General features: G+C 45.6%; 52 protein-coding genes and 1 rRNA gene (1 of these 53 running past the window's edge). 25 read left to right on the top strand and 28 right to left on the bottom strand.

Features of this window, described 5'->3' with window-relative positions:
- The 4 genes in view from thiL to glmS are tightly spaced (at most 26 nt apart) and all read left to right on the top strand, a layout consistent with a single transcriptional unit that may run on beyond the window.
- Positions 1-276 carry the end of a thiamine-phosphate kinase gene (gene thiL, locus JO943_RS06380; protein ID WP_202740322.1) on the top strand. 642 nt of this gene lie to the left of the window's left edge, so the window shows 276 of its 918 coding nt (coding positions 643-918); its start codon lies off the left edge, out of view; it ends in the stop codon at positions 274-276.
- Positions 254-769: a phosphatidylglycerophosphatase A gene (locus JO943_RS06375; protein WP_202740321.1), complete on the top strand. Its 516-nt coding sequence runs from the start codon at positions 254-256 to the stop codon at positions 767-769. The genes thiL and JO943_RS06375 overlap by 23 nt, the downstream gene beginning before the upstream one ends.
- A gap of 26 nt (positions 770-795) precedes the next feature.
- A complete protein-coding gene (gene glmU, locus JO943_RS06370) occupies positions 796-2,160 on the top strand; it encodes a bifunctional UDP-N-acetylglucosamine diphosphorylase/glucosamine-1-phosphate N-acetyltransferase GlmU (RefSeq protein WP_202740320.1) in 1,365 nt (454 codons plus the stop codon).
- Positions 2,161-2,172: 12 nt separating this feature from the next.
- Entirely contained in the window at positions 2,173-4,011 is a 1,839-nt protein-coding gene (gene glmS, locus JO943_RS06365; RefSeq protein ID WP_202740319.1) for a glutamine--fructose-6-phosphate transaminase (isomerizing), read from the top strand.
- Between the two features lie 84 nt (positions 4,012-4,095).
- Here glmS and JO943_RS06360 read toward each other — a convergent pair whose 3' ends face one another.
- The 3 genes from JO943_RS06360 to pncA form a co-directional block, all read right to left on the bottom strand.
- Positions 4,096-4,734 (bottom strand): YitT family protein, encoded by a 639-nt coding sequence (locus JO943_RS06360; protein WP_202740318.1) that lies wholly within the window; start codon positions 4,732-4,734, stop codon positions 4,096-4,098.
- Positions 4,735-4,936: 202 nt separating this feature from the next.
- Positions 4,937-5,401, bottom strand: a complete 465-nt coding sequence (locus JO943_RS06355; RefSeq protein ID WP_005228065.1) for an Lrp/AsnC family transcriptional regulator — start codon at positions 5,399-5,401, stop codon at positions 4,937-4,939.
- An 86-nt stretch (positions 5,402-5,487) separates the two neighbouring features.
- The gene (pncA, locus tag JO943_RS06350; protein WP_202740317.1) at positions 5,488-6,126 is read right to left on the bottom strand and encodes a bifunctional nicotinamidase/pyrazinamidase; all 639 of its coding nucleotides are present in this window, start codon (positions 6,124-6,126) and stop codon (positions 5,488-5,490) included.
- 292 nt (positions 6,127-6,418) lie between these two features.
- Here pncA and dapA point away from each other — a divergent pair, with 292 nt between their 5' ends.
- The 4 genes from dapA (at position 6,419) to JO943_RS06330 (ending at position 11,337) form a co-directional block, all read left to right on the top strand.
- Entirely contained in the window at positions 6,419-7,312 is an 894-nt protein-coding gene (dapA, locus tag JO943_RS06345; RefSeq protein WP_005282259.1) for a 4-hydroxy-tetrahydrodipicolinate synthase, read from the top strand.
- A gap of 15 nt (positions 7,313-7,327) precedes the next feature.
- A complete protein-coding gene (locus JO943_RS06340; RefSeq protein ID WP_202740520.1) occupies positions 7,328-7,933 on the top strand; it encodes a lipoprotein-34 precursor (NlpB) in 606 nt (201 codons plus the stop codon).
- Positions 7,934-7,968: 35 nt separating this feature from the next.
- Entirely contained in the window at positions 7,969-8,688 is a 720-nt protein-coding gene (gene purC, locus JO943_RS06335; protein ID WP_005228073.1) for a phosphoribosylaminoimidazolesuccinocarboxamide synthase, read from the top strand.
- Positions 8,689-8,928: 240 nt separating this feature from the next.
- Entirely contained in the window at positions 8,929-11,337 is a 2,409-nt protein-coding gene (locus JO943_RS06330) for a TonB-dependent receptor plug domain-containing protein (RefSeq protein ID WP_202740316.1), read from the top strand.
- 36 nt (positions 11,338-11,373) lie between these two features.
- On the opposite strand, the gene JO943_RS06325 is transcribed toward JO943_RS06330, so the two are convergent.
- The 7 genes from JO943_RS06325 to JO943_RS06295 all read right to left on the bottom strand — a co-directional run bounded on the left by JO943_RS06325 (position 11,374) and on the right by JO943_RS06295 (position 21,220).
- Positions 11,374-13,113, bottom strand: coding sequence for an amidohydrolase (locus JO943_RS06325; protein ID WP_202740315.1), 1,740 nt, complete (start codon positions 13,111-13,113; stop codon positions 11,374-11,376).
- 141 nt (positions 13,114-13,254) lie between these two features.
- A complete protein-coding gene (locus JO943_RS06320) occupies positions 13,255-14,373 on the bottom strand; it encodes an acyltransferase family protein (protein ID WP_202740314.1) in 1,119 nt (372 codons plus the stop codon).
- Between the two features lie 143 nt (positions 14,374-14,516).
- Positions 14,517-16,775 carry an ATP-binding cassette domain-containing protein gene (locus JO943_RS06315; protein WP_202740313.1) on the bottom strand — a complete coding sequence of 753 codons (2,259 nt, stop codon included), beginning with the start codon at positions 16,773-16,775 and terminating at the stop codon, positions 14,517-14,519.
- A 147-nt stretch (positions 16,776-16,922) separates the two neighbouring features.
- A complete protein-coding gene (locus JO943_RS06310; protein ID WP_126687574.1) occupies positions 16,923-18,197 on the bottom strand; it encodes a replication-associated recombination protein A in 1,275 nt (424 codons plus the stop codon).
- Between the two features lie 83 nt (positions 18,198-18,280).
- A complete protein-coding gene (ampC, locus tag JO943_RS06305; RefSeq protein WP_202740312.1) occupies positions 18,281-19,468 on the bottom strand; it encodes a class C beta-lactamase in 1,188 nt (395 codons plus the stop codon).
- 25 nt (positions 19,469-19,493) lie between these two features.
- Entirely contained in the window at positions 19,494-20,657 is a 1,164-nt protein-coding gene (locus JO943_RS06300; protein WP_202740311.1) for a PQQ-dependent sugar dehydrogenase, read from the bottom strand.
- Between the two features lie 110 nt (positions 20,658-20,767).
- Positions 20,768-21,220, bottom strand: a complete 453-nt coding sequence (locus JO943_RS06295; RefSeq protein WP_202740310.1) for a YcgN family cysteine cluster protein — start codon at positions 21,218-21,220, stop codon at positions 20,768-20,770.
- Between the two features lie 185 nt (positions 21,221-21,405).
- Between JO943_RS06295 and JO943_RS06290 the strand changes: the two genes are divergently transcribed.
- From JO943_RS06290 to ahr, 7 genes are all read left to right on the top strand, one after another.
- Positions 21,406-21,564, top strand: a complete 159-nt coding sequence (locus tag JO943_RS06290) for a DUF1328 domain-containing protein (protein ID WP_004776391.1) — start codon at positions 21,406-21,408, stop codon at positions 21,562-21,564.
- A 161-nt stretch (positions 21,565-21,725) separates the two neighbouring features.
- On the top strand, positions 21,726-22,463 hold the full coding sequence (locus JO943_RS06285) for a dienelactone hydrolase family protein (RefSeq protein ID WP_202740309.1): 738 nt from the start codon (positions 21,726-21,728) through the stop codon (positions 22,461-22,463).
- A gap of 402 nt (positions 22,464-22,865) precedes the next feature.
- Positions 22,866-23,903, top strand: coding sequence for an A/G-specific adenine glycosylase (gene mutY, locus JO943_RS06280; protein WP_202740308.1), 1,038 nt, complete (start codon positions 22,866-22,868; stop codon positions 23,901-23,903).
- 39 nt (positions 23,904-23,942) lie between these two features.
- Positions 23,943-24,479: a M23 family metallopeptidase gene (locus JO943_RS06275; RefSeq protein WP_005228094.1), complete on the top strand. Its 537-nt coding sequence runs from the start codon at positions 23,943-23,945 to the stop codon at positions 24,477-24,479.
- 9 nt (positions 24,480-24,488) lie between these two features.
- Complete coding sequence (locus JO943_RS06270) at positions 24,489-24,734, top strand: hypothetical protein (RefSeq protein ID WP_005228096.1); 246 nt, start codon at positions 24,489-24,491, stop codon at positions 24,732-24,734.
- A 34-nt stretch (positions 24,735-24,768) separates the two neighbouring features.
- A complete protein-coding gene (locus JO943_RS06265; RefSeq protein WP_202740307.1) occupies positions 24,769-25,323 on the top strand; it encodes a DNA-3-methyladenine glycosylase I in 555 nt (184 codons plus the stop codon).
- A 39-nt stretch (positions 25,324-25,362) separates the two neighbouring features.
- Positions 25,363-26,388, top strand: coding sequence for an NADPH-dependent aldehyde reductase Ahr (ahr, locus tag JO943_RS06260; RefSeq protein ID WP_202740306.1), 1,026 nt, complete (start codon positions 25,363-25,365; stop codon positions 26,386-26,388).
- Here the strand turns inward: ahr and JO943_RS06255 are convergent.
- The gene (locus JO943_RS06255) at positions 26,385-27,800 is read right to left on the bottom strand and encodes a PLP-dependent aminotransferase family protein (protein WP_202740305.1); all 1,416 of its coding nucleotides are present in this window, start codon (positions 27,798-27,800) and stop codon (positions 26,385-26,387) included. The genes ahr and JO943_RS06255 overlap by 4 nt on opposite strands.
- 90 nt (positions 27,801-27,890) lie before the next feature.
- Here JO943_RS06255 and JO943_RS06250 point away from each other — a divergent pair, with 90 nt between their 5' ends.
- Entirely contained in the window at positions 27,891-28,301 is a 411-nt protein-coding gene (locus tag JO943_RS06250; protein WP_202740304.1) for a hypothetical protein, read from the top strand.
- Here JO943_RS06250 and JO943_RS06245 read toward each other — a convergent pair.
- Positions 28,249-29,151, bottom strand: a complete 903-nt coding sequence (locus JO943_RS06245) for a LysR family transcriptional regulator (RefSeq protein WP_005282211.1) — start codon at positions 29,149-29,151, stop codon at positions 28,249-28,251. The two genes, JO943_RS06250 and JO943_RS06245, sit on opposite strands and share 53 nt — an antisense overlap.
- Before the next feature lie 135 nt (positions 29,152-29,286).
- On the opposite strand from JO943_RS06245, the gene dkgB reads away from it, so the two are divergent.
- Both dkgB and JO943_RS06235 read left to right on the top strand, forming a co-directional pair.
- Positions 29,287-30,093 carry a 2,5-didehydrogluconate reductase DkgB gene (gene dkgB / locus JO943_RS06240; protein ID WP_005228108.1) on the top strand — a complete coding sequence of 269 codons (807 nt, stop codon included), beginning with the start codon at positions 29,287-29,289 and terminating at the stop codon, positions 30,091-30,093.
- Between the two features lies 1 nt (position 30,094).
- Complete coding sequence (locus JO943_RS06235) at positions 30,095-31,282, top strand: MFS transporter (RefSeq protein WP_202740303.1); 1,188 nt, start codon at positions 30,095-30,097, stop codon at positions 31,280-31,282.
- Between the two features lie 37 nt (positions 31,283-31,319).
- Here JO943_RS06235 and JO943_RS06230 read toward each other — a convergent pair whose 3' ends face one another.
- The 6 genes from JO943_RS06230 to JO943_RS06205 all read right to left on the bottom strand — a co-directional run bounded on the left by JO943_RS06230 (position 31,320) and on the right by JO943_RS06205 (position 39,004).
- Positions 31,320-31,970, bottom strand: coding sequence for an START domain-containing protein (locus JO943_RS06230; RefSeq protein WP_199949189.1), 651 nt, complete (start codon positions 31,968-31,970; stop codon positions 31,320-31,322).
- A gap of 96 nt (positions 31,971-32,066) precedes the next feature.
- Entirely contained in the window at positions 32,067-32,888 is an 822-nt protein-coding gene (dapB, locus tag JO943_RS06225; RefSeq protein WP_202740302.1) for a 4-hydroxy-tetrahydrodipicolinate reductase, read from the bottom strand.
- Between the two features lie 115 nt (positions 32,889-33,003).
- The gene (dnaJ, locus tag JO943_RS06220) at positions 33,004-34,119 is read right to left on the bottom strand and encodes a molecular chaperone DnaJ (RefSeq protein WP_005228114.1); all 1,116 of its coding nucleotides are present in this window, start codon (positions 34,117-34,119) and stop codon (positions 33,004-33,006) included.
- A gap of 143 nt (positions 34,120-34,262) precedes the next feature.
- Positions 34,263-34,640: a hypothetical protein gene (locus tag JO943_RS06215; RefSeq protein ID WP_005282195.1), complete on the bottom strand. Its 378-nt coding sequence runs from the start codon at positions 34,638-34,640 to the stop codon at positions 34,263-34,265.
- Positions 34,641-34,781: 141 nt separating this feature from the next.
- On the bottom strand, positions 34,782-37,901 hold the full coding sequence (locus tag JO943_RS06210) for an efflux RND transporter permease subunit (protein WP_202740301.1): 3,120 nt from the start codon (positions 37,899-37,901) through the stop codon (positions 34,782-34,784).
- A 2-nt stretch (positions 37,902-37,903) separates the two neighbouring features.
- Positions 37,904-39,004, bottom strand: a complete 1,101-nt coding sequence (locus JO943_RS06205; protein WP_202740300.1) for an efflux RND transporter periplasmic adaptor subunit — start codon at positions 39,002-39,004, stop codon at positions 37,904-37,906.
- A gap of 151 nt (positions 39,005-39,155) precedes the next feature.
- Between JO943_RS06205 and JO943_RS06200 the strand changes: the two genes are divergently transcribed.
- The 4 genes from JO943_RS06200 (at position 39,156) to JO943_RS06185 (ending at position 45,157) form a co-directional block, all read left to right on the top strand.
- Entirely contained in the window at positions 39,156-39,779 is a 624-nt protein-coding gene (locus JO943_RS06200) for a TetR/AcrR family transcriptional regulator (protein WP_005228121.1), read from the top strand.
- A gap of 84 nt (positions 39,780-39,863) precedes the next feature.
- Complete coding sequence (ppc, locus tag JO943_RS06195; protein ID WP_202740299.1) at positions 39,864-42,545, top strand: phosphoenolpyruvate carboxylase; 2,682 nt, start codon at positions 39,864-39,866, stop codon at positions 42,543-42,545.
- 309 nt (positions 42,546-42,854) lie between these two features.
- Positions 42,855-44,150 (top strand): solute carrier family 23 protein, encoded by a 1,296-nt coding sequence (locus tag JO943_RS06190; RefSeq protein ID WP_005228124.1) that lies wholly within the window; start codon positions 42,855-42,857, stop codon positions 44,148-44,150.
- Between the two features lie 110 nt (positions 44,151-44,260).
- Positions 44,261-45,157: a LysR family transcriptional regulator gene (locus tag JO943_RS06185; protein WP_199973458.1), complete on the top strand. Its 897-nt coding sequence runs from the start codon at positions 44,261-44,263 to the stop codon at positions 45,155-45,157.
- Between the two features lie 6 nt (positions 45,158-45,163).
- Here the strand turns inward: JO943_RS06185 and JO943_RS06180 are convergent, their stop codons facing one another.
- The 3 genes from JO943_RS06180 to ilvD form a co-directional block, all read right to left on the bottom strand.
- Positions 45,164-45,895 (bottom strand): sulfite exporter TauE/SafE family protein, encoded by a 732-nt coding sequence (locus JO943_RS06180; RefSeq protein ID WP_202740298.1) that lies wholly within the window; start codon positions 45,893-45,895, stop codon positions 45,164-45,166.
- Between the two features lie 79 nt (positions 45,896-45,974).
- Positions 45,975-47,264 (bottom strand): hypothetical protein, encoded by a 1,290-nt coding sequence (locus tag JO943_RS06175; RefSeq protein ID WP_005282175.1) that lies wholly within the window; start codon positions 47,262-47,264, stop codon positions 45,975-45,977.
- 144 nt (positions 47,265-47,408) lie between these two features.
- On the bottom strand, positions 47,409-49,238 hold the full coding sequence (gene ilvD, locus JO943_RS06170; RefSeq protein ID WP_202740297.1) for a dihydroxy-acid dehydratase: 1,830 nt from the start codon (positions 49,236-49,238) through the stop codon (positions 47,409-47,411).
- 211 nt (positions 49,239-49,449) lie between these two features.
- On the opposite strand from ilvD, the gene fmt reads away from it, so the two are divergent.
- Positions 49,450-50,412 (top strand): methionyl-tRNA formyltransferase, encoded by a 963-nt coding sequence (fmt, locus tag JO943_RS06165; RefSeq protein WP_202740296.1) that lies wholly within the window; start codon positions 49,450-49,452, stop codon positions 50,410-50,412.
- Positions 50,409-51,707: a 16S rRNA (cytosine(967)-C(5))-methyltransferase RsmB gene (rsmB, locus tag JO943_RS06160; RefSeq protein WP_202740295.1), complete on the top strand. Its 1,299-nt coding sequence runs from the start codon at positions 50,409-50,411 to the stop codon at positions 51,705-51,707. The genes fmt and rsmB overlap by 4 nt, the downstream gene beginning before the upstream one ends.
- A gap of 47 nt (positions 51,708-51,754) precedes the next feature.
- Here rsmB and JO943_RS06155 read toward each other — a convergent pair whose 3' ends face one another.
- The 3 genes from JO943_RS06155 to JO943_RS06145 form a co-directional block, all read right to left on the bottom strand.
- Positions 51,755-51,898 (bottom strand): methionine/alanine import family NSS transporter small subunit, encoded by a 144-nt coding sequence (locus JO943_RS06155; protein ID WP_005282163.1) that lies wholly within the window; start codon positions 51,896-51,898, stop codon positions 51,755-51,757.
- 11 nt (positions 51,899-51,909) lie between these two features.
- The gene (locus tag JO943_RS06150) at positions 51,910-53,388 is read right to left on the bottom strand and encodes a sodium-dependent transporter (RefSeq protein ID WP_202740294.1); all 1,479 of its coding nucleotides are present in this window, start codon (positions 53,386-53,388) and stop codon (positions 51,910-51,912) included.
- 372 nt (positions 53,389-53,760) lie between these two features.
- Positions 53,761-55,203, bottom strand: a complete 1,443-nt coding sequence (locus JO943_RS06145; RefSeq protein ID WP_202740293.1) for an aldehyde dehydrogenase family protein — start codon at positions 55,201-55,203, stop codon at positions 53,761-53,763.
- A gap of 132 nt (positions 55,204-55,335) precedes the next feature.
- Here JO943_RS06145 and JO943_RS06140 point away from each other — a divergent pair, with 132 nt between their 5' ends.
- Entirely contained in the window at positions 55,336-56,031 is a 696-nt protein-coding gene (locus JO943_RS06140) for a TIGR04219 family outer membrane beta-barrel protein (RefSeq protein WP_202740292.1), read from the top strand.
- Between the two features lie 286 nt (positions 56,032-56,317).
- On the opposite strand, the gene JO943_RS06135 is transcribed toward JO943_RS06140, so the two are convergent.
- From JO943_RS06135 to rrf, 4 genes are all read right to left on the bottom strand, one after another.
- The gene (locus tag JO943_RS06135; protein ID WP_202740291.1) at positions 56,318-56,629 is read right to left on the bottom strand and encodes an ankyrin repeat domain-containing protein; all 312 of its coding nucleotides are present in this window, start codon (positions 56,627-56,629) and stop codon (positions 56,318-56,320) included.
- 3 nt (positions 56,630-56,632) lie between these two features.
- Complete coding sequence (locus JO943_RS06130; RefSeq protein ID WP_202740290.1) at positions 56,633-57,007, bottom strand: hypothetical protein; 375 nt, start codon at positions 57,005-57,007, stop codon at positions 56,633-56,635.
- 66 nt (positions 57,008-57,073) lie between these two features.
- On the bottom strand, positions 57,074-57,415 hold the full coding sequence (locus tag JO943_RS06125; RefSeq protein WP_202740289.1) for a hypothetical protein: 342 nt from the start codon (positions 57,413-57,415) through the stop codon (positions 57,074-57,076).
- A 142-nt stretch (positions 57,416-57,557) separates the two neighbouring features.
- Positions 57,558-57,671: ribosomal RNA gene (gene rrf, locus JO943_RS06120) — 5S ribosomal RNA — on the bottom strand; the annotation flags it as partial.

Below are 57,671 nucleotides of genomic sequence, written 5' to 3'. Positions count from 1 at the left end.
CATGTCGGTGCAAAATTACAGCTCGACCAACTTCCGTTGGATTCATCACTAAAACAACTCGATCTGCAACAGGCTTGGCATTATGCCCTTGCTGGCGGTGATGATTACGAATTATGCTTTACAATATCACCGCAAAACTTTAAAGAACTGTCGCGACAACAATTAGATGTTCCGATTACAATAATCGGCGAAATTACCCAACAAACTGGATTGTTATTTGAGTATCAGGGCGAACCTTGCCCGTTACATGTTCATGGATACCAACACTTTGCATAAACCTCCCATTCACTTTAACCAAATGACTTGGTTTGACCGTTTCATCGTGTTTTGCGGTGTCGGTTTCGGTTCTGGTTTAGCGCCTAAAGCACCCGGGACATTTGGTTCGGCCTTTGCCCTGTTATTTACCCCGCTCTGGGTTTATCTCGGTCTGTCTGCCAGTATTATTGTCGTGATTTTCATGTCCTTGATTGGCATTTACATCTGTGGACATACCGCTAAAGTGATTAACGTTCACGACGATGGACGTATTGTATGGGACGAGTTTGCAGGACAATCCATTACCTTGCTGCCTTTACTTTATTTACAACAAGTAAACTGGGTATGGGTCATTGCCGGTTTCATTCTATTCCGTATATTTGATGTCTGGAAACCTTTCCCGATCAGTTGGGCAGACCAGAAAGTCTCTGGCGGCTTCGGAATCATGCTGGATGACATCATTGCGGGAATTTGGGCAGCACTGTGTATTTTTATTATCCATTTTATATTTTGACTTAAGCCATTGAATTAGAGTTAGTTATGTCAACAACTGTTATTATTCTTGCAGCAGGAAAAGGAACGCGAATGCGTTCACAATTACCAAAAGTATTACAACCACTTGCAGGACGTCCATTGCTTGGGCACGTGATCCAGACCGCAAAAAAGTTACATGCCGATAAGATTATTACGATTTATGGACATGGCGGCGAGCTGGTTCAACAACGCTTTGCAACTGAACAGGTTGAATGGGTTGAGCAAGCAGAACAATTAGGTACCGGCCATGCGGTTCAAATGACCTTACCAGTGCTACCACAAGAGGGTATTTCGCTGATTTTATCCGGTGATGTTCCGTGTATTCATGCCAATACCCTCCAAAAATTATTAGATGCCGCTACACAGACCGGCATTGGCCTGGTAACACTGACCGTAGAAGATGCCACAGGCTATGGCCGTATCGTCCGTCAAGACGGTAAAATCCAGGCCATTGTTGAGCATAAAGATGCCAGCGAGGCACAACGCCAGATTAAAGAATTTAATACCGGTATTTATGCGGTGAGCAACGCAAAACTGCATCAGTGGTTGCCTCAACTTTCCAATGAAAATGCTCAAGGCGAATATTACCTGACCGATATTGTGGCAATGGCCATTGCGGACGGTATGGAAGTTGCCTCTGTTGAACCAGAACTGGCCTTTGAGGTAGATGGTGTCAATAACCGTCTCCAGCTGGCGACGCTAGAACGTCAATTTCAGCAACAGCAAGCTAAAGAGCTGATGGAACAGGGCGTGCATTTGATTGACCCGAATCGTTTTGATTTACGTGGCAACCTCAAGTGCGGTCAGGATGTGCAGATTGATATCAATGTCATTATTGAAGGTGACTGTGAACTGGGTGATAACGTCCAGCTCGGTGCAGGCTGTATCTTAAAAAATACCCGTATCGCTGCCGGAACCAAAGTACAAGCCTACAGTATTTTTGAAAATGCGGTTGTAGGCGAGAATACCCAGATTGGGCCTTTCGCACGCTTACGCCCAGGCGCCAATCTTGCCAATGACGTCCATATCGGTAACTTTGTTGAAGTCAAGAATTCCAATATCGGTCTGGGTTCTAAAGCCAATCATTTCACTTATCTAGGTGATGCTGATATTGGTGCAGGCTGTAATATTGGTGCAGGCACCATTACCTGTAACTATGACGGTGCCAACAAACACCGTACCATTATTGAAGATCATGTCTTTATTGGAACCAATAACTCACTGGTTGCACCGATCAGAATCGGTCAGGGTGCGACTACAGGTGCGGGATCTACCTTAACCCGAGATGTAGCTGAGCGTAGTTTGGCTGTGGAACGATCAAAGCAGTTTGAAAAAGCGGATTATCAACGTCCCCAAAAACTGAAAAAATAAGAGGATAAAATTATGTGTGGTATTGTTGGTGGCGTTGCTGAACGTTGTGTAACCGAGATTCTGATCGAAGGTCTCAAGCGTCTGGAATATCGTGGCTATGACTCTGCAGGTTTAGCCTTATTGAATAAACAGCAAATCTTGCGTGAACGTCGCGTGGGTAAAGTGGCTAATCTGGCTGAAGCTGTAGCAGAACAACATTTAACCGGCAATGTAGGGATTGCACACACCCGTTGGGCAACCCACGGCAAGCCGACTGAAAACAATGCGCATCCGCACGTTTCTGGCAATGTTGCAGTAGTCCATAACGGTATTATCGAAAATTATCAAGAACTTAAAGACGAATTACAAGCTTTGGGTTATGTCTTTACCTCACAAACCGATACCGAAGTTGTGGCACATCTGGTGAATGATGCACTCAAGCAAACCGATAGTCTGCTAGAAGCGGTACAACAGATTACTCCTCGCCTGAAAGGTGCTTATGCACTGGGTATTGTACATACCGCCCACCCAGACGAGTTGATCACCGTACGTGAAGGTTCACCACTGGTGATTGGGGTCGGGATCGGCGAGAACTTTATCAGTTCTGACCAGTTGGCCTTATTACCTGTGACCAATCGCTTCGTTTATTTAGAAGAAGGCGATATTGCACGCTTAACCCGTAACAGTATTGAAGTTTTTGTTAACGGCGAGCCTGTACAACGTCCGGTCAAGGAATTAGATGCGACCGTTAGCAATGCGTCTAAGGGTGAATATAAGCACTTCATGCTCAAAGAAATTTATGAGCAACCTGAAGCGATTCAGCAAACTATTTCTCAGGCATTGAATGGTAATAGCTTACGCGAAGACTTCCTCAATCATGCCGATGCAGATTTCAGTAAAATCCAGCAAATTCAAATTATTGCCTGTGGTACCAGCTACCATGCCGGTATGATTGCCAAATACTGGTTCGAACAATTAATTGGCGTACCGTGCCAGGTTGAAATCGCAAGCGAATTCCGTTATCGCAGCCCTGTGATTGTGGCAAATACCTTGTATATCTGTATTTCTCAATCTGGTGAAACGGCAGATACCTTGGCTGCATTGCGTGAAACCCAAAAACGTGCCAAAGCCAATAACATTGCCATCAGCACCATGACCATCTGTAACGTTGCGACCTCCTCTATGGTCCGTGAAACAGATCATCATTTACTGACACTGGCAGGCCCTGAAATCGGGGTAGCTTCAACCAAAGCCTTTACCACGCAACTTGCAGCATTGATGTTATTGATCCTGAAAATCGGTCAGGTGAAACAACGCCTGTCTGATGAACAGCTCAATGAAATCACCACTGCATTATGGCACTGCCCGAAAGTGATTTTGGATACCTTACAGGGTGATACTGAAATTCTGCGTTTGTCTGCACTGTTCGTTGAAAAAAATCACTGCCTGTTCTTGGGTCGTGGTACGCATTTCCCAATCGCACTTGAAGGCGCATTGAAGCTAAAAGAAATTTCATATATTCATGCTGAAGGCTATGCTGCAGGTGAATTGAAGCATGGTCCACTGGCTTTGGTAGATAATGAAATGCCAGTGGTCATTTTAGCTCCGCAGGATGACATGCTCGACAAACTCAAATCGAACATGGAAGAAGTACAGGCCCGTGGTGGTGAACTGTTTGTTTTCGCAGATGAAAATAGCGGTATCCATGGCAAAGACCGTCAGCATGTTGTGCATGTTCCAACTGTCAATGAATGGTTAGCACCAATCGTTTACAGCGTCCCGGTACAGCTGTTGTCTTACCATGTGGCCGTATTACGTGGAACCGATGTCGATCAACCGCGTAACCTTGCCAAGAGTGTAACAGTAGAATAAAGAGAGAAAGAGAAGAAGGGTTCGCCCTTCTTCTCTGCTTTTACAGTTTATTAATTCATATAAAAACAATAATTTAAAATAATTTTATGCAATATAGCGTGTAGTTTTATGATTCAGCAAAATAATCGAATTAAGAATAACCACGCCCATAATTGAAACCAGAATCAACTTCCAGTCGACGAACAGCAGTGACGTGAGCAAAATTGCCAGATCAATTCCCAACTGTACCTTACCCGCTGGAATATTGAAGCGTTCCTGTAAATATAAAGCCAGTAAATTGATACCGCCTAAACTGGAACGATGTCTAAATAAAATCAGGAAACTCACCCCCATCAAGACATTGGCAAAAATCGCCGCATAAATCGGATGAACATCAGAGAGATGAAAAAATTGCGGAATGAGGGCAGTAAACCCGGCCAATAAGGCAACAGCGATAAAGGTTTTTACCACCAATGCCATCCCCATTTTCTTATAGGCAAAATAATAGAACGGGATATTGATCAAGAAAAATAAAATACCAAATTTGATGTCGGTAATATAATGCAGTAGCAAAGACAGTCCTGCTGTACCACCCGTCATAATGCCGGCTTGCTGTAATAAGGTCATGGCAAAAGAAAGGATAAATGTTCCCGTCAACAGTGCCAACGCATCTTCAATTTTGGAATGTTGGTCAATAATAGGCACGACTGGACTGACCAGAGATACATTTTGCTCGGTATTCATAAAGATACAACTCAATCACGGAACAGCAGAAGGGAGAGACGCCTTTCAAAGAAAGGGCGGCATATTTGATCATTTTTATTATAAATACGCAATTTATTCTTATATTTTTGCCATAAATGCAATTTATATTCAAAATAAGCCATTCGATATAAACAGCCTATTTGCAATCAGTGCTTGTTCCCCGTTCATGGGAAATCCGTTTTTATTTAATCGCGATCCCGTTTTCCTTGAGCTTTTCCAAAACAATCGAAGTATTCAGATTGCTGACACCAAAAGTTTGGGAAGAAAGAATACCGATTAACTTGACCATTTCATCCAGATTTTTCACTGCAACTTTCAGGGCAAAGTCATAACTTCCGGTCAGTTTATGAATGTCTTTCACTGCCGGTTCATTCAGAAGAAATTCCACAAAACGATCGTGGGTCGCATCATGATAATTCTGTAATTTCACTTCAATAATGCCCATGATCGGCGCAGGATCAGCACTCAACGCAATTTGTGCATAATAGCCGGTAATGATTTTTTTCTGTTCCAGCTGCACCCGACGGCGTGAACATTGCGAGGTTGACAAACCTACCAGTTCAGCCAGCTCCTGATTGGCCAAACGTCCATTCATTTGTAAATGATGAATAATTTTCTGATCAAAATCATCGAGTTCGACTGTCATAAAATGCTCAATTCTGCCTTAAGTTATGATTTAGCGGATGCTGATCCATCATTTTCCAGCAGTTTAACGCCTTTCGCTCAGGCAGCTCAAGCTGATGCCAAAATCGCACCCGACTGAATACGCTGTACGCCCTGTGCCAACATACTCTGCCATGCACTCTGCAATGAACCATTCAAATCTATGGCTTTACAGGCATCCTCAATCACATAGGTTGTAAAGCCCATCTGTACGGCATCCAGTGCTGTCCATGCCACACAAAAATCAGTGGCAATTCCCACAATATAGACTGTATCGATTTGGTGTTCTTTTAAATAGCCGTTGAGACCGGTCGGTGTTTTACGATCTGCCTCCATAAAAGCAGAATAACTGTCAATCTCGGGGTGAAAACCTTTACGGATAATCAACTGCGCCGTTGGAATATCCAACGCCGGATGAAATTCGGCATCCGCTGTGCCCTGCACACAATGCTTGGGCCACAATACTTGTGTTCCATAAGGCAATTCAATCGTTTCAAAAGGTGCTTTATTTTCATGATTATCGGCAAAGGAAACATGTTGTTCCGGATGCCAGTCTTGGGTCAGCACCACCATTTCAAACTGTCGCGCCAGCCAGTTAATAAGCGGAATAATCTGGTCGGCATCGGTGACTGCCAAGTTTCCACCCGGGGTAAAACCGTTTTGTACATCCACAACAATGAGTGCGCTGTGTTTCACATGTGTATGCATATTGTGATTCATTCTGGATTGCTGGCTCCTTTCTAACATACGCTGCTCTTTATCGTCTGGCTACTTTCAACTGAACTTTTCTTAACATGAAAATTATTCAGGTAAAAGTTGAATTAAAGTTTTCGGCTGTTTGACTAAAGCATATTGTTCTTATGCCGCTGATCAGTCATAATTTGCATAATTGTCATTCAATCGAATTCATTATTGGACGACGAATCAAAATACTGCAACCATCCACTATTTCGTTTCAACTAATTCAATCTCGGATGGGAAAATAGGATAGTTTTTTAAAATGACTCAGCTAGCACAGAATATTCAAGGCTCAATTGTCGCACTCGTCACCCCTATGTTTGAAGATGGTCGCGTAGATTGGAAGAGCCTGGAGAAGCTCGTTGAGTGGCACATCCAACAAGGTACACATAGTATTGTTGCTGTTGGCACAACGGGCGAAGCCTCAACATTAAGCATGGAAGAACATACACAAGTCATCAAAGAAGTGATCCGTGTAGCCAATAAACGCATCCCGATTATTGCGGGTACCGGTGCAAACTCCACACGCGAAGCGATTGAGCTGACCAAAGCAGCAAAAGAACTCGGTGCAGATGCAGCCTTACTCGTTACGCCATATTATAATAAACCTACCCAAGAAGGCTTATATCAACACTATAAAGCAATTGCTGAAGCAGTTGATATTCCACAAATTCTTTATAATGTTCCAGGTCGTACTGGCGTAGATATGCAAAACGAGACTGTTATTCGTCTTGCTGATATTCAAAACATTGTTGGGATTAAAGATGCAACCGGCGATGTACCCCGCGGTCAAGCCCTCATCGAAGGTTTAAAAGGTAAAATCGCAGTCTACTCAGGTGATGATGAAACGGCCTGGGAACTGATCTTGCGTGGTGCGAAGGGTAATATTTCGGTGACGGCCAATGTCGCACCAAAACAAATGAGCGAAGTTTGTGAAGCTGCATTAGCGGGCGATCAAGCCAAAGCACAAAGTCTGAATCAGCAAATTGCAAATCTACACAATATTTTGTTTTGCGAATCAAACCCAATTCCTGTGAAATGGGCGTTGCATGAGATGGGATATATCAGTACAGGTTTACGCCTGCCATTAACCGCTCTAGCAGAACAATATCGTGAACCTCTCCGCACAGATTTGAAAACTGCGGGAATTATTTAATACGAGCAATTTATGATGCAATTACGTCTTGGTGTTGTCCTAGTCATTTCAGCTTTAAGTTTGGCTGGTTGTGGTCGTTTTGCCCTCAATAATCATTCTTTAGATTATAAAAAAGCGCAAGCGCTTGAACCACTCAAGTTCCCTGAGAATGCAACGGTAAGACCATTTACGCCATTGTATCCGGCACCAACGGTTGACCCGCTTGCGATTGAACATGCGCCGACATTTGAAAACAAGACCGGCAACCGTTATGCACTTCCTCGCCCAGAGTCAGTGCAAACCGCACCTAGCAACACAACTGAAGCGACAGCAACCAGCCTGGGTCGCCCACAACTGGTGATGGACGGAAATAAAAATCCATTGCTGAAAGTGGATGGTCCGACTGCAACGGCTTGGCAATATACCTATGCAACTGTGAGCAGCCTCAACTACAAGGTCATCTCTCAGGCAGATCATGGCTATGAAGCCACCATTCAAGTCGGTGAGCAAAACTATCTACTCAAGCTTACGGCTGTTGGCTCAAGCAATACCATTGCATTGTTCAAACTTGATACAACCTTTGCAGACCCTGCGGTTGCAACGGAAGTATTAGCCCAGATTTACCAAAACTGGCCAGCCTAGTCGTTTACTAGGCATTTTTTTCAAAAGGTTCCCTCATGTTAAAACAAACCTTGCTCTATACTGGTAAAGCTAAATCTGTATATGAAACAGATAACGCTGATCACCTGATTTTAGTCTTCCGTGATGATGCCTCGGCATTCAATGGCGAAAAAATCGAGCAACTCGATCGTAAGGGCAAGGTCAACAACCGTTTTAACGCCTTCATCATGGATAAACTGGCTGAAGCAGGTATTGAAACGCATTTTGAAAAATTGCTTTCTCCAACTGAAGTATTGGTTAAAAAACTTCAGATGATCCCGGTGGAATGCGTTATTCGTAACTATGCTGCTGGTTCACTTTGCCGTCGTTTAGGCGTTGAAGAAGGTAAGGAATTAACACCACCAACATTTGAGTTATTCTTCAAGGATGACGCGCTTGGCGATCCAATGGTGAATGAATCTCAAGCGATTGCTTTAGGTTGGGCGACTGCTGAACAGCTGGAAAAAATGAAAGAACTCACTTACCAGGTCAATGATGTGCTTAAAGCATTATTCGATGCGGGTAATATGATTCTGGTCGATTTCAAACTTGAATTCGGCGTGTTCCACGACCGTATCGTATTGGGTGATGAATTCTCTCCAGACGGTTGCCGTTTATGGGATAAAGATACCAAGAAAAAACTGGATAAAGACCGTTTCCGCCAAGGTTTAGGTGGTGTGGTCGAAGCCTATGAAGAAGTTGCAGCACGTTTAGGCATTAAGCTAGATGATATCTAAGCCTGGCTAAGCAATTCCTTCTAAAAAAACCAGTCCATTCGGGCTGGTTTTTTTATTGCCTATTCAAAAATGAGCAACTTCATTTTAAAAATCAATACTATATAAATCATTAACTTAAAATTCATAGCGATTGCTTTGCGAGTTTTGTTCTAACCTTATGTTTTTATATTGTTTTTGAATTTTTTTTGATCCTCCTACCATGTTCACAAATGTTTACAGAACTTGGGGCAGAACACAAAAATGAATTCTCCTATTTTAAGAAATTTTCCTTTAAGTCTGAGTGCGAGCCTGATTTTGCTTGCACTATATAGCACGGTGCACGCAGCCGAGAACCCTCCGAATGATCCAGAACAGGTCAAAACACTCGCCACCGTTGTCGTCACAGGAACCCGTGCTAACAATCGCTCGCAAACAGAGTCTTTACAACCAATCGATGTAATTAGTGCCAAAGAACTGACTGAACGTACTGGCTCCAATGAATTGGGCACGGCACTGTCTCGCATTATTCCCTCGATTAATTTTCCACGTCCAACCGTGGTAGATGGCACTGAACTGGTCCGTCCTGCCCAGCTGAAAGGGCTGGCACCTGATCAGGTGCTGGTTCTGGTGAATGGCAAACGGCGCCATACAGGTGCTTTTATTAACCTTGGCGGTACCATTGGTCGTGGTTCTGCCCCAACCGATTTAAATGCGATTCCGATCTCCGCGATTAGCCGTGTCGAAGTCCTGCGTGAAGGTGCATCAGCTCGCTATGGTTCCGATGCGATTGCTGGGGTGATTAATATTATTTTGAAATCCAATCCCAAACATGGCGAAGCAGGGATTAAATACGGCATTTATAACAAAGGCGATGGTGAACAAAAGCAATCCTTTGTTTCAGGTGGCACCAAACTGAATAATTATGGTTATGCAATCTTTTCAGGGGAGTGGCAAGACAGTCAGGCCACCAATCGTGCTGGCCCTGACCTGCGTGATCCCAAATCAACCACCTATGGACAGCGTACGTTCCGTTTTGGTGATCCTGATTCCGATGAGGTCAAGGCAGCCGTCAATCTGGGTTATGATCTCAGCGATCATACTGAACTGTATTCCTTTGCAACCTATAGCCACCGTAATGCAGTGACCGCTGGATTCTATCGATTAAGCAATGCCTCCAATAATATTCCTGCCCTTTATCCAAACGGCTATCTACCGATTATTCAGGGCCAACTCGATGACTTTGCTGCGGTTGCAGGGATCAAAGGCGATTGGTCTGCATGGCATTATGATGCCTCGGTGAATTATGGTTCGAACCGTTATGATGTGGATACCAAAACCATCAATGTCGATCTTTATAAAGACACTGCTGCCACGCCTTTTGGCTTCCAAAATGGCACGTTGAAAAATGCTCAGACGGTGGTGAATGTTGATCTTTCCCGTGAGTTTAATCTGGCCGCACTCGCCAGCCCGTTGAATGTTGCCTTTGGTACGCAATATCTAAATCAGAAATATCAGATCCAAGCCGGTGATCCAGCTTCCTATTATAAAAGCGGTTCTTCTGGACTAGCAGGCTTTCGTGCTGCCGATGCAGGTGAATGGTCTCGCGACAGTTATGCAGCTTATCTGGACCTGGAGGCCAACTTAACTGAGAAACTGTCTGCCTCTACAGCCTATCGCCATGAATATTACAATGATTTTGGTCATACCAATAATGCGTCATTGTCTTTGCGTTATACCATTCATCCTGCGCTTGCGCTACGCAGTAGCGCTTCTACAGGTTTTCGCGCGCCAAGTCTGGCTCAACAATATTTTGCACAGACCTCCTCACAACTGGTCAATGGTCAACTGGTCGAAGCAGGGACCTTCCCTACGACTGCAAATGTTGCTCAATTGCTTGGTGCGGAACAACTTAAACCTGAGAGGTCGAAAAACTATAGCGTAGGATTGGTTTTCACACCTATCGATCATTTGTATGTGACTCTGGATGCCTATCAGATCGATATTGATAACCGGATCAGCCTGTCTTCCAATATCAATGCCAGCAGCGCGACCGTGCGCCAATACCTGAACTCAAAAGGCATCACCGACACCAACTTCAGTACCATTCGTTATTTCAACAATGCCAGCGATACCCGCACGCGTGGTGTTGACTTAGTTGCCACCTATAAATGGACAGATTTACCTTATGGCGAACTGAATACCTCACTGGCCTACAATTACAATAAGAATAAAGTGACCCATGTGGATGGTAATCCCGCTATTTTAGATGCCCTAGGTATTAACCTCACGCGTCTGGATCGTAGAGAGCAATACGGTTTATTGGCTGGCAGTACCCCTGAACATAAATTCAGTTTGGCCAATGACTATACGCTTGGCAACTTCACGGTGAATACCAATCTCACCCGCTATGGCAGTTTTAAAACCTTTAGTAATTCTGGCGAAACCAAAGACCAAAAATTCTCAGCCAAATGGTTACTGGATTTAGCGTTATCTTATCGATATCAGAACTGGAACTTCACTGTCGGTGGCGACAATATTACCGATGTTTATCCTGATCGAGATGTCTACGATATCAACCAACCGACTGGCGGCAGCTTGCCTTATAGCCAGTTCTCGCCTTTTGGCTTTAATGGCGCGTTCTATTACGGCAAGATCAATTATCGTTGGTAGTAATTAAAAACCGAGCCATCTGGCTCGGTTCTCACTTTAATTTTGTGCATTCTGATAAATCAGTTTGCCTTCTTTATAGGTTGCCAACACCTTAATGTTTTTAATCTCTCGACTCGGGACAGTCAACGGGTTCTGATTTAGAATCACCAAGTCAGCCAGTTTACCCTGGGCTAATGTTCCTTTCTGCTGCTCTTCAAAATATTGATAGGCAGCCCAGTCTGTCATGGACTTTAATGCCAGATAAGGGCTGATGCGCTCATCTGCACCCAAGACATAATTACTCCGTGTGACTCGGTTTACCGTGGCATCGAGCATCATCATACTGCTCGGGGGTACCACAGGTGCATCATGATGTTGGGTAAAGATCAGATGCTTTTTTAAAGCCGTTGCGGTTGGCGAAATATGGGCAGCTCGAGTTTCGCCTAAGGTTTGCTGACGATGCCAGTCTCCCCAATAAAAGGTATGTAGCGAGAAGAAGGAAGGAATAATATCTAAGGCCTGAAGCTGATCCAGTTGATCATCACGAATAGTTTGCGAATGAATCAGTACACTGCGCCGATCTGCTGGTCCTTGTTTCACAGTCGCATCCTTTACCGCTGCAATAAACTGGTCAATGGCCGCATCACCATTGGCATGCGCAAGCACCTGCCAGCCCTGTTTAAAGGCTAAATTGATATAGTCCTTCACCTGTTGATCATTGCTGATTGCCGGATAGCCTTTATAGCTTTTATCCTTACCTTCAGGCGGCACGACGTAGGGTTGTGTCAGCCAGGCGGTTTTTCCCTGAGGTGAACCATCCAGACTGATTTTCACGCCACCAATACGGAAATGCTGTTCATACTGACGGCTGCTGCCCTGTTTGAGCATGTAGTCTTTACTGGTGGTAATATCTGGATAAGACACCACATCTATTGACAGTCGATTCTGCTTGGCTAGAGCGTGCCACATTTCCGTGGTGCCCTGATCTGCCCGCCCTTCCTGCACGGTGGTAAAACCATTTTTCACATAGGCATCTATGCCTTTTTCTGCAATCTGGAACATTACCGCAGGAGGTACATCTTTAAAAATTGAGCCAATGGCGCTAAATAAAGCGGATTCTTCTAACACACCATTTGGAACATTTGAATGGGCTTCACGGCGAATCACCCCACCCGCTGGATTCGGCGTATTCTGATCAATCTTCAGCAATTCAAGGGCTTTATGATTTACAGAGGCCAGATGTCCGGATTGATGCAGAATCATCACCGGCTGCTCGGTTGAGACGCGATCGAGATCGGCTGCGGTAGGATGTCTTTTTTCATTGAGTTGCGCATCATCATAGCCATTACCCAAAATCCAGCCACCCATGGTTTTAATCACAGCTGGATTCTGGGCTTTCCATTGATTCAACACATTCACCAGTGAATTGATATCCGAGACCTGTCCATCAGGTTGCGGATATAGATTGGCGACCATCTGGTGAAAACCGACCATGTTTACATGACTATGCGCATCAATAAAGCTGGGCAATAAAGTTTTATTTTTGAGATCAATGGCTTGAACGGTTTTATCTGCCAAGCGTTCAGCCTGCTGCTTTGCACCCACAAAACGGATCTTTCCATCTTTCACTAACAGCGCTTCTGCATATTCAGGCCTATTGCCCGACATGGTCAGAATCGGCCCACCATAAAACAGTTTTTCGCTGGAACTGACGGGGATGGATGACATTGCGCAGCCTGATAGAACAATTGAAAAAGAAGTGACCCATGCACATTGACGTAGATGGTTACGGTTCATATTTTTAAACCCATATTTTTATTATGCCTTTTCTGATTAAAACTGATTCTGTGCCGAATAGAAAGCATTCACTGATTATTTTTGTAATGTTTATTCAATTTTTTAAGGGTTATGGCACAGAATCTGATCTCGTCCTAAAGACTAAAATAATTTCGCCAGTTTGTTCGATAGCTTAATCGCGGCATCATCAATATAACGGCTATATAACTGCGCCAAAACGATACTGACCAACATCGTAAACAGACTCGCTAGCAATCCTGCATTGAAATAAGAGAACGCCAGCTGCACATGCAAAAGATTAAAGAATGGAATCCCCAAGGCATACAGAATCGCCAAGTGAATCAGATAAATTGAAAAAGACACTTTTCCCAGAAATACCAAGGCACGTCGATCAAAACACTGGGCCAGCCATTTGCCTTTTAACACGGCATACACTACCAGAAAACCACCAAGAAAATTCAGATAATCGTAGGTCTGTTCGCCCAGAAATGACCTAAACAACTGATAGCTCAAGCTACTATTATGTGCCCCGCAAAAATACAGTCCTAACAAGAACAACAGTATAGATATAGCGGTGCTTAACTCTGCCGCGTACAGAAATAGCCCCATTCCCAGGATAAAGCTGAGTATGCCAAGCAATACGGTTTGCGAAATCATGGAAGCGGCTGCAACACTGAGGAGCAAAAAGAGGCCAGATAAAATCGGCTGTTTGCCATATAGGAAACTGGCCAGATAAATCACCAGTGAGCCAAGCAATTCAATTTGCATGGTCCATAACACCCAGTTGTAGCTTGAATCGCCAAATAGAAATGCACCGATACTGCCCTCATAAAGTGCCGTGGTCAGCTGAGGATGAGGATTGGCTAAAGCAGCCCCCCATTCTGAAACATGCGACACATCCACAGGTACAAAACAGACCAGATAGGCGATGATACAAGAGACAAATGCCGGAATGGCCAAACGCGGATAACGCTTGATCAGTGACTTTTTCAGCTGAATGGCGGTATTCTGTTTTTTAAAACTGGACAAGGCCAAGACAAAGCCGCTTAAGACAAAGAAGACAAAAACCGCACCGGTGCCTGAATAGAAGAAGGCCAAGGGAGAATGATGTAATTGTGCAAAAACAGGATATCCGGGAACCTTGCTCCAGCCAAAATTATGCATTTGGGGAAAGAAGGTTAAAGACAAATGTGACAACACAACGGCGAGACATGCCAAGCCCCGGATACTTTCCGCTGCATTAATTTTGTTTGTGGTCATGCTGAAGCTTGATCATCCTTGATAAGCGGGGATGATGCGACCTTTTATCCAGAGTGTCTAGGGGCCACTTACAAAAATATCATGCTCGATACCAAGTCATGACATGAGCCTGACTTGCTGGTAGAGCCTACCATCTTTTGAGATTAGCGATTTAAATAATCTCTTAAATAGTGCGCCGTATAAGATTCGGTATTTGCTAATAACTGGCTCACAGGACCGGCAAACATCAGTGCTCCGCCCTGTTCACCCGCCAATGGGCCAATATCAATAATCCAGTCTGCCTGTGTCATGATTTCCAGATTATGCTCAATCACGATAACCGTGTTGCCCTGATCAACGATGCGATTTAGCAGCTGGATCAGTTTAACTGTATCAGACGGATGCAAACCTGTACTGGGCTCGTCCAGTACAAAAATATTATCGGTCTGGTTAAGCTCACGACTGAGTTTCAGGCGTTGCCGCTCGCCACCGGAAAAGCTATTCAGGCGTTGCCCGATGGCAATATAGTCCAGTCCTAAATCCATCAAGGTCCTGAATTGTTGCTTTAATTTGGCTTCTTCAAAAAATTCATACGCCTCTGCCACCGTCATTTTTAAAGCATCGGCAATGTTCTTGTCTTTATAAAGATAGTTGAGGACCTGCGCTGCATAGCCTGAGCCATGGCAGACCTCACAGACCATTTCGACATCATCTAAAAAGGCCAGCTCAATTTTCTCGATCCCTGAACCTTTACACTGCGGACAGGCCCCTTCACTGTTAAAACTAAACAGTTTCGCGCTGACCTTATTCTGTTGCGCATATAACTGGCGAATGCTATCCAGCAGGTCCAGATAAGTCAGTAAATTTGACCGGATCGTTGCAGTTATGGCGGATTGATCAATGATTTTGGCTTCCGGATATTGTTGCGGTAATACTTTGCTCATCAGTGTACTTTTACCTGAGCCCGCAACGCCCGTTACCACAGTCAGACAATGCTTGGGAATATCGACACGAATATTCTTCAGGTTAAAGAGCCGCGCATTTTTTATGGTCATTTTTTCCGGACTGCTGCGTGGGACCTGTTTATAGTGATTGGGGCGCTGGAAAAACTGTCCGGTTAAACCCGAAGAGCTTTTCAGATCGGCAAAACTGCCCTGATAAATCACCTCACCCCCGTTTTTTCCGGAAAAAGGTCCCATATCAATCACATGATCCGCAATCCGGATCAGGTCTGGGTCATGTTCCACCAACAGCACACTATTGCCCTTGTCCCTGATTTTTTGAATGATCTGGATAATATTTTCCAGATCTTTAGGATGCAGGCCAATGCTGGGTTCATCGAAAATATAGAGCAGATCGACCAGACTATTACCTAGATGCTTGACCATTTTGATCCGTTGCGACTCGCCACCCGATAAAGTATTACTGACCCGATCTAGCGTTAGATAACTCAGCCCAACCAGATTTAGATAATGCAGTTTATTGCGAATCTCATGTAATACCGTCTCCAGCTTTTCATTCTCGATTGAATCTATAAAATTCAGCAACTTACCCACCGACAAGGCAGTGCAGTCGGAAATATTTTTATCCTGTATTTTACAGCTCAGCGAAGTCTGATTCAGACGTTGTCCCTGACAGAGACTGCATTTTTTGACAATAATGACCTTGTCCAGAATATGGCGATAACGGTTGCGCTCTTGGGCTTCGCCTTTTAGAAAATTGCGCTCAAACCGTGGGATCAGGCCTTCATATAAAGCGGTTTTTCTCCAGTCTTGGCGAGGATGGCGCGGTTTATGCTGCGCTGCATGTAAGAAAAGCTCCCACTCTTCCGCATCATAATCCTTAAGCTTTTTATCTAGATCAAAATAGCCCGAGTCGGCATAACGGGTCCAGCGCCAGGCATGTGGCTGATAGGTGGGAAAGTCGATGGGGCCTTCATTCAGAGATTTGTCCAGATCCAGAATTTTATAGATATCAATGGACTGCTCCAGACCAATCCCCTCACATTGCGGGCACATGCCATTGGGATGATTGAACGAAAAAACATGCGAATAGCCCACAAAAGGCTCGCCCATGCGTGAAAACAATAATCTTAAATTGGCATATATATCGGTAATGGTGGCGATGGTTGAGCGGATATTTCCGGTCAACGGCTTCTGGTTGATGATCACGGGAACATTCAGATTTTCAATTTTATCGACATCCGCCACCCCAAAATGCTGCAAGCGGTTGCGCACAAAACTGTCCTGTGTTTCATTGATTTGGCGTTGTGCTTCGGCACCAATGGTCTCAAAAACCAGTGAAGATTTACCTGAACCTGAAACACCCGTGAATACAACGATTTTGTTTTTGGGAATTTTCAATGAAATATTTTTAAGATTATTTTGCCGCGCGCCGTAAATATTGATTGTTCTGCTACTCATCTGCCGTCTCGCTATGCTCTTTAAAACCACGATAAGCCAAAAAGAATGTGAGAGATGTAGCGGTTTTTATGAATAAATGAAATTGATGTAATCCAGCACTGGATCGCCAAAGCTATGACCATCCAGCGCTATAAAACTAGAGATAATTTATTGTTGCTGATCTTGCTGCTGCCAACGGCGCTGTTGTAAACGCTCGCCTTCAACTTCACGCTTATTCAGGGCACGCTCATACAGCTTGGTACCGCGTAGTTCAGGTGGCAAATATTCCTGTAATACAAAATGTTCAGGATAATTATGCGGATAGAGATAATCGACGCCATAGCCCTGCTGTTTCATCAATTTGGTCGGTGCATTGCGCAGATGTAAAGGCACAGGCAGGTTCGCCGTTTTTTCTGCCAGCTCCAGAGCACGGTTAATCGCCAGATAAGTACTATTACTTTTCGGACTGGTCGCCAGATAAACAGCGCATTGGCCCAAAATAATCCGTGCTTCCGGCATGCCCACCGCCTGTACTGAACGGAAACATTCACCCGCCAGCAACAAGGCATTGGGATTAGAATTACCAATATCTTCCGATGCGGCAATCAACATCCGACGTGCGATAAACACCGGATCTTCACCGCCTTTCAGCATACGTGCCATCCAGTACAACGTTGCATCCGGATCACTCCCGCGAATAGATTTGATAAATGCCGACACCAGATCGTAATGCTGCTCACCGGATTTGTCATAGCGGGCAATATTTTGCTGCGCCACTTTGACCACAATCGCATTGGTGACCATATTTTCCACGTCAGGCTCAAAAGTACTGGCGATCAGGTCAATCAGATTCAGTGCCTTGCGTGCGTCACCCGCTGCGAATTGAATCAGCGCATCATATTCTTCGATATGAATAAAACGCTCTTTTAAAAACTTATCCGTTTGAATCGCTTTATTCAGCAAGGTTTGAATCGCGTCTGCATCCAGACTGTTCAGGGTATAGACCTGACAGCGCGACAGCAACGCACTGTTTACTTCGAAGGAAGGATTCTCCGTGGTCGCGCCAATCAAGGTGATTTTGCCTTTCTCAACCGCATTGAGTAAGGCATCTTGCTGCGACTTGTTGAAGCGATGTATTTCGTCAATAAACACCACAGGCGTCAACAGATCACCACTTTCGGCAATCACTTCCCGAAGCTCTTTTACGCCCGTATTTAGCGCAGACAGACTCACAAAAGGACGGTCCACCGCTTGCGCCAGTAATAATGCGATCGTGGTTTTTCCTACCCCAGGCGGTCCCCAGAAGATAATCGAAGGCAAATGCCCCTGATCAATCATTTGACGTAAAGGAGCGTTGTCGCCCAGTAAATGATCCTGCCCAATAATTTCTGACAAATCACGAGGACGTAAACGTTCAGGTAAAGGAATATGCGTATCTGACATCATCAATGGCTTTATGCTGTTTTATCCTAGTCTATTGTGTCTGACACAAATCTACAATTTGAATCTGCACTCACTGCGTCATTCTATTGCGCACTGTTGTGCTGAAGCAGTTGCTGGATCACGTGATAGCTGGCTTTAATCCGTTCTTCATTGGGGAAATTGGTATTGGCCAACATCACGATGCCGATCTTTTGTTGTGGAATAAAGGCGGCATAGGCACCAAAACCGTTAGTCGCGCCGGTTTTATTGAAGAAGGTCGCTGCTGGAGCAATTTTTGGCTGCGCGATGGGAGTCACTGCATGGCTTTCTAAGGCCATTTTGCTGGAATTACCCTGTAACAGGGTTTCCAATTTCGCCGGATAGGCATATTGCTCCCAGCCCAGACCCTGTGTCATCGCGCCGACTTTAAAGTAGCCGACATGGGTATTTTCAATGGCTTTCCGCAGTGGCTGCTGCAACTGTTGCGGATTGATTTGTGCATCCAGAAATTTCAGCATGTCCGTGCTGCTACTTTTCACACCATAGGCTTCAGCATCAAACATTCCAGGCGATACCCGCATGGCCTGATCCGCCTTATACCCCCATGCATAGTTCGGCAGCTGCTGCTCAGGCACCTGAATGAAACTTTGTTTCAGACCTAACTGAGGGAAAAGTGTTTTTTCCAGCAATTCGGTATAGGGCTTTTTCATTGCCAATGCTGTGACATAGCCCATCAAGCCGATACTTGGGTTGGAATATTGACGCGCCGCGCCAACGGTGGTCTTCGGCTGCCATGCCTGAAAATACTTGATCATCTCCTGTTGCTGAACCACCTCATCCGGGAACTGCAACGGAAAACCACCCGCAGTATAGGTGCCCAGATTCAATAAGGTGGCACGATTCACTACACGATTTTTCAGTTCAGGGAAATATTTGGCAGGATGATCAGACCAGGAAAGTTTGCCTTGTGCCTGCGCATAGCCTGCCAAGGTTGCATTAAAAGTCTTACTCACCGAGCCAAGTTCAAATAAGGTACTGTTGCGGATGGGTTGCTGGCTCTGTTTGGAAGCCACCCCATAATTGACAAAATAATGTTGTCCATTCAGGGTGATCCCAACTGCCATTCCCGGGATCTTGTATTGCTGTAAAAGCGGTTTGAATTGCTGATCAACGATCGCCTGAACCTGCTGCTCGGATAACTGTTGTGCCCAAAGTGGCGCACTGCCAGATAGAAGTCCAGCAAGTACAAGCAATTGTTTTACAGGTCCAGAGAGACATTTTGAATTTAGCATGGATCATTTCACTTTAAGTTAATCGTTAAGAAGCGCTGAGTTTAAGTAACTTGGCCTGTGGACCATCTTCAATGACCCAGATCGAACCATCTTGAGCCTGATGCAAACCACGAATCCGCTGTTTCATCTCCAGTCGCTGAATCTCTTGCACCGGTTGAGCTTTCAGGTCCACCACCACAATCGCTTTGGAAGATAATCCACCGATAAGTGCCTTATGTTGCCATAAGGGGAACTGCTGACCTGAATAAATGATCAGGCTGGACGGTGAAATCACGGGTGTCCAGTCAATTGCCGGTGCTTTAAACTCGGGACGAGTGCTGTGGTCAGGGATAGGTAAGCCTGAATAATGATCGCCATTGGAGACTTTTGGATATCCATAGTTGGCCCCTTTCAGGATCAGATTCAGCTCATCACCACCTTTAGGGCCCATTTCGACCACCCAGAGTTGTCCGTTTTCATCAAAGGCCATGCCAAGTGGATTCCGGTGACCCAGTGACCAGATTTCTGCCGTGACGCCACCTTGCTGCTGAAATGGATTACCAGCCACAGAGGTGCCATCATCGTTCAGGCGCAACACTTTACCGAGATTAGTTTTTAGATCCTGAGCTGGATCAAACTTTTGTCGCTCCCCTGAACTGACCCACAACTTTCCATCTGAACCAAACAGCATCCGATGGCCATAGTGCCCTTGTCCCGAAACCTTCGGTACTTGTTGCCAGATGGTTTTTACCTCGGTCAGTTTAGGTTGCTGCGGGTTGGATAAATCCAGCTTGGCACGTGCAATCTCCGCGCCGTATCCACCTTGTCCCTTGCTGGCATAACTCAAATAGAGCCAGTGATTTTTCTGAAAATCAGGATGCAATATCACATCGCCAAGACCGCCCTGTCCGCCATAACTCACCGCCGGAACACCTGAAACATTCAGGCTGGTCTTGGTTTTCGGATCAAATAATTTTAGTTGTCCTTTGCGCTCGGTAATCAGCAAGCGCTGATCAGGCAAACTGGTGATTGCCCAAGGCTCATTAAAAGAAGCCACCGTCTCAGTGCGGTATCTCTGCTGTGCGCTAGTGGACGAGGTCTGCTGCTCAGCATTTTGATCAGGGGTTTTGGAATTGGTATTGTTGGGGCCACAGGCCAACAAAAATAAAAAGCTGCTACATATCAAAGGTGTTATCAATACTTTATTCATTGCTTATCTCCCTCGTTATAAGACTCATCTTACGGAGATATGCCCATCAAAATACTGTAAAAATGTTGTTTTATGCAAAGCAGATTTTGAACATCGGATTCAATATACCGTTAGCGCACCCAACGCACGATATAGTCTTCGATCTGCTCTTCATCGATCTCGCTTTCGGAGATACAACGTCCTGCGGCAGATTTCTTGGCCCGTATCACGCTTTGACGCGAACCGGTATTTAAATAATGCCATGAGGGCAAATTCTTGCCTTCACTCAAGCGACGGTAGGCACAGCTCGGCGGTAACCATGAAATCGTGGTGAGTTGCTCTGGGGTAAGCTGGATACAATCTGGTACTTGCTGCTGACGGTTAGGATAATCCGAACAACGCGCGGTTTTACAGTCCAGTAATTTGCATGACACTTTGGTATAGGCAACTTCGGCAGTCTCTTCATCTTCCAGTTTGACCAGACAACATAAACCACAACCATCACACAATGCTTCCCATTCCGCCTGATTAAGCTGATCAAGCGAATATTGTTTCCAGAAGTTAGGGCGCAGTTCGACGGACATACCAGTTGTTTCTATTTCAAGCGAGTTTATGATTATAGCATTGCTACCCCATCTCTTTCTTTCAATCTGTTTTTTTCACTTAACATTTCTTTAAGTATTAAACATTTGAACCACAGAAACACCACATTTTGTTCAAAAAAGCCACGCTATATTAGATTCATAACGAAAAATTAGGAGAACACGACATGTTCCGTTGGGCCATTATTTTTGCTGTAATCGCACTCATTGCCAGCTTATTAGGTTTTGGTGGTGTTGCCGGTTTATCGAAAGATTTCGCTGTAATCTTGCTGGTTGTAGCGGTGATTCTAGCCATTGTCGGCTTTATATCACGAGGTAAAGTCTAAGGATTTAATCCCTAAAATAAAAAAAGAAGAATCTCCGTATTCTTCTTTTTTTATGCCTGAGCAAAATCCAGACAGCGGCATCTATTGTTTGACCATATCTCCAATTGAGCTTTTTTATGTTTTAATCAATGCATTCTCACAATACAGATCAGGATTATCGTATGAGCTTTTCGATCAATACCCGTGAAATTGAATATACCGCTCCAGACGGCCAACGCTTGGTTGGTTATTTCGCAACACCTGTCACTGATCAACCAGTTGCTGGGGTGATTGTTGCGCCTGAATGGTGGGGCCGTAATGAATATACCGAACAACGCGCGCGTGAGCTGGCAGCGCATGGTTTTGCCGCGCTCGCGATTGATATGTATGGCGATAAGAAAGTCACGACAGCTGTACCGGAAGCATCGGCGTGGATGAACCAGACCTTTGAACAACCAGAGACCATTGTAGAGCGTGCACAGGCAGGTCTACAAACTTTAGCCACACAACCGGAAGTCAATGCTAAAAAACTGGCGGCCATTGGTTTCTGTTATGGTGGCAAGGTGGTGCTGGATCTGGCTCGTTCAGGCGCAGAAATCGAAGCGGTTGCGACCTTTCACGCAGTATTAAGCCCGAAAGCACCGGCTGAAAAAGGCAAGATCAAGGCCGAGATTTTAGTCCTGCATGGTGAACTGGACAGTATGGTCACTTTAGATGACGTGGCTAGCTTCCGTCAGGAAATGCATGATGCTGAAGTCGAGCATGAAGTGATTATTTTTGAAGATGCCAAGCATGGTTTCAGTAACCCGCTTGCGGATGAACGCGCCAAAGCCAACAATGTTGACTTGGGTTATAACGCAGAAGCAGAGCGCCAAGGGCTTGAAGCAATGTATGAGCTGTTGGATAAACATTTGAAGTAATCGGTAAAAGATTTTTCAAAACGTCAATCCCAGTCAACATCATCCTGATATTTAAGCTCATGCCAAGGCGGCATGGGTGCTGACTGTTGGACTGCATTACGGGATCGTACCGAGGTCTGATCGAATTTCAGCATATGTCTTCAACGACTTACTTTTCATAGGTGAGGAGTATACTCCGCAAGGTAGGCAAAAATCCTCTATTGAGCTGATGGTACTTCCCTGATACTACAGCTCAACGGGCGGCATCCATGCCGCCTACCCAAACACAAATAACGACTGAAATTTAATACAAGTTTGAAATACGTTGCGATCTATACCCTGTTTATGGTTCAACAGAATTTTAACGCCGCAAAAAGCCGCATTTCCGCTATACTACAGCCCTGCTTTTTACTGACCTGATTCATGCCTGATTTCTCATTTTCTGATGCCCTGCTTCACTGGTTCGACCAACACGGTCGCCATGACTTACCTTGGCAAATCGCCGACGATCCTTACAAGGTCTGGGTCTCAGAAATCATGCTACAACAGACCCAGGTCAAAACGGTATTGCAATATTTCGACCGTTTTATTGCACGCTTTCCAACTGTCAAAGATCTGGGACAGGCCAGTTGGGATGATGTCGCACCCTATTGGGCAGGACTCGGTTACTACGCCCGTGCACGCAACCTGCATAAAGCTGCAGGCATTGTCAGCCAGCAAGGTAAATTTCCAGAAACACTCGAACAATGGATAGAATTACCCGGCATTGGCCGCTCAACCGCTGGAGCACTGATGTCACTCGGTTTACGCCAGTACGGCGTGATTATGGATGGTAATGTTAAACGGGTTTTAGTGCGTTTTTTTGCCATTGAAGATGATCTATCCAAACCGCAACACGAACGAGCCCTGTGGCAGATTGCAGAAGAACTTTGTCCAAAAGAACGCAACCATGATTACACTCAAGCAATTATGGACCTGGGGGCAACGATCTGTACGCCGAAAAAACCGTTGTGTTTATATTGTCCAATGCAGCAACACTGTCAGGCCTATCAACAAGGCTTAGAACAGGAACTGCCGTTTAAAAAAGCCAAGAAACCGGTTCCAGTCAGAACAGCGAATCTATTAGTGATTCAGTCAGGTGATGAATGGCTGTGGCAACAACGAGAAGCCCATGGACTCTGGGGCGGCTTATACTGCCTGCCGATCATTGAGCAAGCAACCGAATTACAACAGATTGAGCAGCACTTTAAATTGCAAGCTCAAGTATCATCGTTGCAGATTAGCCATAGCTTTACCCATTTTACCTGGTTACTGAATGAACGGCTGTTCCACGTGGAACACGACCAAAAAGAACAGCTCAGTATTGAACTGAATGGCGTTTGGCTGAGTCCTGAGGCCGCCATTGCCAGAGGGGTCCCTACGGCGATGAAGAAACTGATTACAGCAAAGCAAAAAGCTTAAATGTCCTCCCTGCTGGATCTCAAAAGATAAGGAGTTTTTGTGCGCCATCCGATTTCTTATACGTTGCTGGGTGTGTTGATTATTTTACTTTCAGCCTGTGCCACAGCGCCGAAGAAAGCGACACCGTTACCGAATGCACAGGTCAATAAACTAAAAAACATGCGACTGGATAGCCGCTTGCCTGTTCCGGTCAAAGGCGTCAGCCGCAATGAATTACGGGACACCTGGGGCGCTGCCCGCAGTCAGGGTCGTAACCATGAAGGCATTGATATCATGGCAGAGCGTGGCACCAAAGTGTATAGTGCAACTGAAGGCTTAGTTGCTGATTTACGTAATAATAATTTAGGTGGCAAGGTCATCTGGATCATGGGTCCAGCAGGTTCGTGGCATTATTATGCCCACCTCAACGGCCACAAGCGTGGGCTCAATGTCGGAGATTACGTTCGCAAGGGCGATCTGATCGGTTATGTGGGCAATACCGGTAATGCACGTTATACCGCTCCACATTTACACTATGGTATTTATTTGAATGGCAAAGGGCGTGGAGCAGTCAATCCATACCCGTATTTACGTTAGGAACATACAATGTCAGAAGCATTGATTGAACGTCTGGTTGAGTTTGCAGAGTCAGGCAATCAGCAAAAGATCATCATCAATGGCACCAGCTACCAAGGCTGGATCATGGAAATCAGTGAGGATGCCCTGCTGATCAGTACCGGTTTTGCGGATAAATCCGGCAAAGACTTTTGGCTTAAATTTGCTGATTTAAGCAGCGCAGAACTGTATTATTGGGATACACGCCCAAATGAATGGGTGGCATTCAAACTTTAATTATTCGTACCCATAACAATAAGGAGCATCCAATATGTCAACTCAACGCTGTGGCTGGTGCTCCGATGATCCGCTATATATCGCTTACCATGATCAGGAATGGGGTAAGCCCCAACACGATGAAGCACACTTATTTGAAATGCTCTGCCTGGAAGGTCAGCAAGCTGGCCTGTCCTGGATCACGGTGCTAAAAAAACGTGAACACTACCGCACCCATTTCTTCAGCCATCCCCTTACCGAAATTGCCGCACTGAGCGATGAGCAATTGCAGCTCAAGCTCAGTGATACTGGTTTAATCCGTCATATCGGCAAGCTGAAAGCTATTCGCGACAATGCCATTGCCTGGCTCAAGCTTAAAGATCAAGTCAGTGATGTTCCGGCCTGGCTATGGAGCTTTGTGGATCAGCAAACTGAACATAATGATGTCATCAATTATCGCGAAGCACCTGCACAAACTGAAACCAGCCAGAAACTCTCCAAAACCCTCAAAAAGCATGGTTTTAAATTTGTCGGCCCGACCACCTGCTATGCCTTTATGCAAGCGGTTGGTATGGTCAATGACCATGAAAATCATTGCCATTTTAAATAATCATAAAGCATAAATTTTCCTTCAACAGGAGTTCCCCAAATGAGCAATAACCAGATTCGTGCTTATGCCGCCATGCAGGCGGGCGAGCAGTTAGTTCCTTATCAATTTGATGCAGGCGAGTTACAGGCGCATCAGGTGGAAGTCAAAGTTGAGTACTGTGGTCTGTGCCATTCCGATCTTTCCGTGATTGATAATGAATGGCGCTCATCAATGTATCCGGTTGTCGCAGGCCATGAAATTATCGGCACTATCATCGCACTCGGTTCCGAAGCCAAGGGTTTACAGATCGGCCAACGTGTCGGGATTGGCTGGACCGCTGAAACCTGTCAGGCCTGTGATCCCTGCATTGGCGGCAATCAGGTGCTCTGTACCGGTGAAAAGATTTCAACCATCGTCGGGCATGCCGGCGGCTTTGCCGATAAAGTCCGCGCTGGCTGGCAATGGGTGATTCCACTGCCAGAAGATTTAGATCCGGAAAGTGCCGGCCCACTGCTCTGTGGCGGGATTACCGTATTTGATCCGTTATTGAAACATAAAATTCAAGCCACCCATCATGTCGGGGTGATTGGGATTGGTGGCTTAGGTCATATGGCGATTAAGTTACTCAAGGCCTGGGGCTGTGAAATTACGGCTTTTAGTTCGAGTCCGGACAAGACCGAAGAGCTCAAAGCCATGGGCGCAGATCATGTGGTGAATAGTCGTGATGCCCAAGCGATCAAGGCACAACGCGGCAAGTTCGATCTGTTACTCAGTACCGTGAATGTAACGCTGAATTGGCAAGCCTACCTGAGTACGCTTGCAGCGAATGGCAGTTTACATTTCTTGGGCGTGACTTTAGAACCGATTCCGGTGTCGGTTGGAACCTTGATGAATGGTGCCAAATCAGTCACCTCTTCGCCGACAGGTTCCCCTTTGGCACTGCGCCAGCTGTTACAGTTTGCCGCACGCAAAAATATTGCCCCACAGATTGAACTCTACCCGATGTCGCAGTTGAATGAGGCAATTGAGCGACTGCATTCAGGTCAGGCACGTTATCGTATCGTTCTAAAAGCAGACTTCAACTAGTTCAGGCTTTTACGCGTCCAATCCGCCAATTGCTGTATCGCTTGGCGGATTTCTCCGGTTAAGGCATGGCCTGCATTTAAACGCAGAAAATGCTGGTAGCGTCGGTCTTCGCCAAATACTTCCCCCGGCACGATATTAATGCCCTGCGCTTGCGCCAGATAATACAGTTGCAGACCGGTAATACTCGCCGGAAGTTGTAGCCATAAGGCATAACCGCCCTGTGACTGGCTCAAGGCAATCGGGATTCCCTGAAACGCCTCTAAAATAAATGCCCGATACTGTTGCACCTGTTGCATGAGTTTAGGTCTCAGTTGATCAAGATGCTCCCGATAACCCCGGCTATAAATAAAATCAGCCAGCCCTAACTGTAAAGGAGTATTTACTCCGATATTATTCGCCAATAAACGTGGTCTTAAATATTGTAATTGTTGTCCTAAACAGAACCAGCCAACACGATAAGCCGCTGATAAGGATTTAGACACCGAGCCACACCAGATCACATAGCCATCCTGATCCCAATAGCGGATGGGTAAAGGTCGCTCCTTCTGGAAACTGCATTCTCCATAAATATCATCTTCCAGAATAAAACACTCATACTGCTTAGCCAGCTTGGCGATGTGCTGCTTCTGCTGATTGCTGAGGCAATAGCCCAATGGATTCTGAAAATTGGCGGTCATCAAACACAGTTTGGCACTGCCCTGTTGCATAAAATGTTCTAAACGTTCCAGATCAATGCCACGATGGTCGGCTGGAATTTCGATAATCTGGCGTTTCAAACTGGCCAGCATTTGCAACTGCCCGTTAAAGGTAGGAGTTGGAATCAGAATGCTATCGCCTTGTTTAGTAATCTGCTGAATCAACAGCGACAACGCGGGCATACAACCATTGCTAATAAAAATATCGTCCGTGGCAACATAGATACCATCCTCACGCCAATGATCCGATAATGCCTGTCGCAGTTGCTGGTGTCCCTGTTTATTGCAGTACAGAAAATCTTCCGGCTGGCAGTGTTTCAGCGCACGTTGCAAGGAACGGCGCAAGCCCTCGACTGGAATCAGATGGGGAGATAGCTGAATGGCACCCAAAGGGGTTAAATGGTTCTGGATCGAAGCGGTTTGGATCTGATTCTGCAGGTCTAAATTTGAAACCTGCCGACTCATCGACTCAAAACCAGGACTGTCTGGTACGGGACTTTGATATTGTCTCGAACTGACAAAATAACCCGATTTTGCTTTGACGTAGATCAACCCTTTGGCTTCCAGCAACTCATAGCATTGTTGCGCCGTACTCAGGCTAATACTGTGCTGACGTGCAAATTCCCTTAAAGAACTCAGCTTCTGTTGTGGCTGTAATTCATGTTGATAGATCTTATGCGCCAGCTGTTCTGCCAGTAGTTGATATTGGAAGGTCATCTCTGTACTGCTTTTTTATAAATTTCTGTATCTGTATTGGTTTATACAACACCGTTAAGCTATAAAAATCAACTACCACAGGATAAATCAATGAAAAATAATATCTTATTTATATTCGGCATAATTTTACTGAGCGGCTGTGAACTCAGTGACCAAGCTACCTACCCACAACAACAGGTGTGTAAGTCACTCTCGGAAGGTTACTTACGCCTGCAGAATCAACCGACTTATGAATTATGGAAAATGGAAAAAGGCGCAGCCACCGCAGAGAGTCGTATCATCAAGATGACCTATAAAAAACCCAATGAAAATGGGGTCATGCTAGCCAGTAACTTATTGCCAACGCTAGAACTGGAATGCAAGCTACAACAGCAACATATTGTGGTGTCTGTCCTGCCGAAAACAGGTCCGTCCATTCCGGTCCTGAATGTGCAGCTTCAAAATGATGCTATTGACAAACCGAGAAGCCCTGACTTAATTGCTCAGTCAAAAACTCAATAAATAAACGGATACGTTTTGGCAAGTGTTCTTGCTGATAATACACCGCATGGATGCGTTGATAAGAATGTTCGATCTGCTCTTCAAACAAAGGCACTAATAAGCCCTTCTCTAGGTCTTGCCATACCATGAATTCAGACAAACAGGTAATCCCATGTCCCCGGATCGCCAGCTGGCGTACCGTCTCTCCGTTTGATGCCTTGATCGTGGGTTGTGCAGTAAAATAATGATCCTTGGTTTTTAACGGCCAAGTATTCAAATGCAAGGGTTTGGTAAAACCGATCAAATCATGCTGGGCTAATGTATTTAGGGTTGGCGGTTCTGATAGGGTGGCTAAATAATGGGGGCTGGCGACAATATAAAGACGACTTTTGCACACCAGTTTAGCGTGTAGGCTGGAGTCATGCAGTTCACCAAAGCGGAAAGCCACATCGGCTTTGTGCTGTAACAAGTCAATCACCTGATCATTATTGCTCAGCTCAATGTCGATATTGGGATAGCGCTGGCGAAACAAATGCATCAGAGGTGCAATTACATGCAAAATAAAAGGTGTGGCCGAATCAATCCGGATAAGCCCGGAAGTATCTTGATCGGATTTTTGCAACGCCTCTTCTGCTGCATTTAAGTCACTTAAGATTTTACGGGCATGATTCAGAAATTGTTGCCCTTCTTGTGTTAGTTTTAATTTGCGCGTGGTCCGTTCTAACAAGGTCACTTCCAGCTTTGATTCCAAACGGCTAAGCGAACGGCTGAGACCCGATGCCGTCTGTCCGAGTTTTTCTGCGGCAGCAATAAAGGAACCGGTATCGACAATGGTCATAAAAGCGAGTAATTCTTCAATGGTTGATTTCATTGAATCCTTCAATTATTGATATTTAGTCAACTATATTTTGCAAATTCCTCTATTTTTTAGCAACAATAATTATTGCAAAATTCTACCCATCAACAGAAAACGCTCAATCGAGCATGACAAGATTAGGTGAATAATATGCGTATCCCTCAATTTGGTTTAGGTACTTTCCGTCTTCAAGACCAAGCGGTGATTGATTCCGTTAAAACGGCCCTTGATGTGGGTTACCGTGCCATTGATACCGCACAGATTTATGAAAATGAAGCGGCTGTAGGCCAAGCCATTGCTGAAAGTGGCGTTGCCCGTCAGGATTTATTTTTAACCACAAAAATCTGGGTTGATAACTTTGCCGAAGACAAATTTATTCCCAGCTTAAAAGACAGCTTACAAAAACTTCGTACCGATGCCGTCGATCTGACCCTGATCCACTGGCCAGCTCCAGCACTGGGTGTCTCGATTCCGAGCGTGATGCAACTACTTCTGGAAGCGAAACAACAAGGTTTGACCAAACAAATCGGGATCTCAAACTTTAATATTGCCTTGACCCAGCAAGCGATTGACAGCATTGGTGTAGAACACATTGCCACTAACCAGATCGAGCTCAGCCCGTATTTACAAAACCGTAATCTGGTGAACTACTTACGTGAACAAGACATTGACGTGACCTCATACATGACCCTGGCTTATGGCAAAGTGCTGAATGATCCAACCTTGGCTGAAATTGCTGCACAGCATCAGGCAACCACGGCACAAGTCGCATTGGCGTGGGCATTGCAAAATGGTTTTGCCGTGATTCCTTCATCAACAAAACGTGAAAACCTGATCAGCAACTTAAAAGCGCAAGACTTAACCTTAAGTGCAGAGGAAATGCAGCTGATTGCTCAACTAGAACGTAATGGTCGAGAAGTGAGTCCTGAACCATTTGCGCCTGAATGGGACAAATAACATGAGCAGCCGCATCAACCTGCCGTTGCTGGCACTGGCCATTGGCGCATTTGCCATTGGGACAACCGAGTTTTCTCCCATGGGACTGTTGCCCAATATTGCCAATGATCTGGGCGTGTCAATTCCAAGTGCAGGTATGCTGATCACGGGTTATGCACTGGGCGTGATGCTCGGTGCGCCGATCATGACCTTATGGTTTGGTGGTTTTGCCCGTCGCAATGCATTGATTGTACTGATGGCAATTTTTACCCTTGGCAACCTGATCGCAGCCTTTGCACCGAACTACATGAGCTTAATGGGGGCTCGTCTGCTGACCAGTCTTAACCATGGTGCCTTCTTCGGGATTGGATCGGTGGTGGCAGCCAGTGTGGTGCCAGCCAATAAACAGGCCAGTGCGGTAGCGACCATGTTTATGGGACTGACCATTGCCAATATTGGTGGTGTACCCCTCGCCACCTGGGTCGGACAAAATATTGGCTGGCGTATGTCGTTCCTGGCGATTTCTATACTCGGTATCATTACCATGCTATCGCTCTGGAAAGCCCTGCCTGCAGGCTCTGTCGGTCAAAAACCGAATGTGAAAATGGAGCTGAAAGTGCTGACCCGCCTGCCTGTGGTGCTGGCGCTGTTAACCACCGTGTTTGGTGCTTCGGCCATGTTTACCTTGTATACCTACATCGCGCCGAGTCTGGTTGAATTTAGCCATGCTTCACCGAGCTTTATCACCATGATGCTGGTCTTGATCGGGATTGGTTTCTCTATCGGTAACCATTTCGGCGGTAAGTTTGCAGATATGTCGATCGACAAAACCCTGATTGGTTTTCTGGTCTTGCTGATCAGCTTGATGGTGATTTTCCCATTCCTGGCGCAATCACAACTGGGTGCAGCCATTGGACTGGTGATCTGGGGTGCGGCAGCATTTGCGATTGTACCGCCTTTGCAAATGCGTGTGATGTCGGTTGCACGTGAAGCATCCGGACTGGCATCTTCTGTCAATATCGGCGCCTTTAATCTGGGCAATGCCATTGGTGCAGCGGCAGGCGGCGCAGTCTTAAGTCTCGGCTTAAACTACACAGCGGTCTCCATGATCGGTGCGGTACTGGCAGGTATTGGTTTAATTCTGGTATTTATCCAGATCAAGTTGGCCCAGAAACCGGCAGCTCAACTCAAACAATGCCCGCAAGCATAAGCCACATAAAAAAGCCTGATTCAATCAGGCTTTTTTATTACTTCAATAACTCGGGCAACTTCGGTTGCGCATAGATCGGATTGAGCACTTCTTTTTTCATTTTCATCAGCATTTGATAAGGTTGCTGCTGTACAAACATATTCACAAAGCTGAGTGGAATCGAACCCGCCGGATCCGCGTAACCACTGGTGGTCACTTTGACCTTATTGCTGGCCAATTTCTGGAAAGTCCAGTCACCAGCATATTTGCTTAAACGCACCACATCGGGCTGTTCCGGATAATCATCCTGAATGGCATTGTTTCTAATACTGATACTGCCATCCGCGTTCTTGGTCATTTTGCCCTTAATCACCACATCACGGTCTTTTAAGGGGAAAGGAAAATCCAGCACCATGTACAAGGTAAATTCGCCTTTTTTGTCATCCCGCGACAGCATTTTTGCCTTTCCGACATAGGGCACCCATTGCGGTGTACGCTCTACGTCCAACACTACCGCAGCGGCACGTTCCAGTGGCACGTCAAAAGTCGTTTCTGCTTTATATTGGATAATCGGATTATTTTCGGTCTGATAAGTCCAGACCTTGATATTATTGCGATGTAAGCTCAGCTTGGCCTTATCAGCTGCTGCATTGACGGTAAAGCTGCTGATACTGAGCAGTGTAGCAAGGACGATATGTTTTTTATTCATGTCATGCTCGATTGTTTTAATGATAGCGAGAGCTTGTTTCACTCCTGACGGAAAGAAAGCTCAACAAGCTCTTTTATAGTACCAAAAAGGAACGTTTTATACTTCAATCTCGTTAAAGCCCAAAACATCTTTCATATCGTATTTACGCGCTTCACGGCCAACCACCCAGGCAGCGGCACGAACTGCACCTGAGGCGAAGTTCATACGGTTGGTGGCTTTATGCGTCACTTCAACACGTTCACCTTCACCAATAAACATCACGGTATGTTCACCGACGATATCACCGCCACGAATGGTTTCAAAGCCAATGGTCTGGCGGTCACGCGGACCGGTATAACCTTCACGGCCATATACCGCCACTTCTTTCAGGTTACGGCCTAAAGTATCGGCAATCGCCTCACCCATCATGAATGCGGTACCTGACGGTGCATCCACTTTATGGCGATGATGCGCTTCAATGATTTCGATATCCACCGTATCGCCAAATACTTTGGCTGCAAGTTCCAGTAATTTAATCGAAACATTGACCCCCACTGAATAATTGGCAGCGTACACGACCGGGGTATAGGTTGCAGTTTCTTCAAGGAATGCCTTTTGTTGATCTGACATCCCCGTGGTCCCGATCACCATGGCCACACCCGCTTCACGGCACAGCTTCAAATGCTGTTCAGTGGCATCCGGTGCAGTGAAGTCAATCACCACATCACAGTCTTTCAATACTTCACTCAAACTTCCCACGATCTTGACGCCGATGTTGCCAATCCCTGCAAGCTCACCTGCATCTGCACCCACCAGACTGCTTTCCGGACGTTCCACTGCGGCTGCAAGCTGGTAACCTGCCTGTTGTACCGCTTGAATCAGAATACGCCCCATGCGTCCGCCTGCACCCAAGATCCCAATGCGTGGAGAAGTTGACATAATTTTTCCCAGTCTTTTATTTAAACAATTCAGCTACTATAGCAAAACTCTGTGCTTGCGCTAAAATTTCCCATAAAAAAAACCTGCCGTAGCAGGTTTTTTTTATGAATGCCAATTAGTCAAACAGGCGATCAAAGAATGATTTTTTCTTTGGCGATGAAGCATGACCATCCCCATCAAAAGAGGCTTGTAGCTCTTTCAGCAATTCACGTTGGCGACTGTTCAGGTTCACCGGCGTTTCTACCACAATACGGCAGAGTAAATCACCGACCATGCTGCTACGTACCGGACGAACGCCCTTGCCACGTAAGCGGAACAGTTTACCCGTTTGTGTACCTTCAGGAATTTTCAAGCTAACACGGCCTTCTAAGGTCGGGATTTCAATTTCTTTACCTAAAGCCGCATCTGCAATACTGACTGGCACGTCCATATAGAGATCCGCACCATCACGCTGGAAGACTTCGTGTTCACGTACCACGACTTCAACGTACAAATCACCGGCCTGACCATCACGGATCGCTTCACCTTTGCCGGTTAAGCGTACGCGGTCGCCATTGTCCACGCCGGCAGGAATGGTAACTTCAAGTGTTTGCTGACGATCTGCAACGCCTGAACCATGACAGCTCTTACATGGGTTCTTGATGATTTTACCTTGACCACGACAGGTACTACAGGTTTGCTGCACCGAGAAGAAACCTTGTTGCATACGCACTTGGCCTGCACCATGACAGGTGCGACAGGTTTCGACATCATTCGGATTTTGAGAACCTTTACCATCACAGGTTTCACATGGCGCTGGCGCAGTAAAGGTAATGGTCTTTTTCACCCCTTTAACCGCTTCTTCGAGCGTCAGTTCCATCACATAGCGCAGGTCTGAACCACGGCGTTGGCGTTGTTGCTGACGGCCACCGCCACCGAACGCACCGCCGAAAATATCACCAAACTGGCTGAAAATGTCTTCTGCGCTAAAACCGCCAAAGCCGCCACCGGCACCACCAAAGCCACCTTCAAAGGCGCTATGTCCAGCGCGGTCATACATGCTGCGCTTTTCGCCGTCAGACAGCACTTCATAGGCTTCAGACGCCTCTTTGAACTTTTCTTCAGCTTCTGCGTTGTCTGGGTTACGGTCTGGATGATACTTCATCGCCAACTTACGATAGGCTTTCTTGATCTCATCATCACTTGCGGTTTTCGAAACGCCTAAAACCTCATAATAATCACGTTTAGCCATGGTTGGCGATGCTCCTCACGGAATTTATTCAAATCTAAAAAACAAATAGGCTCTGCCGACTTTTTATTTCTAAAGTCAACAGAGCCTTAATAGGGGCTGTACGATAAATTTACAAGGTCTAATTCAATAAAAAAGCAGTAAAATTAAAAAACTGCTTTATTTTTAAAGTACTTGGCAATGCCTTTTAGCCATGCATTCAATAAAAATAACCAAGCAATCGAACTGAAGACCACACCTGCAACGGTCATTGCAGTCACCCAGAGGGCGCTGTCCCACGCAAAAAAGAATAATGGAATAAACCATAAGGCAGCAAAAAAGGCCATCAAGATAAATAACAGCACATTACGCATAATCCACAGTGCATGCGCATGTATCCATACTTCAGCATTATCCACAATCGCAACTTTTCGTGCTAACAGGTAGGCAAACACTGCAAACACGATTGTAAATAATGCAAGAAACATGAACACGTAAGAAATCACCACATAGCGGCGATGCTGCTCAATATTGTCTTGCCCCATGCTCTATATCACCTCATTCACAGCATTGTGCAAAATTTGTCATGCAATGAAATTCAATTATTTTTTGGTCTTAAAATATAGGTGCTACTATATTGAAATTTTCAATATTTCGCACCTTTATTCACAAAATAATTACGATAGTTATGTTGTTTTTTTGACCTTAAACCATGCTGCATAAAGTGCAGGCAGGAAAAACAAGGTTAATAAGGTCGCAACAATCAATCCGCCCATAATCGCAACGGCCATCGGACCAAAGAAAATACTGCGAGATAATGGGATCATCGCGAGTACCGCAGCCAGTGCGGTCAGGACAATGGGACGGAAACGGCGCATGGTGGCATCAATGACCGCATCCCATGGCACATGTCCCGCCTGTATATCCTGCTCGATCTGATCAATCAAAATAAGCGAGTTACGCATAATCATGCCTGACAGTGCGATTGTACCGAGCATCGCCACGAAACCGAAAGGTTTATTAAACAGCAGCAAGAATGCCACCACCCCGATCAAACCCAATGGTGCGGTCAGCAACACAATGGTCGCGCGTGACATGCTGCGTAGCTGGATCATTAATAAAGTCATCACCACGGCCAGGAATAAAGGCATACCGGCATTGACCGAGTTTTGTCCCTTGGCCGACTCCTCAACTGTGCCACCTACTTCCAGTAAATAACCGCTTGGCAGGTCTGCACGTAAGCTCTGCATCTTGTCTGCCAGCTGTTGCACCACAGTGGCAGGTTGCAAATGCGTGCGAATATCCGCGCGAACGGTAATGGTTGGCAGACGATTACGATGCCAGATTAAACCTTCTTCAAAGCGGGATTCGATTGTGGCAATTTGCGCCAGTGGCACAGTGCTGCCTTTACTGGTCGGTACCGCCAGGCTCGCCAGAGAAGCCACTTCAACCCGTTCCGATTGATCGCCACGCAAACGGATTTCAATCAATTCACGTTTTTCACGATATTGATTCATCACCGAGCCCGTGACCGAGGCATTGAGGAAATTGGCCAGATCAACACTGGACACCCCCATTTGACGGGCACGATCCTGATCAATGTCGATCGCAATGATTTTGCTTGGCTCGCCCCAGTCCAGATGCACATTGGTGGTGTTTGGATCTTCACTCAGGACTTTCGCCACTTTTTGTGCTTCGGCCCGAACCGTTGCCAGATCTTCACCTGAGACCCGGTACTGCAATGGATAACCCACAGGTGGGCCATTTTCCAGTAATGACACCCGGGTACGTACTTGAGGTAACAGCTGCTTGATTTGTGTGTCTAGAGAACGACGAATCTCATCCCGATCATCTAAAGATGAGGCCAGCACCACAAACTGGGCAAAGCTGGCTTGCGGCAGTTGCTGATCCAAAGGCAAGTAGAAACGCGGTGAACCTGTGCCAACATAAGCCACATAGTTATCAATGCCCTTTTGTTTGGACAGGAATTGTTCCACCTTATGTACGGCTTGTTCTGTCGCGGTCAGGGAGGCACCTTCTTCCAGTTTTAAGTCCACCAGAATTTCAGCACGGTTCGATGGCGGGAAGAACTGTTGCGGCACCAGTTTAAACATCGCCACCGACAACACAAAAATCCCGACGGTCACGGCAATCACGGTTTTGCGATAGGTGATACAGATTTCGACCACACGGCGAAAAGACTGATAAAACTTGGATTGGTAAGGATCATGCTGTTGGCCATGCGCTTCCACAATAGGTGCAGGTTGCTTGCGCAATCTTGCCCACAAGCGCACATACCACGCCGCTTGCTGTTGCTGCTTGGTGAAATCAGGCAGGAGTTTCTCCCCCAGATAAGGCACAAATAACACGGCTGCAATCCATGACACGATCAAGGCAATGGTTACCACCTGGAAAATCGATCGGGTATATTCCCCTGTTCCGGACTGGGCAGTGGCAATCGGCAAAAAACCTGCAGCTGTAATCAAGGTCCCTGTCAGCATCGGGAAGGCCGTGGTTTGCCAGGCAAAACCTGCGGCTTTGAGTCGACTGTAGCCCTGCTCCATCTTAATCGCCATCATTTCAACCGCGATAATGGCATCATCCACCAGCAGCCCCAGCGCCAGAATCAAGGCACCCAGTGAAATCTTATGCAGTCCCACATCGAACAGGTTCATGCCGGCAAAAGTCATGGCTAACACCAGTGGAATGGACAGCGCCACCACCAAACCGGTACGGAAACCGAGTGAGAAAAAACTCACCAGTAAAACGATGATCACCGCTTCCGCCAGAACTTTTAGGAATTCCTGAATACTGCGTTGTACCGCCACAGGTTGATCAGACACTTTTTGCAGTTTCATGCCCAGAGGCAGGCTTTTTTGCAGGCGGTTAAATTCGGTTTCGAGATTTTTACCCAAGGCAATGATGTCGCCACCTTTACGCATCGACACCGCAATCCCGATCCCGTTCTCGCCCATAAAACGCATGCGTGGCTGTGCAGGTTCGCTAAAGCCACGATAAACCTCGGCAACATCACCCAGTTGAATGGTTCTGTCACCGACCAGTAACGGCATTTTTTTCAGGTCATCGATACTATGTAAATGTCCACTGACCCGGATTTGAATACGATCCGTGCCTGTTTCAAAGAAACCGGCACCCGCCATGTCGTTTTGCTTCTGGATGGCTTCCTGTATCGCGGTGACCGGTACACCTAATTGCACCGCCTTGGTATTGGACAGTTCAATCCAGATTTTCTGGTCTTGTAGACCGACCAGATTAACCTTGCTGACATCTTTAACCCGTTGCAATTGCAGTTGCAAACGGTCGGCATATTCTTTCATTACCGCATAGTCAAAGTCTTTACCGGTCAGTACATAGATATTGCCGAAGGTATCGCCAAATTCATCATTAAAGAACGGCCCCTGTACACCACTTGGCAACTGGGTCCGAATATCATTGACCTTTTTGCGCACGTTATACCAGACATCCGGAATGGCACTGGACGGTAGGCTGTCTTTGGCGACAAAGGTCACCAGGGACTCACCTGGACGTGAATAGGCCATGATGCGGTCATACTGCCCCGTGGTCATCAACTCTTTTTCAATTCGATCCGTGACCAGGGTCGAGACCTCTTTGGCTGTCGCGCCAGGCCAGTAGGTCTGTACCACCATCACCTTGAAGGTAAATGGCGGGTCTTCACTCTGGGATAGTTTGGAATAGGACATGATGCCGACGATGCCGAGCAGCAGCATAAAATAAAGGATAATGCCCTTATTTTTGAGTGCCCATTCTGAAAGGTTAAATTTCATGTTTAACCTCCCGTTTTAACTTGAATATCGCGGTTATCACGATCGACGGGATGAATTTTTTGCTGATCCCTTAACAAATGTACGCCACCGACCACGACCCAGTCTGTGGCTTTTAAGCCAGCAAGGATAGGTACACTATCACGCCCGTAAGTGCCTAAGGTCACTGGGACTTTACGAATGGTTTGATTACTATTCACCACCCAGACATAGGCTTGCTGATCATTGGCGGTGACACTGGATAAAGGCACACTCAGTACATTATTGTCCTGTGCGACAAAGAACACCCGCGCACTTTGCCCCAGCTGAATACTGGACTGCCCTTCCAGCAAAGACACTTTCACAGTAAAGGTCCGGGACTGGTCGGCTGCAGGCGAAACCTCACGCACTCTGGCAGCAAAACGTGCTTCTGGCTGTGACCACAAGGTGACCCATGCAGACTGCCCCACTTTAATGCTGCTGACCGCCTGTTCAGGCACACCAAACACCACTTCGCGTTCACCATCAATGGCTAACTGGTAAGCGGCCTGTCCTGCGGCAATCACCTGTCCAATCTCGATCTGACGCTGGGTAATCACCCCGTTTTTATTCGAGATCAGCTGGTTATAACCGGTCTGGTTGGAGGATACTTCATAGTTAGAACGGGCCTGCTGCAAGCTTGCCTGAGCAGATTCATACTGATTTTTGACCGCATCAAATTGCGAACGGCTCACTGCATTGACCGGTAATAACTGCTGATAACGCTGATATTCTTCTGCGGCAATTTTTGCAGCGGCCTGTGCACTTTGTAACTGTGCCTTGGCCGCATTCATTTGCAATTGCGCATCTTTGACATCCAGTTTTGCCAGCACCTGTCCAACTTTGACCCGATCTCCGACATCAACATAACGTTCGGTCACCTGTCCCCCGACACGGAAGGCCAAAGCGGTTTGCTGTCTGGCCTGAACGTCCCCGGCATAACTCTTTTGATCAACATGGTTACCACTCGGCTGGGCCACCATGACATAAGGAATTTCCTCGGTCTTGGGAAGCTCTTTCTGGCAGGCGCTGAGGACGACACTACTGACAATGAGTAAGCCCAATATGATAGGATTGATCTGCTTCATCTGTTTGCGCTCTTATTCAAATTGATTTTTAAGGCGTGATATGAGCATTATCATAGATTGTTTATTTTTTAATTAATATACTCGCAGGTACATTAATTAAAAAATAAATCTATCTGCTTGATTTTTAAATTCATGAAAAGAGAAAGATAACGTGCAAATCCATAGTGGTCGCCCCAAAGATTTAGAAAAAAGAGCCAAGATTTTACAGGCCGCAAAATCTATTTTTTTAAAAATGGGATACCACGCTACCAACATGAACCAGATTGCCAAAGAAGCGGGTGTCACCAAACTGACGGTGTATAACCACTTTCAGGATAAAAACAATCTGTTTATGTGCGCGATTGAGGAAAGCTGCGAAGAATCGATTCGGGCCAAACAGTTTCAGCTGACGGCGGATTCTGATTTTAAACAGGCTTTGGTTCTGATGTGTCAGCGTGCCTTAAGTATTATTTATCTACCAGAAGCACTAAAACTGGATTGTTTGCTGTTTGAACTGGCAGCAGAACAAAGCCCCTTAACCCGACAGTTTTTTGATGCCTCACATACCCGCATGTGCCATGTCTGGTGTGATTTTTTTGAACAGGCCATTGGCTTTAAATTTATTCAGGCCGATGAACCGATCAAGCAAACCGAGCTGATCATCTCGCTGATGCTCGGGATCCGTCATCAGCAGGTATTGCTCGGTTTAGCACCTGTGCCTACGGCAGATGAAATCGATCAGATGATTGAGCATGCCATCGAGATTTTTTTGCTTAAATATCAGACTAAAGTTTAGAGAAATTTCACATTTTTTTACGTTCTGCTCTTGGATTGTCCTTCAATCGCGCTATAGTCGGATGAGAACAACAGGAGAATTAGAATGATTCAGCAAATCACTGCTCCACTACGTGAAGATGTCCGCTTACTCGGCAATTTACTCGGAGAGACCTTAAAGCAACATGCTGGGCAAGATTTGTTTAATCAGATTGAGCAAATTCGGGCATTGGCTAAAGGCGCACGTGACGGCCAGATCGAAGCAGAAAAACAGCTAGAACAATTGTTTCTCGGTTTAAAGGATGAAGAGATTCTGCCGCTGACCCGTGCTTTCTCTCACTTTCTGAACTTTGCCAATATTGCGGAACAGTACCATGTGGTGCGCAGCCGTCGTCAGGCCGAGTTCGATGAGCACGCGCCAAGTCCTAATCCACTGCCGCATTTGTTTGAAAAATTCAAAAACCAGCAGATCAATGCACAACAACTGTTTCAGCAAATCTGTGATTTAAAAATTGAACTGGTGCTGACGGCCCATCCGACCGAAGTCAGCCGTCGTACCTTAATTCAAAAATATGATGATATTACCGATTGCCTTTCCCAATTAGATCAGCAAAAGCTGACCCCGAAAGAGCGTCAGCAAACCATTGCCACGCTCAAGCAATTGATCAGTTCAGCCTGGCAGACCGATGAAATCCGTCAACATCGCCCAACCCCAGTCGATGAAGCCAAATGGGGCTTTGCCACGATTGAGCAATCACTCTGGAATGCGGTCCCTAAATTTGTCCGTGAACTGAATGAACTGACCCAGCAGCATTGTGAACAAAGTCTGCCACTGCATGTTGCACCGATCCGCTTTGCTTCATGGATGGGCGGAGACCGTGATGGCAACCCGAATGTGACCCATCAAGTCACGCAAGAAGTCCTGTGGTTATCGCGTTGGCAAGCAGCTGATCTGTACCTGCGTGATATCGAAAATCTACGTTGGGAATTGTCCATACAAAGCTGTTCCGCTGAAATGACTCAGGCACTAGGCTATGAGCATCCGGAACCGTATCGTGAATATTTACGCGAAACCCGTGAACGTTTAAAAGCCACACGCTCATGGCTGGCCCATCGCCTGCAAGGCACAGATGCCGATGACAGCAACATCATCAGAACCAAAGATGAATTGTTGGCGCCGCTACTGCTGTGCTACCGCTCACTGATGGATTGTAATCTGGCTGAGATCGCCAACGGACAATTACTCGACTTTATTTATCGGGTCAACTGTTTTGGTATTGAGCTGCTCAAACTGGATATCCGTCAGGAATCAGGTCGCCATCGCCAGGCCATTTCCGCGATTACCGAATATCTGGGTCTGGGTAATTTTGAATCCTGGACCGAGCAGGCCCGCCAGAACTTCCTGATTCAGGAACTGCAAAGTAAGCGCCCCTTACTGCCAAAGTTTTTTAATGAGCCTGAAGGCAGCCTGATCCAGCATTCCGATGTACTGGAAGTATTTGCCACCATGCGCACCTTGGCCGAACAGCCACCTGAGAGTCTCGGTGCCTATATTATTTCCATGGCGGAATATCCAAGTGATGTACTGGCAGTATTGTTGCTGCAAAAAGAAGCAGGTATCCAGCAGCCGCTCCGTGTGGTGCCTTTATTCGAGACCTTGAAGGATCTCGACGGTGCCGCCAAAACCATGAATACCCTGTTCAATATGCATTGGTATAAACAGCATATTCAAGGCAAGCATGAAGTCATGATTGGCTACTCGGACTCCGCCAAGGATGCAGGCTTTATGTCGGCGAACTGGGCACAATATCGTGCTCAGGAAGAACTGACCGCGATTGCGCAGCAGCATGGGGTGCAGTTGACCTTATTCCATGGTCGTGGCGGTTCAATTAGCCGTGGCGGTGCACCGACACAGCAAGCACTATTCTCGCAACCACCGGGTTCAATTTCAGGTGCGATCCGTGTCACCGAGCAAGGTGAGATGATTCGCTTTAAATTCGGTCTGGAAGGCATTGCCCTGCAAAATCTGGAAATCTACACCGCAGCGACTCTGGAAGCCACCTTGTTACCGCCACCTGAACCGAAACAAGAATGGCGTGACCTGATGAATCAGATGACGGATTTATCGGTACAGGTCTATCGTCAAACCGTGCGTGAAAATCCAAATTTTGTCAGCTATCTGCGTACCGTAACCCCTGAACTGGAATTACAAATGCTGCCGCTGGGTTCTCGCCCTGCCAAACGTAAAGTCAGTGGCGGGATTGAATCGCTGCGTGCCATTCCTTGGGTCTTTGCATGGACGCAGATTCGCCTGATGCTGCCAGCCTGGCTGGGCACCGGCACTGCCATCAATCAGGTGCATGGACAACACAAAAACACGCTGGATGAGATGCTGGAACAATGGCCTTATTTCCAGACGCTGATTGATATGCTGGAAATGGTATTGTCCAAATCCGATGCCAATATCGCGCTGTATTATGAATCGCATCTGACCCAGGATCAGAACTTAAAAGTACTTGGTGTCGAGTTGCGCCAACGTCTGCAAAATGCAGTCGATACCCTGCTGAGCCTGAAAGGTGAGTCTAAACTGCTGAGCAATAATGAGGTACTGGATCAATCGATGCAGGTACGTAAACCGTATTTGTTGCCTTTGCATTTATTACAGGCCGAGTTGATGAAACGTCGTCGCCTGTATCTGGCAGAGCATCAAACCGAACATAGTCCAGTGGATCACGCCTTGATGGTCAGCATTGCAGGTATTGCAGCAGGCTTACGTAACACGGGCTAAGTGCCATTTTCAGATGGCCATCCGCAGAAATCGTTTCTGTTGATGGCCAGATTGGCAAAATATGCCATTGCGATAAAAAAAATTGAAAAAGTTTTTAAAATTATTTTAAAAATAAAAGAGTTAATTTTTTAAATTGTCCAGACAAAATAAATAATAATTCCACTAGCTTAATTTGAAGTAAATTTTACCAAAAGGTAAAAATTCAAGCTCTAACAGCCTATTGTGGCAATCCTCTCAAGGACTTATAGGTGAAAGCTCGTTTTAAGACAGGGTATCATACGCGCTGATATCAAATCATGAGTCTAATTTATGTCCAGTTGGTTTCCAAAATGGCAGCCGTATCAGGGGACGGTCGATCATCGCCCTGTTGCGACCAATGAATATTTACCGCCCTTACAAAGCGCGGTGCTGGGGGTTCAACACGCATTTGCCATGTTCGGCTCAACCGTACTTGCACCTTTATTGATGGGTTTTAGCCCGAACCTTGCCATTTTAATGTCAGGCATCTGTACCATCCTGTTTTTCTTTATGACCGGTGGGCGTGTTCCAAGCTACTTAGGCTCAAGTTTTGCGTTTATTGGCGTGGTGGCAGCGGCAACGGGTCATATTACCGGTTCAGGTGCGAATCCAAACCTGTCCGTCGCACTGGGCGGGATTGTGGTCTGCGGTATCGTATATGCCCTGATCGGCTTTGCGGTGATGCTGACAGGAACCCGCTGGATCGAAAAACTGATGCCACCTGTGGTCACGGGTGCAATCGTGATGATCATCGGCCTTAATCTTGCGCCTGTAACCATTAAAGGCGTTGCGGGTCAGCCTTTTGAAATGTGGATGGCCTTAACTACGGTCCTGAGCATGGGCATCATTGCGGTCTTTACCAAAGGCCTGTTACAACGTTTATTACTGTTGATTGGCCTTTTAATTGCCTATGCCATTTATGCCATTGCCAGCAATGGTCTGGGTTATGGCAAGCCGATTGATTTCTCCCAGATCTCAGCGGCGCCATGGTTTGGTATTCCGAGCTTCTCGCATCCCACTTTTGATTTGAATGCCATTCTGATCATTGCCCCTGTGGCTCTGATTCTGGTGGCAGAAAACCTGGGTCATATCAAGGCTGTTGGCGCAATGACCGGTGAAAACCTCACGCCACAACTGGGTAAAGCCTTTGTTGCAGATGGTGTCGCAACCACCTTATCCGGCGGTGTGGGTGCACCCGGTATGACCACTTATGGTGAAAATATCGGAGTGATGGCAGTTACCCGCGTTTACTCAACACTGGTGTTTGTGATTGCAGGAATCTTTGCCATTATCCTCGGTCTTTCACCTAAATTTGGTGCTGTCATTAGTACCATTCCCAATGCAGTACTCACCGGTGCATCTATTGTGGTGTTTGGTCTGATCACCATTGCCGGTGCAAAAATCTGGATCGAAAATAAAGTCGACTTCTCCAACAATAAAAACCTAATCGTGGCTTCAGTGACCATTATTTTAGGGGCGGGTAACTTTGAATTGTTATTTGGTAGCTTCAATCTCGGCGGTATCGGGACGGCAACTTTTGCAGCAATTTTCCTGAACCTGCTGTTCAGTTTAAAAGATAAAAACTAAAAATCTTCAAGGCAGCGCAAGCTGCCTTTTTTCCATCTTGGACGGCTCCCCTATCTTTATCTTGCTTACTTTTAGTATGATGGCTGTTTATATTTCAATACGTTCCGCTCATGCGTTTCGATTTCTTTGATTTACAACTGCTTCTGCATATTGTTTCGACAGGCAGCCTGACCAAGGGCGCCGAGCTTTCTGCCATTTCCCTGCAAGCCGCCAGCGAACGAATTAAAAAACTCGAACACTATTTTGCAACACCGTTATTTATTCGACACACCTCAGGTGTTGAGCTGACCACTGCGGGCCATGCCTTGGCTGAGCATGCCCGACGGCTGATGCAGCAAAAAGATCTGCTTGAACAGGACATGCAACGCTTTCGGCCCACGGCACCTGAATCATTGACCTTATGGTGTAATTCGTCGGCACAGAGTGAATATTTACCACCGCTGTTACCGCACTATCTGATGCTACATCCCGAGATCAATCTCGACTTACATGAAGCAGAAAGTTCTGAAATCGTTGAAGCATTGACTCAAGGTGTGGCACGCCTAGGACTGGTCTCCAGCTTCTTTGATACCCGTCATTTGCAAACACAGGAGTTTGCCAGTGATCCATTGGTGCTGATCTGTCCCGCTCATCATGCCTTGACCCGGCAAACACAGCTGAATCTGGTCGATGCCTTAGCTTATGGTTTTATTGGCCTGATGCCGCATCATTCTTTACAGCAATCGATTGAAACGCAAGCCAAGCTCTTGGGTTTCAATATCCAGTACCGGCTACGCTTACCTAACTTTTCTGCCATTGCCGAGGTTGTCGCCAAAGGGGTCGGTATTGCGATTATGCCCGCGCGTGCGGCACAACGTTTACAGCCAGATTATGATTTTTATGCAGTACAATTACATGGCGCCTGGGCCAACCGTAAACTGCTGTTAGCAGCACAGGATTTCGCTCAGCTCCCGCATGCTTATCAACAATTTGCTGAGTTTTTAATGCAACATCGCCCATCTTGCTGAATGCCCTTAATGCGCAATCATATATAGACCTAAGGCCATCAATCCGATAAAGAATAAACGGCGAAAACGTTGCTCGTTAAGTTGATAACGGATTTTTTTACCCAGCCACATTCCAAATAAAGCAGCAACTAAAGCCACCGCAGACAGACGATAATCCAGCGTGATTCCCTCCATCGGATTGTGATGCAGGAAAAAAGCCAGACAGAAGGTGGAAACGGTAAAGGTCAAGCCTAAAGCCTGTACCAGTTCATCCCGTTTCAAATGTAAGGACTGCAAATACGGCACCACCGGAATAATCACCACCCCTGTAGCAACGGTCACTGCACCGCCGATATATCCTACAATAGGCGATAACCAGCGCTCATGTTGCGCCAGATGAGGCAGTCTTTTCACACAGAGGCCATACAGTCCATATAACGCCAGCATACAGCCCAGTAAAATCTCACTACTATGTCCATGACTCTGGCTTAAGGTCGGTAAAAAGCTCCAGATCGAACCCACCACGATTCCAACCAGTAAAGTCCAGAAACGGCGGATAAAGGCCCAGACCCGACCTTCGGCAAACAGTTGCCAGATATTGGTGACCATCGATGGCACAATCAATAAAGAGGCAGCCTGAAACGGACTCATGGCAATGGTCAGTAGTCCCATGGAGACCGCAGGCAGGCCCAGTCCGATCATGCCTTTAATCATGCCAGCAAAGGCAAAGACCACGATAATAATGGCTAGAAAAGTCACGCTTTAACTCCGATTTTGCATCGAAGCTATGCTACGGAAAAACCGTGGCTTGCCCTATTCTTATTTTTGGGAGTGGGCCTCAATCAAAAGTTGAGGCCATTTTATATTTTTCTTCCAGTACGTTACTGAGAATGCTTTCAATCATCCAGACCCGATACAGGCTATTGAAGACATAGCTATGTCCATCAATCCGTAACTCCAATACCGGAAAATCAGGCTGATGCTTCTGCTGGCACCATTCATCATTTTGCTTTAACTGTGCTTCGATATCCTGTTCAGTCAGCTGCGCAATGTCCAGACGTCTCTGCATCCGTTGAAAATGGGCTTTAAACGACAGGTCTTTGCCCTGTGTCCATACCGCTTCCAGAATTTCATGGATACAATCCACTTGCTGCTCTTCAGGCACACTATAAAACAGTCGGGCCATTTCATAGGTGGCTTCTCTGGTTGGTCGGCAGAACGGGGTAAATGCGACCTGGGTTCGCTTGGAAACACGAGTTGCCAGGCCCCAGTCAAACCAGTCCCGACCGTGATAACTCAGCGGATATACCTTCAGCTGGATATTATAATAATTGGCCAGTTCTTCCTGAATATACGCCAATAATAACCAGCTCATCGGGTCTTCAAGCGCAATATACAGATCCAGTTCCGGATGCAAGGCCTGGACTTCGGCCAATGCCTCGGCATCATTAATGAGATGCTCACGCCACTCGATATGATTGATCAGGAAAATGGGATTTCCGGTCAGGAGTTTTTGCTGTTTTAAACGGCGTGTCAGACGTAACAAGTCATCAACCGCCTGATATTTTCGTTCACCAAACTCAAAATAACTGGCGATCACAGGCACGTCTTTGAAAATACGTTCGGGATAATCTTGTGGTTTCTGATGCTGGGAGGCCATTGCATATAAGGTACGTAACTTACCGTATTGCTGCTGCCACAGCATGTGGAAGACATCTTCGAGCAAATGTAAAAAGTTTTGTTCTCTGAGCGGGGTATTTCTTAGAATCGTTTCTGCTTGTTGTAATGCTTCTGCACTCGGTATTTCTGGGGTTTCATCAAAACCAAAACGATGCTGCTTGGCCAGGATTTTGGCATCATTTAAGCAATAGCTTTGCCAGTCTTGCTTGGACATGCCATTCGGAGGCTCGGCGTCTTGCCTCGAAATAATGACTTTTAGGGGTTTGAGTTCATCACTGAGGATCTCATTGAGCTGATCCAGCTCTTGCACTGCCAGATAGCTATAAACATCGTCTAGACGCAGGTAAATACTTAAACCCTGTTCCGTAGGTAATTCCGCCTGACGAGAAGGTTTCTGATAGAACCAACTCGATCGTATGGGATCAAACCAACGACGTAACAAAGACATGTCGATAGCCTCTAATGGTCATAAAATGCAAAATGGATAAAGTTTACTCAAACCTGAGCCAGAACAGGTGAGCCAATAAGTATGTTCAGTATCTTATAAAATGAGACAAAAGTCCCCCTTAATTGAAAGAGGGACTCAAAGGGATTACAAAACTCGTACTGCGCCTTTAGCAGCACTGGTCGAATGCATTGCGTAAATCTTCAATGACTTAGACACTTTACGTTTACGCTCTTCCGCAGGATGCCAGCCTTTGGCGTCCTGAACCGTACGGCGATGCGCCATGGTGGCATCATCGATATCCAGGTGAATGGTACGGTTTGGAATATCAATCTGAATGGTATCACCATCTTCAACCAGACCAATCGCACCGCCTTCTGCGGCTTCTGGAGACACGTGACCAATCGACAGACCTGAAGAACCACCTGAGAAACGTCCATCGGTAATCAAGGCACAATCTTTACCTAAACCTTTGGATTTCAGGTAACTGGTTGGATACAACATTTCCTGCATACCCGGTCCGCCACGTGGGCCTTCATAACGAATCACCACGATATCGCCCGCCACAATTTTTTGATCCAGAATGGCTTCTACTGCCGCATCCTGACTTTCAAACACGCGTGCTGTACCGGTGAATTTCAGGATGGATTCATCCACACCTGCGGTTTTGACGATACAGCCATCTAGAGCGATGTTGCCGTAAAGTACCGCCAGACCGCCATCTTTAGAGAAGGCATGTTCAGCATTACGAATCACGCCTTTTTCACGGTCACCATCTAAGGTTGAGTAGTAACGGTTTTGCGAGAACGCCACCTGCGTTGGAATACCACCCGGTGATGAACGATAGAATTCATAAACCTCAGCATCTTCGGTACGGATAATATCCCACTTGTCCAAAGCATCTTTTAACGTTGGTTCATGTACAGTTGGACATGACGTATTCAGCAAGTTGGCACGATCCAGCTCACCCAAGATCGCCATGATGCCACCCGCACGGTGTACATCTTCCATATGTACGTCTTGTTTTGCCGGTGCAACTTTTGACAATACCGGAACCTGACGAGACAAACGGTCGATATCATCCATGGTGAAATCAACTTCGGCTTCGTGCGCCGCCGCAAGCAAATGCAATACGGTATTGGTTGAACCGCCCATTGCAATATCAAGCGTCATGGCATTTTCAAACGCCGCTTTGGTTGCAATTGAACGTGGCAAAATGCTGTCATCATTCTGTTCGTAATAACGCTTCGCCAGTTCAACCACCAAACGACCAGCTTTTAAGAATAGTTTCTCACGATTGGCATGGGTTGCCACGATTGAACCGTTGCCCGGTAAAGAGAGACCCAAGGCTTCGGTTAAGCAGTTCATCGAGTTCGCGGTGAACATGCCTGAACATGAACCACAGGTTGGACATGCCGAACGTTCAAAAGCCTGTACTTCTTCATCGGTATAGCTTTCATCAGCTGCAACCACCATGGCATCAACCAGGTCAATCGCCTTTTCATCGCCACGGAATTTCACTTTACCCGCTTCCATTGGCCCGCCAGACACGAACACTACCGGGATATTCAGGCGCATTGCCGCCATCAGCATTCCTGGGGTGATCTTGTCACAGTTCGAAATACAGACCATGGCATCGGCACAATGGGCATTGACCATATATTCTACCGAGTCGGCGATCAAATCACGTGATGGCAGTGAATACAGCATCCCGTCATGACCCATGGCAATGCCGTCATCGACGGCAATGGTATTAAATTCTTTTGCCACACCACCAGACGCTTCAATTTCTCTCGCAACAAGTTGACCTAAATCTTTAAGATGCACGTGACCCGGAACAAACTGGGTAAATGAGTTGACCACCGCAATAATAGGCTTGCCAAAATCTTCATCTTTCATACCGGTCGCACGCCATAAACCACGCGCGCCCGCCATATTTCTTCCATGTGTTGATGTTTTTGAACGATAATCAGGCATTTTGTATTCCCAACAAGTTTGTGCTCGAGACGAATAGGACATTCGCTCTGGCGAAATGATACTGAGCTTTCTGCATCATACTACAAGTTATCGTTTAACAGATGACCAATAGGCCTATCTTTTTTTGTACAAAAGCAATTCAAGCCATCTGATTAGGGACTCATCACTTTTTCGCTTATAATTTGCAGCAAGTTTTAGTTGGATTGTCTTTGTGAAAATCATTTTTGCTGGTACGCCTGAATTTGCGGCAACCGCATTGGCGGCATTATTAAAAACATCCCACCAGATCATTGCGGTTTATACCCAACCTGACCGTAAAGCCGGCCGTGGGCAAAAATTAACGCCATCCCCTGTGAAACAATTGGCACTTGAGCACGGTTTACCGGTGTATCAGCCTTTGAATTTTAAAGCATCGACAGAGGAAGGTCTGGCAGCTCGACAACAACTGGCTGACTTGGGTGCCGATGTAATGGTGGTTGCGGCCTATGGTCTGATCTTGCCACAAGCGGTATTAGATACGCCGAAATATGGCTGTTTAAATATCCACGGTTCATTACTGCCACGCTGGCGGGGGGCTGCACCAATCCAACGTGCCATTGCCACAGGTGATGCAGAAACAGGCATCACCATCATGCAAATGGCGGCGGGTCTGGATACCGGCGACATGATGTATAAAACTTACTGTCCAATTACCGCAGAAGATACCTCTGCCAGCTTGCACGATAAACTGGCCGATCAAGGTGCTGAAGCGATTTGTACCGTGCTTGAATCAGAACAAAGTTTGCAGGATTTCATTGAAAAACGTGAAGTACAAGATGAAGCCCTGACCGTCTATGCACACAAATTAGTGAAAGCAGAAGCCCGTATTGACTGGAGCCAGAATGCGGTACAAATCGACCGTAATATCCGTGCCTTCAATCCATGGCCTGTCGCCTTTATTCAACTGGATGAAAGCAATGCCTTACGTGTGTGGGGTTCAATGCTTTCTCAGCATCAAAAAGCTGATGCACAAAGCGGTGAGATCCTGACGATCGATAAACAAGGCGTACATGTGGCGTGTGGCGACAATACCGCGGTGTGCCTCACCAGTCTGCAATGGCCAGGTGCTAAAGCCCTAAATCCTGTACAAATTGCTCAAACCCAAAAATTACATATTGGACAAATTCTCCCATGAGCCAATCATCTACAAAAAATTTGAATCTGCGTGCACAAGTGGTCAAAACACTTTTGGCCGTTCAAAATGGGCAATCTTTGTCTTCTGTTCTGAATCAACATATCAATATCGTTTCTGAACGTGACCGTGGTTTATATCACGAACTGACTTTAGGCTGTTTACGTCAATGGTTTTCTTTAAAAGCCATTACCCTACCCTTGCTGACAAAACCATTAGACAATGAAGCGCTAGAAAGTTGTTTATATCTTGGTTTATATCAAATTTTATGTACGCGTATTCCGGTGCATGCGGCGATTTCAGAAACGGTAAATGCGGCTAAGCAACTCGGTTTTGAGCCAATGAGTGGTTTGGTCAATGCGATTCTGCGTCGTGTTTCACGTGAAACAACTGAATTTGAAACCGCGTTGAATCATACCCATGGTTTACCAAGCTGGTTATTTAAGCGACTTAAAAAAGATTGGCCTGAGCAAGCTGAGACGCTATGCCAAGCCTTAAAACAAGTCGCACCACTGACTCTACGCGTCAATCAACGCCAAGTCAGTCGTAATGAATACTTAGAGATTTTGGATGAAGAGCAGATTGATGCTCGTCCTTGCACACTTTCAGATGTGGGTATTGTTCTGGAGCAAACGGGCAATATTACCCATTTACCGGGTTTTGAAGAAGGTGGTTTTTCTGTTCAGGATGAACATGCCCAATTGTGCGCGACGCTGTTACCGAACTTAGATAACAAAGTTGTTGTCGACGCCTGTGCTGCACCCGGCGGTAAAACTGCACATATTCTTGAGCGCTTTAATCCTCAAAAATTGTTTGCGCTGGATCATGATGCCAAACGTTTATTACGTGTGTCTGAAAATCTGGAACGTCTTGACCTCGGTCAGAACAATGTTGAGATTGTGACCGCTGATGCGACCACGTGGCAGGCACCAGAACCCGTCGATTGTATCGTGCTGGATGCACCTTGTTCTGCAACAGGTGTGATTCGTCGTCACCCCGATATCCGTCTACTCAGACAGTCAACCGATATCGCGCAAACGGTGGCCTTACAGCAACAGATTTTGCAGCAGATGTGGCAACAACTCAAAGTGGGCGGTACCTTGCTGTATATCACCTGCTCGATTCTGAAAGCTGAAAATGAGCAACAAATGGCGGCTTTCTTTGCTGAACATGCCGATGCTGAAGAAATCAAAATTGATGCGGATTGGGGCATTGAACAGACCCATGGTCGTCAGTTGCTGCCTTCAGCGCAATCCGGCGATGGTTTCTATTATTGCCGAATTAAAAAACGAGCTTAATCAAAATAAAAAAGCAGGCTTGAGGCCTGCTTTTTTTTAAATCTGTTTTAAAGCGTGTGCTGATCTTTGACTTCTTCCAGAACATCATCAAGTTCTTCTGGATGTTTCATCAGGTGGAGGATGGATAATGCTAATCCTCCCCAAACAAACAGCATCGCAATAACCATCATAATAATTGCCGAAGTATTCATCTGTATTTCTCCTAGCGATCTTTTACTTTGCTGAGTATAAAAGCGACCACAGCACAGAAAATCACACTGCCCCAGCCAAATAAGCCTTGTAAGCTCATGCTATAACTATCGTAACCATTTTGCACCAGATTAAACACCGTCATGCTTAAGGTGGTTAACAAGATGAGAGAGGTAATTACGGTTAAAGTAAATGCCCAGCCTTTGCCCAGTTGAATGGTTGAAATGCGGTTAATATGATCACGCAGCTCCAGCAAGGCAGAACGCTTAAACCAGGTAATACAAAGTATCGAAACCAGTGCACCGCCGACAATACCAATGTTATTGATAAAGTGATCGACGATATCCACCAGTTTGATCGCATTCACGCTTGAGAACAGGATCACTGAAACCAGCGCACTACCGCCACCAATAATGGTCACAGCTTTGCTACGGCTCCATTTCAACTTGTCCTGCATTGCTGCAATCGGCACTTCCAGAATACTCACCATTGAAGAAATACCCGCAACGAAGAGTGATGAGAAGAACAGTAAGCCGAATAAGTCAGCACCTGCGCCTAAGCTTGAAATGATTTTCGGGAAAGCAATAAATGCCAGACCGATACCACCGCTTACGACATCTTGTACTTCTTTACCTGCCACATGGGCCATAAAGCCTAGTGCAGCAAAGATACCAATACCTGCCAGAATTTCAGTTGATGCATTGGCAAAGCCAACGATCAGGCCAGAACCAGTTAAGTTGGTTTTTGGTTTGAGATAAGATGCATAGGTCACCATGATCCCGAAACCAACAGACAGCGAGAAGAAGGTATGACCATAAGCTGCTAACCAGACTTTATAATCCATCATCGCAGCCCAGTTCGGAGTAAAGAATGCATTTAAGCCTTCAGCCGCACCTGGTAAACGTAATGCCTGAATCACAAGCACTGTAAATAATACGAATAATAGCGGCATGAAAATCTTATTGGATAATTCAACGCCTTTTTTAACGCCACCATACAGAATGATTAAAGTCAGTGCCCAGATACCCACGATTGGCCAGAACAGATGGCTTACAAAATTGAGATCAAATCCTGATTCTTTTGAGGTCTGCAAATAGGTATTGAAGAAGAAGCTTTCCGGGTCACTGCCCCATGCCTGCCCAATCGAGAAGTACACATAACTCCCCGCCCAGGTCAGTACGCTGGCATAATATAAACCGATGATAATACAGACACAGACTTGCCACCAGCCCAGCGTCTCTCCCCCTTTAAATAAGGCACGATAGGCCTTGGGTGGAGAGTTACGCGCACGGTGACCTGTGGCATAGTCTAAAAATAAAAGAGGTAAACCAGCGGTAATCAACGCCAGTAAATAAGGGATAAGGAACGCTCCGCCGCCATTTTCATAAGCAACATACGGGAACCGCCAGATATTACCTAAACCTACAGCTGAACCAACAGCTGCAATAATAAAACCAGATCGTGATGTCCAGTTTTCACGAGAATCTGCCATATAACACCTAAAATTGTCCTGCTGACCTTCCATGCTGCTTTCAGTTTTTTATTATCCAACAGACATGAAAATGCCATAAAAAATCTTGTTTTGTTTGGATGAACTTTCAACCTTGTGAGCTTCTTATTTTCAAGACCAAACAAACAAAAAACCAAACCATCTTCCTTAAAGATTGGGCATTGTTTTTCTGCTTTTAATAGCCGAACAATACCTGTTTTTATTTCTTTTTACTGTAAATTCTGCAAGAAAATATCAACTTTTCAGAACAACTGATTATTTTTCAACTGCCTGTAAATTTGACCTTGCAGTCAATCTATAAAAATCAAGTACATAAAACAGGCAAGCCAAATCCTCACCACACTTTTTCCTCCTCTATTGTTTAATTGCTAAAAGTCTTTGTTCCTGCATATCGCGGATGGCGGAATGGATGCCTTCACGGCCCAAACCTGAATCTTTGACTCCACCATAGGGCATATTGTCAACGCGGAATGTCGGGACATCATTAATGATGACACCACCTACCTGTAAGTGATCCCACGCATACAGCATATTATTCAGATTTTGCGTATAGACGCCTGCCTGCAAACCGAAACGGCTTTGATTAATGGTGGCAATGCCCTGCTCAAATTGCTTAAATTTTTCTAAAATGGCCACGGGACCAAACGCTTCATCCTTATAAATTTCTAGCTTGGCATCGACATTTTCCAATAACACCGGCTCAAACAAGACACCTTGTAAACTGCCACCGAGCAGCACTTTTGCGCCTTTTTTCTCAGCCTTATCAATCCATTTTTTTAGCCTTAATGCTTCTGCTTCCTTAATCATTGGACCAACCAATGTGGTACTTAAAGCAGGATCAGCGGCTTTAATTTTTTTCAGTTTGGCCACCAGTTTCTTTTTTAGCTCGGCATAAAGATCGGCATGCACTAAAATCCGTTGCACACTGATACAGACCTGCCCTGCCTGCCCATAAGCGGCACTGATCAGGCGATCAATCAAGGCATCATCAAGGGTTGTATCTGCATCAATCAGGACTGCGGCATTGCCACCGAGTTCCAGCGTCACTTTCTTGCGGCCTGCCCGCGCCTTCATATCCCAACCGACCTGATCCGAACCGGTAAAGCTGAGGAGTTTAAAGCGGTCATCGGTCACTAAAATATCCGCTGCCTCACGACTACAAGGCAAGATCGACCACGAACCTTTCGGCAAATCGGTTTCAGCCAATACGGCTGCAATCTTTAAGGCGCTGATTGGAGTAAAACTGGCCGGTTTCAATACAAAGGGACAACCCGCAGCAATTGCAGGTGCAATCTTATGTGCCACCAGATTGAGAGGGAAATTGAACGGACTAATTAATGAAACTGCACCAATCGGCACATGTTTGACCATGCCACGAAAATGCGCGGCAGCGGGTGTCAACGCTAAAGGAATTAATTGCCCATCATCAAGCTGTGTCACCGCATCTGCGGCCAGTTGAAAAGTATTAATTAAACGTTCTACTTCAGCACTTGCTGCACCCCGTGGCTTGCCACCTTCTGCAATCAGAATCTCGGTCAGCTCATCCCGCAGTTCATTAAAACGCTTTACACAATGCAGCAAGATTTTTTGTTTTTGAAATGGTTTTAAGGCGGCCATCTCAGTTTCTGCCTTCACCGAAGCCGCTATGGCTTTTTCAAGCACTTTGGCATCCGCCAATGCCACTCGTGCATAAACGGTATTGTTATACTTATCATGGACTTCTAGCCATTGTCCTGTTGTGACCGCTTTCCCAGCCACATAAAGCGGATAATCCACCACACTTTGTTTATCCGTCATTATTATTTATTCCTTTATAAAAATTTAAAATTAGACTACTGCATATTTACCCAGATCACTATATGATTCGCCCATTCATAGGTGAATTCACAACAATTCATTACTGTTTTCGATATTAATTAGGATAATGCAATGAAATTATTAAAAATATCAATGTTGGCTTTAGGAACGAGCATTTGTGGCCTGGCGCAAGCCGACGTTATTGGTGTTAAAGGCGACCTCAGCTACTGGAACTACAATGGCGAAGCCAATATGGCAGACCAAAGCAATGCACCAGATCAGGATCTTAAACGTAAAGGTTCCGCTCAAGTATCCGTTGCTGTTGAGCATCCAATTCCCCTGATTCCCAATGCAAAAATCCGTTATGTCAACTTAAATACCGAAACGGATCATAAAGTCGCAGGCCAACCCGTTTACGACCTCAACATCGATCATACCGATTTTATTTTATACTATGAAATTTTAGACACGATTGTAAATGCAGATGTCGGTTTAGGTGCAACTAACTTAAATGGCGATGTCAAAACTCTGAATATCAGCAAAACAGATATTGATAAAACTGTACCGGTGATCTATGGATCGGCGGGGGTAAAACTGCCTTTTACTGGTCTAAGTGCCAAAGCAGAACTCTTATATAGCAACTTTAATGATACTAAAATTACCGATGCGCAAGCAGAATTGCAATACAACTTTATCGACAATCTACTGGTTGATGTTGGTCTAAAAGCAGGCTACCGTATTCTGGATATCAAGTTAGATGATTATGAAAAGAATGATCTTAAATTTAACTTTAAAGGTCCTTATATTGGTCTAGATGTTCATTTCTAAGACCTAAAAAATATAAAAAAACGGAATTTCATGATTCCGTTTTTTATGGGAAATGACTTTTCCTCATTTATGTACGCCAAAACGTACACAGATCGCAGCCATTGGCGAATATGCTGAACTCAACTTTTCGCCTATTATATAAATCATAGAGAGACAGGAAGTCTCATTGAGAATAATAAAACACACAGGACGTGGTCGTTAATAGGATATCAACGACATAAGCGAAATATGAAGAAGCCCCGTCAGGATGATGGGGCTTCTTTTTATCTATCATTTTATCTGCGATCTAAAGACTTTTGAGATATGCGACTACATCGTGATGCTCTGCCATTTCTGCAAGCTGTAGCGCGGTATATTCGCTCTTATAAGCCACATTTGCACCTTTACTCACTAGCAACTTCACGACCGCTAGATGATCATTCTCAGCAGCAGCTTGTAAGGCACTATAGCCTTCATCATCGGTCTGGTTTGGGTCAGTGCCCTCTGCTAATAGTTGCTCGACTTGTTCCACATCACCTAAAGATGCCCAATACACCAGCTCAGGAAGATGCAGTTCTTCATCATCTTCAGGGAGTGGAGAGAAAGAGTTGAGTTTCATAATTTAATTATCCAATTTTTGAGATTCTAAAATTAATTTCTCAAGCTTCAACCTTGTAATACGTTGGTTATAACGATAAAAGTCATCTTGAGATTCTGCACCAGAAAGTTTGCTATCGGATTGATTAGCTAACCAATCTTGAAACTCCGTTATTTCATGAAATATGTGAATGATGCCACTATATCTGTTCTCGCTATTTTGATAATGCTCTAAGTCGGGATACCCATCAAAAAAGTGAGTATAAAAAATATTCTGCCCATCAAAGTAAAATCCAGTTCCACAATATTCCTTATGATAATTACTAATCTGAGTCTGCTTCATTAGATACTGTACGACTTTACTCGCTAAAGCTTCTCCAAATTTCAGATCACTATTCAATTTCTTCCACCAAATCAGATGTCATTTACATAATAATTTAAGCGAGATGTAGGCTAACTATATATCCTATTTATTTTTATTATTTTGCTGCTTTAGGCATTCGATCATTTCATCCAATACTTTCTGCCCCATCGTTGTTCGCACAACTTCATTTAAATCCCCTGCTAAAAAGCCAGACCATGTTGTACTCGTTGAACCAGAAGAATGCGCATATCGTCCACAAGCAGACCAGACGTTTTGGTCTGCTGTTATAAATGCCACATAAAGCTCTCCTTCAGGATTATCTAATATCCATTCACGAATAACTCGAGGTGCTTGATATTTTTTCTTAGGTTTTTCTAACCACTTCCATACTAAAAAACCTAAATAGATAATTCCAATAGCAGATAAAAGTTCATAGAGAATCATATCAGTCCTAATAGCATTTCTTATTTAGCATCTAATTAGGATAAAAATAGCACGACTCGTTAAATATTGGCTTCTATTTTACTTTTTCCACTGACGATAAAAAACACCCCCAACCGTTAGGTTGGGGGTGTTAGTATTTAAAAGCTGGCGATGACTTACTCTCACATGGCAAGTGCCACACTACCATCAGCGCTAAGAGGTTTCACTTCTGAGTTCGGGAAGGGATCAGGTGGTTCACTCTTGCTATTGTCGCCAG

Source organism: Acinetobacter sp. 'aerobic (ED)', assembly GCF_904886855.1.
GTDB classification, from domain to species: domain Bacteria; phylum Pseudomonadota; class Gammaproteobacteria; order Pseudomonadales; family Moraxellaceae; genus Acinetobacter; species Acinetobacter courvalinii.
The sequence above is the reverse complement of the archived record's forward strand: the minus strand, read 5'-3'. Positions and strand labels throughout refer to the sequence as shown.

Bases quoted from the DNA above. Each gene is read 5' to 3' on its own strand.
- JO943_RS06375 (WP_202740321.1), top strand. From the start codon at position 254: ATGGATACCAACACTTTGCATAAACCTCCCATTCACTTTAACCAAATG.
- glmU (WP_202740320.1), top strand. From the start codon at position 796: ATGTCAACAACTGTTATTATTCTTGCAGCAGGAAAAGGAACGCGAATG.
- glmS (WP_202740319.1), top strand. From the start codon at position 2,173: ATGTGTGGTATTGTTGGTGGCGTTGCTGAACGTTGTGTAACCGAGATT.
- JO943_RS06360 (WP_202740318.1), bottom strand. From the start codon at position 4,734: ATGAATACCGAGCAAAATGTATCTCTGGTCAGTCCAGTCGTGCCTATT.
- JO943_RS06355 (WP_005228065.1), bottom strand. From the start codon at position 5,401: ATGACAGTCGAACTCGATGATTTTGATCAGAAAATTATTCATCATTTA.
- pncA (WP_202740317.1), bottom strand. From the start codon at position 6,126: ATGCATACACATGTGAAACACAGCGCACTCATTGTTGTGGATGTACAA.
- dapA (WP_005282259.1), top strand. From the start codon at position 6,419: ATGACTCAGCTAGCACAGAATATTCAAGGCTCAATTGTCGCACTCGTC.
- JO943_RS06340 (WP_202740520.1), top strand. From the start codon at position 7,328: ATGCAATTACGTCTTGGTGTTGTCCTAGTCATTTCAGCTTTAAGTTTG.
- purC (WP_005228073.1), top strand. From the start codon at position 7,969: ATGTTAAAACAAACCTTGCTCTATACTGGTAAAGCTAAATCTGTATAT.
- JO943_RS06330 (WP_202740316.1), top strand. From the start codon at position 8,929: ATGAATTCTCCTATTTTAAGAAATTTTCCTTTAAGTCTGAGTGCGAGC.
- JO943_RS06325 (WP_202740315.1), bottom strand. From the start codon at position 13,113: ATGAACCGTAACCATCTACGTCAATGTGCATGGGTCACTTCTTTTTCA.
- JO943_RS06320 (WP_202740314.1), bottom strand. From the start codon at position 14,373: ATGACCACAAACAAAATTAATGCAGCGGAAAGTATCCGGGGCTTGGCA.
- JO943_RS06315 (WP_202740313.1), bottom strand. From the start codon at position 16,775: ATGAGTAGCAGAACAATCAATATTTACGGCGCGCGGCAAAATAATCTT.
- JO943_RS06310 (WP_126687574.1), bottom strand. From the start codon at position 18,197: ATGTCAGATACGCATATTCCTTTACCTGAACGTTTACGTCCTCGTGAT.
- ampC (WP_202740312.1), bottom strand. From the start codon at position 19,468: ATGCTAAATTCAAAATGTCTCTCTGGACCTGTAAAACAATTGCTTGTA.
- JO943_RS06300 (WP_202740311.1), bottom strand. From the start codon at position 20,657: ATGAATAAAGTATTGATAACACCTTTGATATGTAGCAGCTTTTTATTT.
- JO943_RS06295 (WP_202740310.1), bottom strand. From the start codon at position 21,220: ATGTCCGTCGAACTGCGCCCTAACTTCTGGAAACAATATTCGCTTGAT.
- JO943_RS06290 (WP_004776391.1), top strand. From the start codon at position 21,406: ATGTTCCGTTGGGCCATTATTTTTGCTGTAATCGCACTCATTGCCAGC.
- JO943_RS06285 (WP_202740309.1), top strand. From the start codon at position 21,726: ATGAGCTTTTCGATCAATACCCGTGAAATTGAATATACCGCTCCAGAC.
- mutY (WP_202740308.1), top strand. From the start codon at position 22,866: ATGCCTGATTTCTCATTTTCTGATGCCCTGCTTCACTGGTTCGACCAA.
- JO943_RS06270 (WP_005228096.1), top strand. From the start codon at position 24,489: ATGTCAGAAGCATTGATTGAACGTCTGGTTGAGTTTGCAGAGTCAGGC.
- JO943_RS06265 (WP_202740307.1), top strand. From the start codon at position 24,769: ATGTCAACTCAACGCTGTGGCTGGTGCTCCGATGATCCGCTATATATC.
- ahr (WP_202740306.1), top strand. From the start codon at position 25,363: ATGAGCAATAACCAGATTCGTGCTTATGCCGCCATGCAGGCGGGCGAG.
- JO943_RS06255 (WP_202740305.1), bottom strand. From the start codon at position 27,800: ATGACCTTCCAATATCAACTACTGGCAGAACAGCTGGCGCATAAGATC.
- JO943_RS06250 (WP_202740304.1), top strand. From the start codon at position 27,891: ATGAAAAATAATATCTTATTTATATTCGGCATAATTTTACTGAGCGGC.
- JO943_RS06245 (WP_005282211.1), bottom strand. From the start codon at position 29,151: ATGAAATCAACCATTGAAGAATTACTCGCTTTTATGACCATTGTCGAT.
- dkgB (WP_005228108.1), top strand. From the start codon at position 29,287: ATGCGTATCCCTCAATTTGGTTTAGGTACTTTCCGTCTTCAAGACCAA.
- JO943_RS06235 (WP_202740303.1), top strand. From the start codon at position 30,095: ATGAGCAGCCGCATCAACCTGCCGTTGCTGGCACTGGCCATTGGCGCA.
- JO943_RS06230 (WP_199949189.1), bottom strand. From the start codon at position 31,970: ATGAATAAAAAACATATCGTCCTTGCTACACTGCTCAGTATCAGCAGC.
- dapB (WP_202740302.1), bottom strand. From the start codon at position 32,888: ATGTCAACTTCTCCACGCATTGGGATCTTGGGTGCAGGCGGACGCATG.
- dnaJ (WP_005228114.1), bottom strand. From the start codon at position 34,119: ATGGCTAAACGTGATTATTATGAGGTTTTAGGCGTTTCGAAAACCGCA.
- JO943_RS06215 (WP_005282195.1), bottom strand. From the start codon at position 34,640: ATGGGGCAAGACAATATTGAGCAGCATCGCCGCTATGTGGTGATTTCT.
- JO943_RS06210 (WP_202740301.1), bottom strand. From the start codon at position 37,901: ATGAAATTTAACCTTTCAGAATGGGCACTCAAAAATAAGGGCATTATC.
- JO943_RS06205 (WP_202740300.1), bottom strand. From the start codon at position 39,004: ATGAAGCAGATCAATCCTATCATATTGGGCTTACTCATTGTCAGTAGT.
- ppc (WP_202740299.1), top strand. From the start codon at position 39,864: ATGATTCAGCAAATCACTGCTCCACTACGTGAAGATGTCCGCTTACTC.
- JO943_RS06190 (WP_005228124.1), top strand. From the start codon at position 42,855: ATGTCCAGTTGGTTTCCAAAATGGCAGCCGTATCAGGGGACGGTCGAT.
- JO943_RS06185 (WP_199973458.1), top strand. From the start codon at position 44,261: ATGCGTTTCGATTTCTTTGATTTACAACTGCTTCTGCATATTGTTTCG.
- JO943_RS06175 (WP_005282175.1), bottom strand. From the start codon at position 47,264: ATGTCTTTGTTACGTCGTTGGTTTGATCCCATACGATCGAGTTGGTTC.
- ilvD (WP_202740297.1), bottom strand. From the start codon at position 49,238: ATGCCTGATTATCGTTCAAAAACATCAACACATGGAAGAAATATGGCG.
- rsmB (WP_202740295.1), top strand. From the start codon at position 50,409: ATGAGCCAATCATCTACAAAAAATTTGAATCTGCGTGCACAAGTGGTC.
- JO943_RS06155 (WP_005282163.1), bottom strand. From the start codon at position 51,898: ATGAATACTTCGGCAATTATTATGATGGTTATTGCGATGCTGTTTGTT.
- JO943_RS06150 (WP_202740294.1), bottom strand. From the start codon at position 53,388: ATGGCAGATTCTCGTGAAAACTGGACATCACGATCTGGTTTTATTATT.
- JO943_RS06145 (WP_202740293.1), bottom strand. From the start codon at position 55,203: ATGACGGATAAACAAAGTGTGGTGGATTATCCGCTTTATGTGGCTGGG.
- JO943_RS06140 (WP_202740292.1), top strand. From the start codon at position 55,336: ATGAAATTATTAAAAATATCAATGTTGGCTTTAGGAACGAGCATTTGT.
- JO943_RS06135 (WP_202740291.1), bottom strand. From the start codon at position 56,629: ATGAAACTCAACTCTTTCTCTCCACTCCCTGAAGATGATGAAGAACTG.
- JO943_RS06125 (WP_202740289.1), bottom strand. From the start codon at position 57,415: ATGATTCTCTATGAACTTTTATCTGCTATTGGAATTATCTATTTAGGT.